This window comes from Streptomyces pratensis, assembly GCF_037137275.1.
GTDB classification, from domain to species: domain Bacteria; phylum Actinomycetota; class Actinomycetes; order Streptomycetales; family Streptomycetaceae; genus Streptomyces; species Streptomyces pratensis_B.
Genome location: NZ_JBBBEN010000093.1, coordinates 345,351 through 403,021 on the forward strand (window position 1 = coordinate 345,351; position 57,671 = coordinate 403,021).

46 protein-coding genes and 1 pseudogene (1 of these 47 only partly in view) are annotated in these 57,671 nt (G+C 71.6%); 19 read left to right on the forward strand and 28 right to left on the reverse strand.

From position 1 onward, the window contains the following. Positions 1–20: 20 nt before the first annotated feature. The gene (locus V9U70_RS20880) at positions 21–1,688 is read right to left on the reverse strand and encodes a fumarate hydratase (protein WP_336677375.1); all 1,668 of its coding nucleotides are present in this window, start codon (positions 1,686–1,688) and stop codon (positions 21–23) included. Positions 1,689–1,855: 167 nt separating this feature from the next. On the opposite strand from V9U70_RS20880, the gene V9U70_RS20885 reads away from it, so the two are divergent. Then, positions 1,856–2,542, forward strand: coding sequence for a DUF1707 SHOCT-like domain-containing protein (locus V9U70_RS20885; protein ID WP_336677377.1), 687 nt, complete (start codon positions 1,856–1,858; stop codon positions 2,540–2,542). A gap of 166 nt (positions 2,543–2,708) precedes the next feature. Next, a complete protein-coding gene (locus tag V9U70_RS20890) occupies positions 2,709–3,080 on the forward strand; it encodes a WhiB family transcriptional regulator (protein WP_336677378.1) in 372 nt (123 codons plus the stop codon). 243 nt (positions 3,081–3,323) lie between these two features. On the opposite strand, the gene glpX is transcribed toward V9U70_RS20890, so the two are convergent. Then, positions 3,324–4,355: a class II fructose-bisphosphatase gene (gene glpX / locus V9U70_RS20895; protein ID WP_336677380.1), complete on the reverse strand. Its 1,032-nt coding sequence runs from the start codon at positions 4,353–4,355 to the stop codon at positions 3,324–3,326. 181 nt (positions 4,356–4,536) lie between these two features. Here glpX and V9U70_RS20900 point away from each other — a divergent pair, with 181 nt between their 5' ends. Then, positions 4,537–5,085 (forward strand): DUF4245 domain-containing protein, encoded by a 549-nt coding sequence (locus V9U70_RS20900; protein ID WP_336677382.1) that lies wholly within the window; start codon positions 4,537–4,539, stop codon positions 5,083–5,085. A gap of 138 nt (positions 5,086–5,223) precedes the next feature. Here V9U70_RS20900 and V9U70_RS20905 read toward each other — a convergent pair whose 3' ends face one another. From V9U70_RS20905 to V9U70_RS20920, 4 genes are all read right to left on the reverse strand, one after another. After that, entirely contained in the window at positions 5,224–5,814 is a 591-nt protein-coding gene (locus tag V9U70_RS20905; RefSeq protein ID WP_336677384.1) for a malonic semialdehyde reductase, read from the reverse strand. A 458-nt stretch (positions 5,815–6,272) separates the two neighbouring features. Further along, entirely contained in the window at positions 6,273–6,518 is a 246-nt protein-coding gene (locus V9U70_RS20910; RefSeq protein WP_336677385.1) for an exodeoxyribonuclease VII small subunit, read from the reverse strand. Positions 6,519–6,612: 94 nt separating this feature from the next. Further along, positions 6,613–7,830, reverse strand: coding sequence for an exodeoxyribonuclease VII large subunit (gene xseA / locus V9U70_RS20915; RefSeq protein WP_336677386.1), 1,218 nt, complete (start codon positions 7,828–7,830; stop codon positions 6,613–6,615). Positions 7,831–7,894: 64 nt separating this feature from the next. Then, positions 7,895–9,256: an APC family permease gene (locus V9U70_RS20920; RefSeq protein WP_336677539.1), complete on the reverse strand. Its 1,362-nt coding sequence runs from the start codon at positions 9,254–9,256 to the stop codon at positions 7,895–7,897. Between the two features lie 93 nt (positions 9,257–9,349). On the opposite strand from V9U70_RS20920, the gene V9U70_RS20925 reads away from it, so the two are divergent. After that, positions 9,350–10,339, forward strand: a complete 990-nt coding sequence (locus V9U70_RS20925) for a 4-hydroxy-3-methylbut-2-enyl diphosphate reductase (protein ID WP_336677388.1) — start codon at positions 9,350–9,352, stop codon at positions 10,337–10,339. A gap of 37 nt (positions 10,340–10,376) precedes the next feature. Further along, on the forward strand, positions 10,377–11,129 hold the full coding sequence (ppgK, locus tag V9U70_RS20930) for a polyphosphate--glucose phosphotransferase (RefSeq protein ID WP_336677390.1): 753 nt from the start codon (positions 10,377–10,379) through the stop codon (positions 11,127–11,129). A 224-nt stretch (positions 11,130–11,353) separates the two neighbouring features. Here ppgK and V9U70_RS20935 read toward each other — a convergent pair whose 3' ends face one another. Continuing rightward, positions 11,354–11,977, reverse strand: a complete 624-nt coding sequence (locus V9U70_RS20935; RefSeq protein WP_336677391.1) for a DUF6542 domain-containing protein — start codon at positions 11,975–11,977, stop codon at positions 11,354–11,356. Positions 11,978–12,390: 413 nt separating this feature from the next. Between V9U70_RS20935 and ychF the strand changes: the two genes are divergently transcribed. The 5 genes from ychF to V9U70_RS20960 all read left to right on the forward strand — a co-directional run bounded on the left by ychF (position 12,391) and on the right by V9U70_RS20960 (position 21,888). Next, the gene (gene ychF / locus V9U70_RS20940; RefSeq protein ID WP_336677393.1) at positions 12,391–13,479 is read left to right on the forward strand and encodes a redox-regulated ATPase YchF; all 1,089 of its coding nucleotides are present in this window, start codon (positions 12,391–12,393) and stop codon (positions 13,477–13,479) included. A gap of 342 nt (positions 13,480–13,821) precedes the next feature. Beyond that, positions 13,822–17,424: a type I restriction endonuclease subunit R gene (locus V9U70_RS20945; protein ID WP_336677394.1), complete on the forward strand. Its 3,603-nt coding sequence runs from the start codon at positions 13,822–13,824 to the stop codon at positions 17,422–17,424. Positions 17,425–17,750: 326 nt separating this feature from the next. Continuing rightward, positions 17,751–18,944 (forward strand): restriction endonuclease subunit S domain-containing protein, encoded by a 1,194-nt coding sequence (locus V9U70_RS20950; protein ID WP_336677396.1) that lies wholly within the window; start codon positions 17,751–17,753, stop codon positions 18,942–18,944. After that, on the forward strand, positions 18,941–20,584 hold the full coding sequence (locus V9U70_RS20955) for a type I restriction-modification system subunit M (protein ID WP_336677397.1): 1,644 nt from the start codon (positions 18,941–18,943) through the stop codon (positions 20,582–20,584). Before V9U70_RS20950 ends, V9U70_RS20955 begins: the two co-directional genes overlap by 4 nt. Positions 20,585–21,141: 557 nt before the next feature. After that, entirely contained in the window at positions 21,142–21,888 is a 747-nt protein-coding gene (locus V9U70_RS20960; RefSeq protein ID WP_336677399.1) for a hypothetical protein, read from the forward strand. A 166-nt stretch (positions 21,889–22,054) separates the two neighbouring features. On the opposite strand, the gene V9U70_RS20965 is transcribed toward V9U70_RS20960, so the two are convergent. Both V9U70_RS20965 and V9U70_RS20970 read right to left on the reverse strand, forming a co-directional pair. Continuing rightward, positions 22,055–22,447: a PIN domain-containing protein gene (locus V9U70_RS20965; RefSeq protein ID WP_336677401.1), complete on the reverse strand. Its 393-nt coding sequence runs from the start codon at positions 22,445–22,447 to the stop codon at positions 22,055–22,057. Then, positions 22,444–22,710, reverse strand: a complete 267-nt coding sequence (locus tag V9U70_RS20970) for a hypothetical protein (RefSeq protein WP_336677403.1) — start codon at positions 22,708–22,710, stop codon at positions 22,444–22,446. The genes V9U70_RS20965 and V9U70_RS20970 overlap by 4 nt, the downstream gene beginning before the upstream one ends. A gap of 296 nt (positions 22,711–23,006) precedes the next feature. Here V9U70_RS20970 and V9U70_RS20975 point away from each other — a divergent pair, with 296 nt between their 5' ends. The 4 genes and pseudogenes from V9U70_RS20975 to V9U70_RS20990 all read left to right on the forward strand — a co-directional run bounded on the left by V9U70_RS20975 (position 23,007) and on the right by V9U70_RS20990 (position 25,608). Continuing rightward, positions 23,007–23,669: a hypothetical protein gene (locus V9U70_RS20975; RefSeq protein ID WP_336677405.1), complete on the forward strand. Its 663-nt coding sequence runs from the start codon at positions 23,007–23,009 to the stop codon at positions 23,667–23,669. Positions 23,670–23,705: 36 nt separating this feature from the next. Beyond that, entirely contained in the window at positions 23,706–24,221 is a 516-nt protein-coding gene (locus V9U70_RS20980; RefSeq protein ID WP_336677406.1) for a tyrosine-type recombinase/integrase, read from the forward strand. A 249-nt stretch (positions 24,222–24,470) separates the two neighbouring features. Continuing rightward, positions 24,471–25,079: pseudogene (locus tag V9U70_RS20985) on the forward strand (hypothetical protein); the annotation flags it as partial. A gap of 1 nt (position 25,080) precedes the next feature. After that, a complete protein-coding gene (locus V9U70_RS20990) occupies positions 25,081–25,608 on the forward strand; it encodes an NUDIX domain-containing protein (protein WP_336677408.1) in 528 nt (175 codons plus the stop codon). Positions 25,609–25,750: 142 nt separating this feature from the next. Here V9U70_RS20990 and V9U70_RS20995 read toward each other — a convergent pair whose 3' ends face one another. From V9U70_RS20995 to V9U70_RS21015, 5 genes are all read right to left on the reverse strand, one after another. Further along, positions 25,751–26,158 carry a PIN domain-containing protein gene (locus tag V9U70_RS20995; protein ID WP_336677410.1) on the reverse strand — a complete coding sequence of 136 codons (408 nt, stop codon included), beginning with the start codon at positions 26,156–26,158 and terminating at the stop codon, positions 25,751–25,753. Beyond that, complete coding sequence (locus V9U70_RS21000; protein WP_336677411.1) at positions 26,155–26,430, reverse strand: hypothetical protein; 276 nt, start codon at positions 26,428–26,430, stop codon at positions 26,155–26,157. Before V9U70_RS21000 ends, V9U70_RS20995 begins: the two co-directional genes overlap by 4 nt. A 962-nt stretch (positions 26,431–27,392) precedes the next feature. After that, positions 27,393–27,959 carry a hypothetical protein gene (locus V9U70_RS21005; RefSeq protein ID WP_336677412.1) on the reverse strand — a complete coding sequence of 189 codons (567 nt, stop codon included), beginning with the start codon at positions 27,957–27,959 and terminating at the stop codon, positions 27,393–27,395. Next, on the reverse strand, positions 27,956–30,442 hold the full coding sequence (locus tag V9U70_RS21010; protein ID WP_336677414.1) for a tetratricopeptide repeat protein: 2,487 nt from the start codon (positions 30,440–30,442) through the stop codon (positions 27,956–27,958). Before V9U70_RS21010 ends, V9U70_RS21005 begins: the two co-directional genes overlap by 4 nt. Before the next feature lie 86 nt (positions 30,443–30,528). Beyond that, positions 30,529–31,020: a hypothetical protein gene (locus tag V9U70_RS21015; RefSeq protein WP_336677416.1), complete on the reverse strand. Its 492-nt coding sequence runs from the start codon at positions 31,018–31,020 to the stop codon at positions 30,529–30,531. 463 nt (positions 31,021–31,483) lie between these two features. On the opposite strand from V9U70_RS21015, the gene V9U70_RS21020 reads away from it, so the two are divergent. Further along, positions 31,484–31,924, forward strand: coding sequence for a hypothetical protein (locus V9U70_RS21020; protein WP_336677417.1), 441 nt, complete (start codon positions 31,484–31,486; stop codon positions 31,922–31,924). Positions 31,925–32,322: 398 nt separating this feature from the next. Further along, positions 32,323–33,651, forward strand: a complete 1,329-nt coding sequence (locus V9U70_RS21025; RefSeq protein ID WP_336677419.1) for a DUF2254 domain-containing protein — start codon at positions 32,323–32,325, stop codon at positions 33,649–33,651. Positions 33,652–33,796: 145 nt separating this feature from the next. On the opposite strand, the gene V9U70_RS21030 is transcribed toward V9U70_RS21025, so the two are convergent. Next, positions 33,797–34,723: a glutaminase gene (locus V9U70_RS21030; protein ID WP_336677540.1), complete on the reverse strand. Its 927-nt coding sequence runs from the start codon at positions 34,721–34,723 to the stop codon at positions 33,797–33,799. 955 nt (positions 34,724–35,678) lie between these two features. On the opposite strand from V9U70_RS21030, the gene V9U70_RS21035 reads away from it, so the two are divergent. Then, the gene (locus V9U70_RS21035; RefSeq protein WP_336677421.1) at positions 35,679–38,414 is read left to right on the forward strand and encodes a helix-turn-helix transcriptional regulator; all 2,736 of its coding nucleotides are present in this window, start codon (positions 35,679–35,681) and stop codon (positions 38,412–38,414) included. A gap of 59 nt (positions 38,415–38,473) precedes the next feature. On the opposite strand, the gene V9U70_RS21040 is transcribed toward V9U70_RS21035, so the two are convergent. The 4 genes from V9U70_RS21040 to V9U70_RS21055 all read right to left on the reverse strand — a co-directional run bounded on the left by V9U70_RS21040 (position 38,474) and on the right by V9U70_RS21055 (position 44,768). Beyond that, positions 38,474–38,791, reverse strand: coding sequence for a hypothetical protein (locus V9U70_RS21040; protein ID WP_336677422.1), 318 nt, complete (start codon positions 38,789–38,791; stop codon positions 38,474–38,476). 336 nt (positions 38,792–39,127) lie between these two features. After that, the gene (locus V9U70_RS21045; RefSeq protein WP_336677424.1) at positions 39,128–40,042 is read right to left on the reverse strand and encodes a helix-turn-helix domain-containing protein; all 915 of its coding nucleotides are present in this window, start codon (positions 40,040–40,042) and stop codon (positions 39,128–39,130) included. 155 nt (positions 40,043–40,197) lie between these two features. Then, a complete protein-coding gene (locus V9U70_RS21050; RefSeq protein WP_336677425.1) occupies positions 40,198–41,400 on the reverse strand; it encodes a S1 family peptidase in 1,203 nt (400 codons plus the stop codon). A 386-nt stretch (positions 41,401–41,786) separates the two neighbouring features. Continuing rightward, positions 41,787–44,768, reverse strand: a complete 2,982-nt coding sequence (locus V9U70_RS21055) for a LuxR C-terminal-related transcriptional regulator (RefSeq protein ID WP_336677427.1) — start codon at positions 44,766–44,768, stop codon at positions 41,787–41,789. 708 nt (positions 44,769–45,476) lie between these two features. Between V9U70_RS21055 and V9U70_RS21060 the strand changes: the two genes are divergently transcribed. Continuing rightward, entirely contained in the window at positions 45,477–47,084 is a 1,608-nt protein-coding gene (locus V9U70_RS21060) for a S8 family peptidase (RefSeq protein ID WP_336677429.1), read from the forward strand. Positions 47,085–47,224: 140 nt separating this feature from the next. Here the strand turns inward: V9U70_RS21060 and V9U70_RS21065 are convergent, their stop codons facing one another. Next, entirely contained in the window at positions 47,225–48,130 is a 906-nt protein-coding gene (locus V9U70_RS21065; protein WP_336677431.1) for an NADP-dependent oxidoreductase, read from the reverse strand. 221 nt (positions 48,131–48,351) lie between these two features. On the opposite strand from V9U70_RS21065, the gene V9U70_RS21070 reads away from it, so the two are divergent. Next, positions 48,352–49,287 carry a helix-turn-helix domain-containing protein gene (locus V9U70_RS21070; RefSeq protein ID WP_336677433.1) on the forward strand — a complete coding sequence of 312 codons (936 nt, stop codon included), beginning with the start codon at positions 48,352–48,354 and terminating at the stop codon, positions 49,285–49,287. A gap of 108 nt (positions 49,288–49,395) precedes the next feature. Here V9U70_RS21070 and V9U70_RS21075 read toward each other — a convergent pair whose 3' ends face one another. The 8 genes from V9U70_RS21075 to V9U70_RS21110 form a co-directional block, all read right to left on the reverse strand. Then, positions 49,396–50,109: a GntR family transcriptional regulator gene (locus V9U70_RS21075; protein ID WP_336677435.1), complete on the reverse strand. Its 714-nt coding sequence runs from the start codon at positions 50,107–50,109 to the stop codon at positions 49,396–49,398. A 400-nt stretch (positions 50,110–50,509) separates the two neighbouring features. Next, a complete protein-coding gene (locus V9U70_RS21080; RefSeq protein ID WP_336677437.1) occupies positions 50,510–51,988 on the reverse strand; it encodes an FAD-dependent oxidoreductase in 1,479 nt (492 codons plus the stop codon). 428 nt (positions 51,989–52,416) lie between these two features. Next, entirely contained in the window at positions 52,417–53,433 is a 1,017-nt protein-coding gene (locus V9U70_RS21085; RefSeq protein ID WP_336677439.1) for a helix-turn-helix transcriptional regulator, read from the reverse strand. Between the two features lie 123 nt (positions 53,434–53,556). Further along, the gene (locus tag V9U70_RS21090) at positions 53,557–54,579 is read right to left on the reverse strand and encodes a zinc-dependent alcohol dehydrogenase (RefSeq protein WP_336677441.1); all 1,023 of its coding nucleotides are present in this window, start codon (positions 54,577–54,579) and stop codon (positions 53,557–53,559) included. After that, positions 54,576–55,184 carry an HAD family hydrolase gene (locus V9U70_RS21095; protein WP_336677443.1) on the reverse strand — a complete coding sequence of 203 codons (609 nt, stop codon included), beginning with the start codon at positions 55,182–55,184 and terminating at the stop codon, positions 54,576–54,578. Before V9U70_RS21095 ends, V9U70_RS21090 begins: the two co-directional genes overlap by 4 nt. Further along, on the reverse strand, positions 55,181–56,401 hold the full coding sequence (locus V9U70_RS21100) for a zinc-dependent alcohol dehydrogenase (RefSeq protein WP_336677445.1): 1,221 nt from the start codon (positions 56,399–56,401) through the stop codon (positions 55,181–55,183). The genes V9U70_RS21095 and V9U70_RS21100 overlap by 4 nt, the downstream gene beginning before the upstream one ends. Then, positions 56,398–57,405, reverse strand: coding sequence for an NAD-dependent epimerase/dehydratase family protein (locus V9U70_RS21105; RefSeq protein WP_336677447.1), 1,008 nt, complete (start codon positions 57,403–57,405; stop codon positions 56,398–56,400). The genes V9U70_RS21100 and V9U70_RS21105 overlap by 4 nt, the downstream gene beginning before the upstream one ends. Next, positions 57,402–57,671: the 3' portion of a DegT/DnrJ/EryC1/StrS family aminotransferase gene (locus V9U70_RS21110; RefSeq protein WP_336677449.1), read on the reverse strand. Its footprint extends 933 nt past the window's final position; only the last 270 of its 1,203 coding nucleotides appear in the window; the start codon falls outside the window, past its right edge — the gene reads right to left on this strand; its stop codon occupies positions 57,402–57,404. The genes V9U70_RS21105 and V9U70_RS21110 overlap by 4 nt, the downstream gene beginning before the upstream one ends.

Consider the following 57,671-nt stretch of genomic DNA (forward strand, 5'->3'; position numbering starts at 1 on the left):
CCCCGCGCCGCGGCAGCCGGTCAGGCGAGGCCCGGCCCCCGCACCGGGATGCTGGTGAACGTCGGGGCCGGGGCCGGCTCGGTGAAGAAGTCGTTGCCCTTGTCGTCGACGACGATGAACGCGGGGAAGTCCTCCACCTCGATCCGCCAGACGGCCTCCATGCCGAGCTCCTCGTACTCGACGACCTCGACCTTCTTGATGCAGTCCTGCGCCAGACGCGCCGCGGGACCGCCGATCGAGCCGAGGTAGAAGCCGCCGTGCGCGTCGCACGCGTCGGTGACCTGCTTGCTGCGGTTGCCCTTGGCGAGCATCACCTTCGAGCCGCCCGCGGCCTGGAACTGCGCCACGTAGCTGTCCATCCGGCCGGCCGTCGTCGGCCCGAAGGAGCCGGAGGCGAATCCCTCGGGCGTCTTCGCCGGGCCCGCGTAGTACACAGGGTGGTCCTTCAGGTACTGGGGCATCTCCTCGCCCGCGTCCAGCCGCTCCTTGATCTTGGCGTGGGCGATGTCGCGCGCCACGACCAGCGGGCCGGTCAGCGAGAGGCGGGTCTTGACCGGGTACTTCGTCAGCTCGGCCAGCACGTCGTCCATCGGCCGGTTCAGGTCGATCCGCACGACGTCCCCGGACGCGTCGAGGTGCTCGTCGGTGGTGTCGGGGAGGAAGCGCGCCGGGTCCGTCTCCAACTGCTCCAGGAAGACGCCCTCCGCGGTGATCTTCGCGGTGGCCTGGCGGTCCGCCGAGCACGACACGGCGATGGCGACGGGCAGCGAGGCCCCGTGCCGGGGCAGCCGTACCACGCGTACGTCGTGGCAGAAGTACTTGCCGCCGAACTGCGCGCCGATGCCGATCCTCTGCGTCAGCTCGAAGACCTTCTCCTCCAGCTCCTTGTCCCGGAAGCCGTGCCCGGTGGGGGAGCCCTCGGCAGGCAGCTCGTCCAGGTAGTGCGCGGAGGCGTACTTGGCGGTCTTCAGAGCGAACTCGGCCGAGGTGCCGCCGACCACGATCGCGAGGTGGTACGGCGGGCAGGCCGCGGTGCCCAGCGACCGGATCTTCTCCTCCAGGAACGTCATCATGGAGGCCTCGTTGAGGACGGCCTTCGTCTCCTGGTAGAGGAAGGACTTGTTGGCCGAGCCGCCGCCCTTGGCCATGAAGAGGAACTTGTACGCGCCGCCGTCGGTGGCGTACAGCTCGATCTGCGCCGGGAGGTTGGAGCCGGTGTTCTTCTCGTCCCACATCGTCAGCGGGGCCATCTGCGAGTAGCGCAGGTTGAGCTTGGTGTACGCGTCGTAGACGCCGTGCGACAGCGCTTCCTCGTCACCGCCCTCGGTCAGCACGTTCTGCCCGCGCTTGCCCATGACGATGGCCGTACCGGTGTCCTGGCACATCGGCAGGACGCCCGCGGCGGCGATGTTCGCGTTCTTCAGAAGGTCCAGCGCGACGAACTTGTCGTTGGACGACGCCTCCGGGTCGTCGACGATGCGCCGCAACTGCGCCAGGTGGGCGGGGCGCAGGTAGTGCGAGATGTCGTGCATCGCCTCTGCCGCCAGGGTGCGCAGCGCCTCCGGAGCCACCTTGAGGAACGTCCGGCCGTCTGCCTCGAAGGTGGAGACACCCTCGGCGGTCACCAGACGGTACGGCGTGGTGTCCTCTCCCAGGGGGAGCAGATCGGAGTACGCAAACTCTGGCATGACGGCCATTCCTCACTCGGCGACAGCGGCTGGCCTCCCTCGGGCAGCGCACCCACCAGGGTAGAGCGCCGCTCCCGCGTCGATCCTGTGAGGTAGGGCTCACCCGAGTGGGGCGCGCCGGGGCGTGGGGGTAGTCGCGATCTATCGCGTCTGGGTACGCTGGGCCGGTGGACCTAGAGAAGCAGCCCCAGCAGCCCGCCGCGCCGGCCGCCCAGCCGCCCGCCGACGTCCTGGGCGGCGAGGGCATCCGAGCCTCCGACGCCGACCGCGACCGGATCGCGGACATCCTGCGGGAGGCGATGGCCGAGGGCCGTCTGACGGCGGAGGAGCACGCCGAGCGGGTCGACCTGGTCTACCGGGCCAAGACCGTGGGCGAGCTCCAGCCCCTGGTCCGCGATCTGCCGGGCTCCACCGCTCCGCGCCCGGACCCGCAGCCGTACGCCTACGGCCCGGAGGCCGCGGGCGGCCCCGTGGACAGTCTCGTCGCGGTCTTCAGCAGCGCCAGCAGAAAGGGCCGTTGGCGGGTCGGCGGCCGGACGAACGCGTTCTCGCTCTTCGGCAGCGTGGAGATCGATCTGACCGAAGCGCTTTTCGGCCAACGCCTCACCGTCATCAACGCGACGTCCATCTTCGGCAGCGTCGACATCCGGGTTCCGGAGAACATCTCGCTGCGCGGCAGCGGTACGGGCGTGTTCGGCAGTTTCGAGGTGAGGACGCTGGAATCGGCGGACCCGGAAGCGCCGGTCGTCGTGGTGAACGGCTATTCCGTGTTCGGGAGCGTGGAGGCGAGGCCGAAGCGCGGCACCTTCGTGGCGGATCTTCACAAGCGTCTGCGCAAACACCTCGGGCACTGAAAACGTCCCGGCGGGCACCCTTCGATAATCGGCCAGAAAGCCGGCGGAAGGCGGGGTGGCGCCTCGTGCGCCGGTGCCACTCAGTGCATAGGCACACGCACAGCGGGTAGGGACTGCTGCGTCGTCTCTCGCTTGCGAAGCCGTAGCCGTCGTCAGGAGTGGACCCGTGCTGCAACCGCCGCATCAGCCTCTGCAGGTCGCCGCCGTTCCGGCCCAGCGCACCCCCGCTCGGGAGGACGATGCGGGCCCCTGGCATTCCGAGGCGGCCTGCCGTCGTGACGAGGCGGGTCTGTTCTTCGCCCCTTCGAAGGAACCGACCGCCGCCCGGCTGGCCCGCGAGGAGGCGGCCAAGCGCGTTTGCGCCCGCTGCCCGGTCATGGTGGAGTGCCGGGAGCACGCCCTGATGCAGCCGGAGCCGTACGGGGTGTGGGGCGGGCTGACCGCGGCCGAACGCCGGGTGGCCCTGGCCCGGCGGCGGCGGCGCGACATCGAGCTGACCGCCGCGACGACGGCAGAGCGCATAGCCGCCGCGGGCTGAGGACCGCACCGGGGGGAGGGGGTGNCGCTCCCGCACCCCCTCCCCCCGTGCTCGGCCGTCCCCCGGCTCCGGCGGGCTCTGTCTGCCTCCGGCAGCGCCGGGCGGCGCCGCACCGCTCGCGGCCGACGGCTGCCGCACGCGGCCGTCAGCTGCTTCCGCCCCGGGCGTGCGGCGCCCCCTCCGCGCGGTCGAGGCCGACTCCACGGCGCGGTCGAGGGCAGACTCCTCCGCGCTCGGGGTCGGCTACTTCGCGCGGTCGAAGTCGATGGCGCTGTAGGCGCGCAGCTTCGCCAGCCGGTGGGTCGAGGAGATGGTCCGGATCGTGCCGGACTTGGAGCGCATCACGATCGATTCGGTGCTCGCCTCCTCCGCGCGGTACCGCACACCGCGCATCAGCTCGCCGTCGGTGATCCCCGTCGCCACGAAGAACACGTTGTCGCCGCCCACCAGGTCGTCGGTCGACAGCACCCGGTCCAGGTCGTGTCCCGCGTCCAGCGCCCGCTGCCGCTCGGCGTCGTCCTTGGGCCAGAGCTTGCCCTGGATGACGCCGCCGAGGCACTTTATGGCGCACGCCGAGATGATGCCCTCCGGCGTGCCGCCGATGCCCATGAGCAGGTCGACGCCGGTGCCCTCGCGGGCCGCCATGATCGAGCCCGCGACGTCGCCGTCGGAGATGAACTTGATCCGGGCCCCCGTCTCGCGGATCTCCTTGACGATGCCCTCGTGGCGCGGGCGGTCGAGGATGACGACGGTGACGTCCTCGGGCGTGGAGTTCTTCGCCCGCGCGACGCGCCGGATGTTCACCGACACGGGCGCGTTGATGTCGACGAAGTCCGCCGCCTCGGGCCCCGTGACCAGCTTGTCCATGTAGAAGACGGCGGACGGGTCGAACATCGCACCGCGGTCGGCGGCCGCCAGGACGGCGATCGCGTTCGGCATGCCCTTGGCGTTGAGCGTGGTTCCGTCGATCGGGTCGACGGCGATGTCGACCTCGGCGCCGGTGCCGTCGCCGACCCGCTCGCCGTTGAACAGCATGGGGGCCTCGTCCTTCTCGCCCTCGCCGATGACGACGACGCCGTTCATCGAGACGGTCGAGACGAGGGTGCGCATGGCTTTCACCGCGGCGCCGTCGGCGCCGATCTTGTCGCCGCGGCCGACCCAGCGACCGGCGGCCATGGCGGCGGCCTCGGTGACGCGGACCAGCTCCAGGGCCAGGTTGCGGTCGGGGGCCTCCGGGGAGACCTCCAGCGGGGACGGCAGATGATGTTCGGACATCGGAGCGCACCTTTCTGTACGGCGACGACCGGATATGAGGGTGCTGTGACTCTATCGGTAGGTCGATAAAATGAGCAGAGCGGGTCACGCATGAGCGGTGCTCCCTCGCCCCCCGTCCACGGCCCCGCAGTCGGGGCTTCGGCCCCACCCTGCGGCCGGGCGCGCCGGGCCGCGTGCCACCATGGATGCCGTGGCAAGCATGCGAGGCAAGCAGACAGTCCGGGACATGTTCCTGTCGACCTTGGTGGTCGCCGCCTGCGCAGGGGGCATCTACCTCTTCATTCCGCACGACGAGAACGCCGACCCGGTCAAGGCCGTGGACTTCTCCGTGGAACTGTCGACGGTGCGCATCGCCGCCCCCTACCCGGTGGCCGCGCCCGAAGGGCTGCCCGAGGGGTGGAAGCCGACCTCCGTGACGTACGACGCCGCCGAGGGCAAGGCCTGGCACCTCGGGTTCCTCGATCCGGACGGCAAGTACGTCGCGGTGGAGCAGTCCACCGCCGACGCGCGCACCTACGTGCCGAAGGTCACGCAGAAGGCCGAGGACACCGGCGCCACCGAGACGGTCGCGGGCCGCTCCTGGCGGTACTGGGAGGGCGCGAAATACGACGCCCTCGTGCTGCGGGAGGACGGGCACACGACCGTGGTGACCGGCTCGGCGCCCAAGGAGAGCCTGGTGGAGATGGCCGCCGCGCTGGAGATGGAGACGGCGGAGCCGGCCCCCCAGTAGGCGCCGCCGCGCCGCGGAGGCCGATCCCGTACGCGAACGTGGACGCCGACGCCGTACGCGAAGGGGCCCGGAACACGTGTGGTGTTCGGGCCCCTTCGCGTGGGCGCGTGCGGTGCGGGCCGCGCGCGGTGCGGCGGGTCAGACGGTGGTGACGACCTCGTCGAACGAGAGGCGCGGGCTGCGCGGGAACCAGGCGTCCTCGCCCGGCTTGCCGATGTTGACGACCATCAGCGGGGTGTGGTCGTCGTCCAGGAACTCCTTCTGGACGCCCGCGGCGTCGTAGCCGGTCATCGGGCCGGCGGCGAGACCGGCGGCGCGGACGCCGATGATGAAGTAAGCGGCCTGGAGGGCGGCGTTGAGGCCGGCGGCGGCCTCGCGGGCCGGGCGCTCGGAGAAGAAGAGGTCCTTGGCCTGCGGGAAGTGCGGGAGCAGCGCCGGAAGCTCCTCGTGGAACTCGTTGTCGGCGGCCAGGATCGCGACGAGGGGGGCGGCGGCGGTCTTCGGGCGGTTCCCCTCGGCCATGTGCCGCACCAGCCGCTCGCGTCCCTCGGCGGAGCGGACCAGGACGACGCGCAGCGGGGACTGGTTGAAGGCGGTCGGGCCGAACTTGACGAGGTCGTAGATCGCCTGGACCTGCTCGTCGGTCACCGGCTCTTCGGTGAAGGTGTTGGCGGTGCGGGCCTCGCGGAACAGGAGGTCCTGGGCGGCGGGGTCAAGAACGAGGGACATCTGGTGCATACCTTCCGAAGGGGCAGGGCTGGGCGATGTCCTGACCGTAAGCGAGAGATAGGTTAACTTTCAACTAAAACGGCGCGAGAGCGATCCACCTCACAATCCAGCCACTTTGGCCGAGAGTAGTCGCCAGGTGCGAGGCGGCCCCCCGGGCGGGCCCGGGGGGCCGCCTCGCACCGCCCGTACCGCCCGCCCGCCTCGCTCCGGGGACCGGGCCGGGGGTCAGGCGGGGGAGGCCCGCAGAGTCTGGCCGCAGGGGCTGGCCCGCGGCGGCAGGCTCCGACCCCGGTGTTCCGGGAAGCCCCGCCATCCGGGTCCCGGCCCCCGGCCTCCGGTGTCCGGGAAGCCCGGCCTCCGGCACGCTCCCTCAGGGCTCAGGGCTCAGGGCTCAGGGCTCAGGGGCCGGTGCTCAAGGGCCGGGAGCTGGGGCTCGGGGGCACCGGGGGCCACGCAGGTCACGCCTCTGCGCCCCCGTCGCCCTGCGGCCGGGCCAGCGCCGCGTCGAGCCGGGCCCGCGCGCCCTCCAACCAGCGCCGGCAGACCTTCGCCAGCTCCTCGCCCCGCTCCCACAGGGCCAGCGACTCCTCCAGCGTCGTCCCTCCCGCCTCCAGCCGGCGGACGACCTCGATCAGCTCGTCCCGCGCCTGCTCGTACCCGAGCGTGTCCGTCGCGGCTGCCGCCGCCGTCCCGTCGTCCGTCATGTGATCCACCCTAAATGTGAGCTGCTACGACATCGTGGGCGCTGCGGCCCGCCCCCGGACGCGCCCCTGCGTCCCGCCCGGCCGCCGGACTGATTCAGCCGTCCCCGTCCACCCGCACCGTGAACTCGCCCTCGGACACCCGCGCCCGCAGCGGCTCGCCCGGGGCCCCGGCCTCGTCGGGGGAGCGCACCACATGGCCGTCGGGGCGCTGGAGCACCGCGTACCCGCGCTCCAGCGTGGCGGCGGGCGACAGGGAGACGACCCGGGCACGGGTGTGAGCCAGCTCCGACTCGGCCCGGTCCAGCAGATGCCCCAGCACCCGGCGGCTCCGCCCGACGAGAGCGTCCACCTCGGCCGCGCGCTCGTCGACCAGCCGCTGCGGATGCTCCATCGCGGGGCGGCCCAGGGCATGGGCGAGCCCCCGCTCCTCCCGGTCCAGCATCCCCCGCACGGTCCGCAACGCCCGGTCCCGCAGCTGCTGCACCCGCTCCAGCTCCTCGCCCACGTCCGGGACGACCTTCTTCGCCGCGTCCGTGGGCGTGGAGGCCCGGAAGTCCGCGACCAGGTCCAGCAGGGGGGAGTCCGGCTCGTGGCCGATCGCGGAGACCACCGGCGTACGGCAGGCGGCCACCGTCCGGATCAGCTGCTCGTCGGAGAACGGGAGGAGATCCTCGACGCTGCCGCCGCCACGGGCCACCACGATCACGTCGACCTCCTCCAACGCGTCCAGCTCCTCGACCGCCCGCGCCACCTGACTGACCGCGTTCACCCCCTGCACCGCGGTGTTGCGGACCTCGAAACGCACGGCGGGCCAGCGGCGGCGGGCGTTCTCCAGCACGTCGCGCTCGGCGGCCGAGGCGCGCCCGCAGACGAGCCCGATGAGCTGCGGGAGAAAGGGCAGCGGTTTCTTGCGGTCCAGGGCGAAGAGCCCCTCGGCGGCGAGCGACTTCTTCAGCTGCTCCAGCCGCACGAGCAGCTCACCGATGCCGACGGGCCGTATGTCCGTCGCGCGCAGCGACAACTGCCCCCGCGGCGCGTACCACTCCGGCTTGGCCAGGACGACGACGCGCGCCCCCTCCGTCACCACGTCGGCGATCCGGTCGAAGACCTGCCGGAAACAGGTCACGCTCACCGAGATGTCGTGGGAGGGATCGCGCAGCGTCAGGAAGACGACCCCGGCCCCCGGCCGCCGCGACAACTGGGTGATCTGCCCCTCCACCCAGATGGCGCCGAGCCGGTCGATCCACCCCCCGATGAGCCGGGACACCTCACCGACGGGCAGCGGCGCTTCCGCGGACGTATTGAGAGCCATAGGGGCGAGCGTATCGGCAGGCGCCGACAGCGACCCTGCCCAGCGGGGCGGCGCCCCGCCCCGCTCACACCTCCGGGTCGCGACGGCCCGTGCCCTGCACCGCCAGCACCACGAGCCCCACCCCGAGCCAGCAGACGCCCACCACCTGCGCGCTCGTCGTCGCCTCCACGATGACCGCGATCAGCGCTCCCGAGCCGAGGACCGGCACCAGGACGTGCCGCCACCACACCGGCGGCCCCGCCATCCGGCGGACGACGAACCAGCCCACCACGGACGCGTGCAGCATCACGAACGCGGTGAGCGCGCCGATGTCCACCACGGACACCAGATGGTCGAGGCCGTCGTCGCGCCGGGCCGCCCAGACCGCAGCCACCAGCGTCACGACCGCCGCGCCCGTGATCGCCACCCGAGGCACCCCGGACTTCGGATCGACCTTCGCGAGGAACGGCGGCAGACGCCGCTCGCGGGCCATCGCGAACACCAGACGCCCGGCGGCCGCCTGCCCCGCCAGAGCGGCGAACGCGGCGCCGATCGCCTTGCTGACCGCGACCAGATCGTGCAGCCAGGTCCCCACAGAGGCGTCCACCGCGTCGTAGAACGCCGACCCCTGCGCCGCCGGGTCCGCCGCCAGCTCCGCCGAGCTGACCGGCTCCAGCAACGCCGCCAGATACGACTGCGCGACGAACAGGAGTCCGGCCAGCACCAGGCAGAACAGCACCGCCCGCGCCACCTTCTGCGAACCGCCCGTCACCTCCTCCGCGAACGAGGCGATGGCGTCGAAGCCGAGGTACGAGAGCACCGCGATCGACACCGCGCCCAGCACCGCCGCCATGGAGAACCCGGCGTCCCCGGTCAACGGCGTCAGCCAGCCGCGCTGCGCCCCGTCCCGTACGAGGACCACCGAGGCCGACACCACGAACACCAGCAGCACCACGATCTCCATGGCCAGCACCGCGAAGCCGACCCGGGCTGCCGCCCGCACCCCCCACAGGTTGAGCAGCGTGGTCACCAGCACCGCGATCGCGGTCCACACCCACCGCGAGACCTCCGGGACCAGCGCGTTCATCGCGATCCCGGAGAAGAGGTAGGCGACGGCGGGGATCAGCAGGTAGTCGAGCATCGCCATCCATCCGGCGATGAACCCCGGCCCCTCCCCGAGCCCCTTGCGGGCGTAGGTGAAGACCGAACCCGCCAGCGGGGCCACCCGGACCATCTGGGCGTAGCTGAAGGCGGTGAACGCCATGACGACCGTCGCCACGATGTAGACGAGCGCGACCGCGCCGCCGGACTTCGCGTCCAGGGCGCCGAACACTCCGACGGGGGCCATCGGGGCGATGAAGAGCAGTCCGTAGACCACCAGGTCCCGGAAGCCCAGCGTCCTGCGCAGCCCGCCCTGCTCCGTACTGCTTCCCGACACCGCCGCCATCGCCCCTCCATCACCGTCCGCCGCCCGTTGCCGACCCATCGCGACCAGTCTCCCGACCCGGCCGTCCTCGCGCCTGTTCGGCACGGCCTTACGATGGGACGCATGACTGCAACTCCTGCCCGCCGTGTCCTGCTCGCCGCACCCCGTGGCTACTGCGCGGGCGTGGACCGCGCCGTGATCGCCGTGGAGAAGGCCCTGGAGCAGTACGGGGCGCCGATCTACGTCCGCCACGAGATCGTGCACAACAAGTACGTCGTGCAGACCCTGGAGAAGAAGGGCGCGATCTTCGTCGACGTCACCGCGGAGGTGCCGGAGGGCTCCATCGTGATGTTCTCCGCGCACGGAGTCGCGCCGACCGTCCACGCGGAGGCGGCCGAGCGCAAGCTCGCCACCATCGACGCGACCTGCCCGCTCGTCACCAAGGTCCACAAGGAAGCCGTCCGGTTCGCCAAGGAGGACTACGACATCCTCCTCATCGGCCACGAGGGCCACGAAGAGGTCATCGGCACCTCAGGAGAGGCCCCCGACCACATCACCCTGGTCGACGGCCCCGAGGACGTGGCCCACGTCGAGGTCCGCGACGAGTCCAAGGTGGTCTGGCTCTCGCAGACCACCCTCTCCGTCGACGAGACGATGGAGACGGTCGACGCCCTCAAGTCCAAGTTCCCCAACCTCCTCTCGCCGCCGAGCGACGACATCTGCTACGCCACGCAGAACCGTCAGGTCGCCGTGAAGAAGCTCGCGGAGCAGGCCGAGCTGGTCATCGTGGTCGGCTCGAAGAACTCCTCGAACTCCATCCGCATGGTCGAGGTCGCCCTCGACGCCGGGGCCCCCGCTGCCCACCTGGTCGACTTCGCCGACGAGATCGACGAGGCCTGGCTGGAGGGCGTGACCACGGTCGGCCTCACCTCGGGGGCCTCGGTCCCCGACGTCCTGGTCGACGGCGTCCTGGAATGGCTCGCCGAGCGTGGTTTCGGGGACGTGGAGACGGTGAAGACGGCCGAGGAGTCGATCACCTTCTCGCTCCCCAAGGAACTCCGCCGCGACCTGCGCGCCGAGGCCGCCGCCCTTTCCGCCGAGTAGCCGCGCAAGGGCCGCGGCCTCCCCGTACCGTGGGTCCATGAAGATCTTCGGCGTGGACATCGGCGGATCTGGGATCAAGGGCGCCCCCGTGGACCTGGACCGCGGAGAGCTGGCGCAGGAGCGCCACAAAGTACTGACACCGCAACCGGCCACGCCCGCGGACGTGGCCGACTGCGTGGCGGAGGTCGTCGGCCACTTCGACTGGTCGGGCCCCGTCGGCATCACGTATCCGGGCGTCGTGACGGACGGAGTCACCCGCACCGCGGCCAACGTCGATCAGGGGTGGATCGACACGGACGCCCGCGCGCTGCTGGGCGAGCGGATCGGGCAGCCCGTCACCATCCTCAACGACGCGGACGCGGCCGGAGTGGCCGAGATGACGTTCGGCGCGGGCAGAGGCCGCAAGGGCACGGTCATCATGCTGACGTTCGGTACGGGCATCGGCAGCGCGATCTTCACCGACGGCCGGCTGGTCCCCAACAGCGAGCTGGGCCACCTGGAACTGCACGGCCACGACGCGGAGAAGCGCGCCTCGACGAAGGCCAAGGAGGACGAGGACCTCAGCTGGCAGCACTGGGCGCACCGGGTCCAGAAGTACCTCCTCCACGTGGAGATGCTGTTCTCACCCGAGCTGTTCGTCGTCGGCGGCGGCATCAGCCGCAAGGCGGAGAAGTTCCTGCCGCTGATCGAGAAGGTCCGGGCGGAGGTGGTCCCGGCGAAGCTCCAGAACAACGCGGGGATCGTGGGAGCGGCGATGGCCGCGGCCGGCAGGGGCCCGACCGGCGACTGACGCCCCGGGCCCGGCACGAGACGACACCGACGGGGCCGGAGCCGGGGCCGTCGGAGGGCCGGACGGCGTCTTCCGGGCCCGGGGCCATTCTCGAAGCGGGGGCCTCGGGGCCGTCGGGCCGGCCCCGCCCGTTGCGGTGCGGCAGGGCCGCAGACGCCGCGTCGCGGCCGCCGCAGGTCAGGGTCGCTAAGCTCGCCGTGCGGCCGCTGCGGCGCGTACGGGCTTCACGGCGGCGGCACCGGCTGCGGCCGCCCGAGTGTCGGGTCAGCAACGGCGTCCCGCCCCTGAGCCGCCGGAAACCGCCGCCGGGCCCGCATCTGGCGCACCTTGCGCACGGAGGCGATGAGGCCCGCGATGAGCGTCCCCCCGTACAGCCACCCGGCCTGCACGGCGAGGGCGGTCACCAGGGCCATGGCCTGCCCGCCGAAGCCGCCCGCGCCCCCGGCGATCGGGAAGACCCCGACGGCGAACGCGATCGGCACGCTGATCGGCGCGGTGACCAGGTCGGCGGGGCGGACCCAGAGGGCGGTGAGAGCGCTGACGGGCAGGAAGAGCAGTCCGTAGACGATCTCCGAGCTGTCGAACAGCAGCCGGTCCACCCAGGCCAGCACGAGCATGGCCAGGCCCGCGAACAACCCGGCGCCCATCCCGGTCAGCCGAGGGTTGGGAAACCGGCGCAGCGCGCGCAGGACGGGCGGCACACCGCGTACCCGCCCTCCCGGCCCGCCCGTCGCCCGGTAGACGGCCGCGCTCTCGCCGGAGGGGCCCGGCGCGGGCGCGGCGGACGACGCGGGCGGGTCCTGCGGGGGCCGCCCGCTCTGCGGGGGTCGTGTCCTGTGCTGCTCCACCTGGACAACGTAGGTCGCGTGGCGGGGGGAATCAGGCGATGGACACGCGCTTTGGCCGACCTTGGCATTGCGTTCGATGTCACACGGCCGAAAAGCCGCGCTGGGCAGCATGGCGGCGCGGCGGCACGGCGGCGCGGGGAGCCGGCCGGGACGCGCGGCGTCGCGGGGGAGCCCCGACGAGCGGCCGGCCCTGCCCCGTCCCGCCGTGCCGCACGGACGGGGCCGCCGGGTGCGCCGCGAGGGGGCGGGGCGTACGGGCGTAGCGCACGTGCGGCGCCCCTCGGACGGACCCGTGCCGGGCCGGGCGGGCCCGCCCGTAAACTGGAGAATCGGTCCACTCCGGGATGCGGCTCGCACAGCCGAGCCGGGCCCGGACGCCCCTGACCCCCTCCTCACTCCAGGAAGTCGCCAAAGTGTCGCTCACGATCGGAATCGTCGGTCTGCCGAATGTCGGCAAGTCGACCCTGTTCAACGCCCTGACCAAGAACGACGTGCTGGCGGCCAACTACCCGTTCGCCACGATCGAGCCGAACGTCGGCGTGGTCGGCGTCCCCGACCCGCGCCTGAACAAGCTCGCGGAGATCTTCAGCTCCCAGCGGCTCCTTCCCGCGACGGTCGACTTCGTCGACATCGCCGGCATCGTCCGTGGCGCTTCGGAGGGTGAGGGCCTGGGCAACAAGTTCCTCGCGAACATCCGCGAGTCCGACGCGATCTGCCAGGTCATCCGAGCCTTCAAGGACGAGAACGTCGTCCACGTCGACGGCAAGGTCTCGCCCAAGGACGACATCGAGACGATCAACACCGAGCTGATCCTCGCCGACCTCCAGTCCGTCGAGAAGGCCGTCCCGCGACTGACGAAGGAGTCGCGTCTCCAGAAGGAGAAGGTCGCGGTCCTGGCGGCGGTCGAGCAGGCCCAGAAGATCCTGGAGTCCGGCCAGACCCTCTTCGCCGCAGGCATCACGGCTTCCACGGAGCAGGGCGGGCTCCTCCACGAGCTGCACCTGCTCACCGTCAAGCCCTTCCTCTACGTCTTCAACGTCGACGAGGACGAGCTGGTCGACGAGGACTTCAAGAACGAGCAGCGCGCCCTGGTCGCCCCCGCAGAGGCCATCTTCCTGAACGCCAAGATCGAGTCCGAGCTGATCGAGCTGGACGACGACGAGGCCCTCGAACTGCTCCAGTCCATGGGCCAGGAGGAGCCCGGCCTCGCCACGCTCGGCCGCGTGGGCTTCGAGACCCTGGGCCTCCAGACCTACCTCACGGCCGGTCCGAAGGAAGCCCGCGCGTGGACCATCAAGAAGGGCGCCACGGCCCCGGAGGCGGCGGGCGTGATCCACACCGACTTCCAGAAGGGCTTCATCAAGGCGGAGATCATCTCCTTCGACGACCTGGTCGAGACCGGCTCGGTCGCCGAGGCCCGCGCCAAGGGCAAGGCCCGCATGGAGGGCAAGGACTACGTCATGCAGGACGGGGACGTGGTGGAGTTCCGCTTCAATGTTTAATTGAAGTTTCAACTAAATCTCACGTCCTGTAAAGCCGCAAGTAAAGAGGGGCCCGTCAATCCACGACGGACCCCTCTTGCGGTTCCAATGAAGGTCGGACGGCACTTTGGTGCTGGATGTTGTCCAGGAGGGCAGGGTCGGACCACCTGTGGTCACCTCCGGACTGCTGTCCCGTACCGGAATTCCGAACGCACACGAACCCCTGAGGGTGGGCGGCTATGGGGCCGTCGATCTTGTTGTGATCGGTTCATTTGCCAGAGCGGAGCGCTTGGTTAGACATAGGCTGAGAAGCCTTGTCACAGGTGAGGGCCGGATGCGGCCTGGTTCGAGGAGCGGCAGCGTATGAGCGGGCAGGCACGACGTCGTGAGCAAGTCCCGGAGCAGCTAAAGGCAGCGGCTCGGAAGTCGCCCAATTTCGGGCGGCTCTACGCGATGCAGCCCCTGTTGGCCATCTACGGCGCACAGGCCGAGCAGTCCGTCTTCACCAACCCCAACGTCTCGTACGTCGCCTCCGGCCAGTTCGGCGAGTTGCTCGCCGCGGAACTAGTGCAGCGGGCTGGGGTGCGCGTCGAGGGAACCCGGCAGATCGACCGGCTGGCTGGACTCCAGCGCGCCGGCCTGCTCCCCGGCCGCACCAGAGATGCATTCGACACGCTCCGCCGTGGGCGCAACGACGCCGCGCACAATCACCTCTTCGACACCAGCAAGGCCCTCAAGGCCGTCGAACTCTGCTTCCAGCTCGGCCAGTTCTTCTCCCGGGCGATCGACAATGTACGAGAGATCGCCGCGTTCGTGCCGCCCCAGCTGCCGAGCGAGGTGGCGGGCGGATCCGCCGAGCTGGCCGAGCTCCGTAAGGCGCTCGGTCACTACCAGCGCACCCTCGCCGAGTCCCGAACCCGCCTCAGCGAGGTAGGTGACCGGCTGGAGGCCGAGCGGCGTGGCCGGGAGGAGGCCGAGAGCCTGACCAAGGCGGCTGAGCAGGCCCGTGCCGAGTCCGAGGCGGAGGTGGCCCGCCACCGGGAGGAGATCGAGCGGCTCCGGCGCGCCTACCAGGACCGTTACGATCAGGAGCGCCTCAAGCCCCGGTCGGTCACCGTCAATGCTCGTGAGGCGATCGTTGAGCGCGCCCAGCGGCCCGAACCGCTCAACGAGGTGCAGGCCCGCGTCCGTATCGACGAGATGCTCGCCCAGTCGGGCTGGACGGTCCAGCACCACAGCGACCTCAACCCACTCGCTTCCCAAGGCGTCGCTGTCCGAGAGTTCAGCCTGGCCACCGGTCGCGCCGACTACGTCCTCTACGTCGACGGCATGATCGTCGGCGTCATCGAGGCCAAGCGCGAGGGCACCGCCCTGGCCGGCGCCCTCGCGCAGAATGAGCGGTATGCGGGCGGCGTTCTCAAGGAACACTCCATGGCGGTCTGGCGTGAGCAGGAGCCGTTCGCCTTCCGCTACGCCACCACCGGCGCCGAGACGTTCTTCCTCAACCGTCTCGACCCGCACGCCCGCTCCCGCCCGGTCTTCACCTTCCACCGCCCTGAGTCCTTCGCGGCCTGGATGAAACGCGCCACCGAGCACCCGGACACCCCCACCTTCCGGGCCGCCCTGCGCACCGCACTGCCGGTCCTGGAGTCGCACGACCTGCGTACGGCCCAGGAAGAGGCAGTCGTCGGCCTGGAGGGATCACTCGCCCAGGACAAGCCGCGCGCACTAATCCAGATGGCCACCGGCGCAGGCAAGACCTACACCGCGGTCACCGAGTCGTACCGGCTGCTCAAGCACGCGCGTGCGCGCCGCATCCTGTTCCTCGTCGACCGCAACAACCTCGGCCGCCAGGCCAAGGCCGAGTTCGACCGCTACAAGACACCGGACGAGAACCGTAAGTTCACCGACCTCTACAACGTCGACTCGCTCGGCCGGTCCGGTCTCCAGGAGACGTCCTCCGTCGTCGTCTCCACGATCCAGCGCATGTACGCGCTCCTCAAGGGCGAGCCGCTGGAGGACACCGCCGAGGCGGAGGACCGCGAGGACTCCTCCACCCTCGACGAGAACTACATGACCGACCGCCCGGTCACCGTCGAGTACAACCCGGCCGTCCCCATCGAGTCCTTCGACTTGATCGTCATCGACGAGTGCCACCGCTCCATTTATGGCCTGTGGCGCGGCGTACTAGACTATTTCGACGCCCACCTGGTCGGTCTCACCGCCACCCCTACCCGGCAGACCAAGGGCTTCTTCGACGGCAACATGGTCTCCGAGTACACCTACGAACAGGCCGTCGCCGACGGCGTGAACGTCGACTTCGACGTGGTCACCATGGACTCCTCGATACGGGAGGACGGCGGCGCGAAGATCGACAAGGGGACGACGGTCCGTATCCGTGACCGCAAGACCCGCGCCCAGCGTTACGAGGAGCTGGACGAGGACTTCACGTACACGGTCGGCCAGATCGGCCGCACAGTGATCGCCGAGGACGAGATCCGGGCCGTCCTCACCGCGTACAAGAACAACTGGCAGCGCTGGTTCCCGGGCCGGACCGAACTGCCTAAGACGCTGGTGTTCGCGGCGACTGACGACCACGCGGACGAAGTGCTCAAGCAGGTCAAAGAGGTCTTCGGGCGCGGGGACGCCTTTGCCAAGAAGATCACTTACCGTTCCCGGGACAAGGGCGACGACCCTGAGCAGCTCGTCAACGACCTGCGGAACTCGCCGTTGCTGCGGGTCGCCGTCACTGTCGACATGATCGCCACGGGTACGGACGTCAAGGCCCTGGAGTGCGTGATATTCCTGCGGGCCGTTCGTAGCCCCGTCCTCTTCGAGCAGATGAAGGGACGCGGCGCCCGCACGATCGACGCCGACGACCTGAAGGCGATCACCCCGGACCCGGCAGCCGACCTCGCCAAGGACCGTTTCGTCCTGGTCGATGCGGTGGGCGTCACTGCCTCTCCGCTAGTCGACACCCGTCCCATGCTGCCGCCGGACGGCGGCAACCTCAGCCTGACCAAGCTGATGGACAAGGCGGGCAGCCGCTCGCTGACGGCCGAGCAGGCCGAGACGCTTGGGCGCCGACTGGCTCGGCTCGACCGCAAGCTCACCAGCGAGGAGCGGGAACGGATCGAGCAGGCGTCGGGTGGTGTGCCACTGGCGGACATGGTCCGGAAGATCACCGACGCGGTGGACGTCGACACCCAGGACCGGGCATACCGGGAGGGCGGCGCGGACCACGCCCGGCGGTTGGTCCACGACTCAGTCGAGACCCTGACCACCCACCCGGAATTGCGGAAGCTGATCATCGGCATCAAGCAGCAGCACGACCTCACGTACGACGCGACGACCGAGGTCACGCTGAAGGTGAACGAGGTCCCGAGGGAGGAGCGGGCGGCGAAGGAACTGGCGGAATGGCGCCAGCTCCTGGACAGCCGCAAGCGCGACGAGGAGGCAGCGGAGGCGATCGCCCTCCAGGTGATCCTCGGCAGTGGATCGCGGGTCCGGCCGCAAGAGGCGCGGGCCCACCTGAAGGAGCTGATGGCGGCCATCAAGGCGACCAAGCGGAACTGGACCCCGAAGGTCATCTGGGACCACTACGCGCTGGTAGGCGAGGCGGCCGAATCACTGTCGAAGACGGCTGGCCTGGGGGACCTGATGAATCTCGTCCGCTACACGCTTGGCGCGGACGACCAGCTTCGCCCGTACCGTACGGTGGTCGAGGAGCGCTTCGAGGGTTGGTTGCTGCGGCAGAGTCAGGCGGGTGCGGAATTCACGGACGACCAGCTGTGGTGGCTGCGCCGAATCAAGGACGCGATCGTGGTCGACCTGGGCATGGAACGTGAGGACTTCGGCCACATGCCGTTCTCTGAAAAAGGTGGAGGTCCAGGCTTCGCGAACGCCTTCGGTGGCAGGAACTCAGCGCTGGAACTGTTGGATGAGCTGAATCGGGAATTGGCGTGAGTGAGGGTATGGGCGGGTTGCCGGAGGGGTGGACTTGGGCGCACCTTGGGGACCTTGGCGCAGAGGTTAGGTCGACGGTTATTCCCTCCGAGGGGAATAAGTACGAACTCTGGAGTGTGCCGTCGTTCGCAGGTGGCACTCCTGAGATCCTAGATGGGCGGGAAATTGGCAGCGCTAAGCTCGCTGTCCAGCCGGATGATGTGCTGATCTGCAAGATCAACCCGCGGATCAATCGAGTGTGGCGTGTTTCGCGAAAATCTGAGGACTTGCTCCAAGTTTGTTCACCAGAATGGGTTGTACTCCGCACCTATGGCGGGGACTCTGGGATGTCTCGCAAGTATCTCCAATATTATTTGTCCTCGCCAGTGTTTCGGCGATGGATCTCTTCATCCGTCTCTGGGGTAACAGGCAGCCACACTCGTGCGAAGAGTAAGGATATTCTTACTCAGCCCGTCCCGGTGCCGCCGCTCGCCGAACAACACCGCATCGTTGAGACCCTCGAAGAGCAGCTTTCCCGGCTCGACGCAGCAGAGGCACAGCTTTCTTCGGTGCTTCGACGTAGCGCAGGACTGGAAAAGAAGCGGCTGGATATCCTTGCAGTTGGCCGGAGCTTGAGGCGAAGCGGAAATGAAGATCTCAATTCCTTGGAGGAATCTAAAACCGGACGCTTTGATGAGGGAAGTCTCATTGAGCTTCCGCGCGGGTGGAAATGGCGTCGAGCTTCTGCGGTATGCGAACAGATTGTGAGTGGGTCAACGCCAAAGGCTCACCTTATGTCGCCGGGCAATGGCGACGTCCCTTTCTTGAAGGTTTACAATATTTCGCCACGCGGATTTGTAGACTTCTCTATCGATCCAACCTTCGTAGGGACAGGGACGCACGAGGGCTCACTTAAGCGATCCAGAGTATTTCCTGGAGATGTTCTGACGAATATCGTTGGCCCGCCCCTGGGGAAGACGGCTATGGTTCCTGATATGTACCCTGAATGGAACATTAATCAGGCAATCGTATCGTTCCGTGCCGGTGCTGACCTGACGCCACGATGGCTGGCCCTCGTTCTTTCGTCGCCTTATGTTTTGGGCATGCTTAAGCGGACTTCGAAGGCCACAGCCGGTCAATTCAACATTGCGGTGTCGACATGCCGTGATCTGCCGATTCCTTGCCCGCCGATTGATGAGCAAGAGAAGCTGAACGAGGCGGCAGATCAGTGGCTGACTCTGAGTGAGAGCGTGAGGGGCGCTGTCGCGAATTCGCGGGTTAGGGCCACGGGATTGCGCACGGCCCTACTCAAGAGAGCATTCGGCGGCGGCCTGGTCCCGCAGGACCCCGCCGACGAGCCCGCTGTCACGCTCCTTGCCCGTATCGCCGCCGAGCGCGAGGCCGCCAAGCCCATCCGCAAGGCGACCAAAAGGGCCGCTCGCCCACGTAAGGCGACCGCTGTCGCAGCGGCGACGAAGATCGCGCCCGCTCCAACCCCCGCCTCCGCCACCTCCGTTCAGCAGGAGTTGTTCGACCAGTGACCACGCACGCATCCCATACCGGCGCTGAGGCCACCGCGGACGACGCCGCCACGCCCTCCGCTGGCCACGTCCTCCTCACCGAGACGCCGAAGTCCAAGAAGGCCGCCGCGCAGACCAACGCGCTGGTCGCAAAGCTCTGGAACTACTGCAACGTCCTCCGTGATAATGGCATGTCCACCATCGAGTACGTCGAGCAGCTCTCGTACCTCCTTTTCCTGAAGATGGTCGACGAGATCGAGAACGATGAGTGGGGTGGCCGTGACCTCAGCGCCCTTGTGCCGGCCGACTACAACTGGAAGTCGCTCGTCAGCAAGCGCGGTCCCGAGCTCGAAGCGCACTACCGAGCCATTCTGGAGCACCTCGGTCGGCAGCCCCGCACCACCATCGGCACGATTTTCGCCGACGCCCAGAACCGGATCACCAAGCCTGCACTGCTTGAGAAGCTCGTCGTCGAGCTGATCGGTCGCGAGGAGTGGACGGTCACCGGCACCGATCTCAAGGGTGATGCCTATGAGGGCCTGCTCGCTAGGGGTGCCTCGGACACGAAGACCGGCGCTGGCCAGTACTTCACGCCGCGAGCGCTCATCGACGCAATGGTGGACGTGACCCGGCCGGGCCCGGACGACACCATCACTGACCCCGCCTGCGGCACCGGGGGCTTCCTGATTGCTGCCCACGCGTACGTCACTCGGCACCACGTCCGGGACATGGACATCGACGCACGCAAGGCGTACGACAGTGGATCCAAGATCTGGGGCAACGAACTGGTCACCGGTACCGCCCGCCTGGCTGCCATGAACATGCTCTTGCACGGCATCGGCAAGAGCGACGGCGCAAGTCTGATCGACGTCGGCGACGCGCTTGCCGAGAAGCCGAGTGGCCGACACGCGAGTCTCGTCCTCGCCAACCCGCCCTTCGGCCGAAAATCCGCGATCACGGTGATCGGCCAAGACGGCGAGCTTGAGAAGGAAGACATTCAGTACGACCGTGACGACTTCACGGCCACCACGACTAACAAGCAGCTCAACTTCCTTCAGCACATCATGTCGTTGACGGCAGTCAACGGCCGGGCCGCCGTCGTCCTTCCAGATAACGTCCTCTTCGAGGGCGGCGCGGGCGAGAAGGTCCGCCGCAAGCTCCTTGACGAGTTCGATCTGCACACGATCCTGCGCTTGCCTACCGGCATCTTCTACGCAGGCGGCGTGAAGGCCAACGTACTATTTTTCGACAAGAAGCCCCCGCGCGCCGATGGTAAGCCGCACACCACCGTCACATGGATCTACGACTTCCGCACCGGCCAACACTTCACGATGAAGCAGCGCCCGCTGACCCGCGCTCACCTGGACGACTTCGTCGCCCGATACAAGGCCGGCGAGCCACTGACTGCCCGCGCCGAGGATGAGGATGAAAACGGCTGCTGGAAGGCTTACACGTACGAGGACTTGATCGGGCGCGACAAGGTCAACCTCGACATCACGTGGATGAAGGACCCGGCCTTGGAGGACGCGGACAGCGACCTGGAGCCGGAGGTCATCGCCGAGGAGATCGTGCGCGATCTCCAGTCCGCCCTCGCCGAGTTCGCTGCCATCGCAAAGTCACTAGGTGCGGATGTGGACATACCCGAGGCGGAAGAGGCCTAACGACGGCCGGAACGTTCTTTGTCAACGAGCCGGAGAGCTGCAACGCCAAGTGCCTACAGCTCTCCGGCGTTATCGTGCGATGGCTGTCGGCCATTTCTCTGGGGATGGCGATGCTGAAGCCTCTACGATGCACCGACCTCGACGATGAAGCAGCGGCAGCAGGTGTCGACACCTCTGGGTCAACCGCCCCACTCTCCCCGAGGCGGCGCAGACGGCAAGTCCTGCTACGTCGTTGTCTGCTCCGGCAGTGAACTGGCCTGCTGTCAACCTCTCAGCGTACGGCTCCGCAGCCGGTTGGGGGTCGGCGGCCTGTGTCTCGGAATCTTGGGATGATGCCTTGACGCGAGCCTGGCCGATCCCTATACGTACGGCGGAACGCTCCAGAAGCCTGCTGTAAGGGAGTGAAGGGCCGGATCCGGAGCTGAACCGATCAGATCGAGCCACAAACCGACCGTGATCCGAAAAGCCGCTTGACTCACCTCTGTGCAGTACAGGGAACATCAGGAGTCCACGTTCCCGTTTTCTCCGTTCTCCCTACGCGCCGCACAGAGGTATGCATGGCCATCGCGCACCCCCAGACCCGTCAGTTCGAATCGTTCGTCACGAACTTGTCGTACGCACGCAAGATGGTACGAGCCGGGCAAGCGTTGGAGGTGCTCAGCCCTAAGGGTATCGACACCGCCGATTTCTACCGAGCCGCCTGGGTGCAGTCCATCGCCGCGCTCGAACACTGGGTACAGGAGGAGGTGTTGCGCCGGGTCGCCGAGGAAGCTGCCAAGGACGATCCGGACATGCCGCGTAAGCTCCGTGACTACCCGTTGCCCCTGCACTGCGTGGAGCAGGTGCAGCGGGGCGAGACGACCACAGCCGAGGTGGCAGCGGAACGGGTGCGCCAGGACATCGCTCGCCAGACGCTGCAGAACCCGGATGCCATCGCGAAGGTGATGGCGCTCGTCACCGATGTCAAGGTGTGGCGGGAGGCGGCGAAGTGGGTCAACCGGTGGAGCCAGTACCGGACTTCATACGACGAAAAACGGTTGCGCGGCCAGTACGTCCTGCTGCTCCGCCGTCGAAACCAGATCGCACACGACGCGGATCTGATCGACGGCGACCTCAAGCAGCGCCGCCCGATTGGCGAGGCTGATGTCACGGATGCGCTGAACTGGATCGAGCGGATTGCGCTCGCGCTCGCATATGCGCTGGAGGGAGACGCGTCCAAGCCCCCAGCACATCCGATTCCGGCCCCGGCTCTGACCGAGAATTCGGAAGCGCAGGTAGAGATCAACCAGGCGTCGAACGAATAATCGCGATTTCGATCCCTGCGAATTCATGTTCGGGCGCCTCAACTGCGAAGGTGCGCGCTGTGAGCCCATGCGGGTCGAGTAGCTGATGTGCGAGGCCGACCTGGCGGGCATCAGCCCTTGCCTCTCCGGATCACTTCGCAGGCTGGTCGTAGGAGCTCATTGGTTGCTAAACCGTGCGGATGACCGGGGCGGGTTTGATGTCCTGGGCGTCGATTAGGGTGCGGATGTCGTCCGGGTCTGAGGTCCAGATGATGGCGCCGAGGCTGGCTGCCATGGTCACGACGGTGGCGTCGACGATGTCGGCGGTGCCTGCCTTGCCGCAGAGGATGCCCGCGGTTTTGGCGGTTTCGAGGCCGACGGGTACGACGTGGCATCCGGCGAGGAACTTGCCGAGTCTGACCTGTCGGCGAGAGTCTCGCCATGCCTGGCTGACGACGACGGACGGGACGTGGATGTCCCGTCCGTCTTCCAGGGCCAGGCTGTGTCGGGCCCACATGCGCCGGTCGTTGTTGTCGATGGCGATGAGGACCCCGGCGTCGTACAGGTAGGGGATGTTCACGCGGCCGAGGCTCCCGGATTGCTGAGGTATTCGGCGTCGGCGCCGGCCAGATCCGTACGGGCGGCGGCGAGCTCTTCCGGGGTGAAGGCGCCGTGCTCGGCCTGCCACTCCTGAATGACGGCCCGGCCGGCCCGCAGGCGCAGCTCGCGTTCGGCTGCTCCGGCGACGAGGCGGGAGAGTGGGATGCCTTCTTCCTCGGCGGCTCCGGCCAGAGCTTCGACCAGGGATTCATCGAGGGTGATAGTCACCTTCTTGGTAGCCATACATTAACCATAGTGCGGTATGGCCTCCGGTGTCGATGTGCGCTTCACGCGCCGCCGAGCGTTGGGGTGCGAGCGTGTGCGGTGAGGGCCGCGGGTGAAGTTGGGGCCATATTCGCTGGAAAGAGCGGATTAGCGATGGATGCCTTGCTGGGTCGTGAGGTGACGGTGCACGGTTTTGAGCACGGGGCAGGCAAAAGATCGGGGATTGGGTGGCGAGCGTCTTTCAGCGGTGTAAGCAGGACGCGAGGGATCGGAACTATCCCTGTGACCGCCCAAGGTGCGCCCATGGGTGGACCGTGCGGTCTCGGGAAGCGGGCGGCAGGAGAGGGCGGCAGCGGGAGAAGTCGTTTCCGCGGAGGAGTGGCCTGGATGGTGCGGATGCCTTCGCCGCCGGCGTCGAGAACGACAAGAAGGCGCGCATCGGCTTCGATCCCGCGCGCGGTGCCCTGCCCCTGTCGGTCTGGGCCCAGGGGTGGCTGGAGCGGCGAGTCATCGGGGAGGCGACCCGCCGCAACTACGAAGGGTTCGTCCGTAACCATCTCGTGCCGCACCTGGGTAACAGGCCCCTGGCCGGACTGGCGCGGCGGGACTTTGAGAAGTTCGCCAAGGACATCCATGGATCCGGTGCGGGGCTGGCTGCTGCCACGGTCAATGACCGCATGGTGATGGTGGCCGCCGTGCTGGAGGCGGCCGTCGTCGACAAACGCATCCCGGACAATCCCGCGCGGGGCATCAGGGTGACTCGGCGGGATGCGCCGGCAGTGGACGAGGACGAAATCCCAACTCCGGCCGAGGTCGATCTCATCGCAGCACACATCGCGCCGCAGTACCGACTCACCGTCTACCTTCAGTCCGGAACCGGCCAACGGCCCGGCGAGGCTCTGGCCTTCTCCTCCGAATGCCGATGCCCCGGCTCCGTCAGAATCCGTTGGCAGGTCAGCTCAAAGGCCAACCGATAGGACTGCCGGACGGCCTTCGTTCCCCTGAAGAACCGGGTGGAGGGCGAGTACCGCGACGTTCCGGCCGCGCCTTTCGTCGAGCAGGAGGTTGATACCCACCTCTTGAGGTGGAAGCCGGTGCCCGTGGTCTTCGCCGGGCGGAAGAAGAGACGGAGGCTTGAGGTCTTCTTCGCTCCGCGTCAGCGTGGCAAGGGCGTGATGCCGACCGTCTCCACCTACAGCTATCACTTCCAGAAGGCGTGCGTGTCGGCCGATCTGGTCGATGTCGACGGGAAGGCCAAGTACACGCCCGGCAGCCTGCGGCACTTCTTCGCATCGACCGCCCTGGCCAACCGGGTCCCGATCCACGAGGTCTCGCGCTGGTTGGGCCACCGCTCGGTCAACACCACGACGGATGTCTACGGACACCTGCTGCCAAGCGCCTGGGACCGCTGCCGGGAGGCCCTGCAGCACGCCATGAGGCCCGCGCCAAGCGACGCAGGGCCCCAACCCTCGGAGGAAGAAGGCTCCAGTACCGACACACATCGTCCGGGTGGTCATAGTGACGCCTGAGCCGCACGGTGCTGGGAGAGAGACGCCGTGCTGGGATCGTGCTGGGAGGACCCCCTTCATCGGCACGTTTCCGCAGGTGGGAGCTCTACGACAGAGATTCCGCTTTAACGTCTAATACGTTCGGCGAGAGGCCGTCTGACCTGCGACGGAGCGGGTTGGGCGGCCTTTGTTGTGCGCACAGAGTCCGCAGCGTGCTGGATGAGTCCGGCACGCGGGGGAGCGGCTACGCCGCTCGTTTGACAGACCCCCGCCTGGATGATGCGCGCCCTCGCCCATCAGTCCCTCAGCCTCAAGCAACCCCACCACTGCGTGGACCTCGTCAAAGGCGCGCTCGCCCGCGGCCTCGGCCACGTGGACGGCCAGACCGAAGCGCTCCTCCACATCACGCATGCCCGCGCCTGCGCAGCCGTCGGCGAGAACCCATTGGCCGCTCGTGCTCTGCTCGCCGCCGAAGACGCCCTCCTGCGCGAGGACGGTCCCCAGCCCAGCTTCTCCCGCGTCAGCGGCCCCGCCGCTGACACCGTGGCCAGCCACACGGCCCGCACGCTGACCGACCTCGCCGACCACATCGGAACGGAACAGCAGCACCGTGACGCGCTCACCCGCTGGGACCCGGAGAAGTACAAGCGCGTCCACGCCCTCACCCACGCCGACCTCGGCGACAGCCTCGCCGCCCAGGCCTGCGCCGACGAAGCTGTCGCCGCCTGGACCCAGGCGCTGATCCTCATGGAAGGCATGGCCTCCGACCGCACGCGCAAGGCCATCACCTCAATCCGCTCCACGCTCGCGATCTACCAGCGCCGCCGCGTCCCCGGTGCCGCCGATCTCGCCCGCCGAGCCCGCGAGGCCCTCGCCTAGCATGCCCAACGACCCGCCCGACGGAGGGAACCCCGTGGCCCAGCAGGCCGACAACCGACCCCCGGCCCTCAAGCCGGCGCTCGAATCGATGACGCTGCTGGTCGCGGCCGTCATCGTCCACGACAAGGCCACCAACCGCGTCGTCCTTCTCCAGCGCAGCGAGAACGCCAAGTTCGCCCAGGGCAAGTGGGACCTGCCGGTCGGCAAGAGCGAGCCGGGCGAGCCCATCACCGAAACCGCGGTCCGCGAGCTCTACGAGGAGACCGGTCTCACCGTGAAGCCCGAGTCCCTCAAGGTCGCCCACATCATCCACGGAGCCTGGGGCGTCGAAGCCCCCAACGGCTTCCTCACCGTCGTCTTCGCAGCCCACGAATGGACCGGCGAACCCGAGAACCGCGAACCCCGCAAGCACTCCCAGGTTCGCTGGGTCGACGGCGACGCCATTCCCGATGCCTTCGTGGATACCACGCACATGGCCCTGCGCCGGTATTTCGTTGGGGAGCGTGACGTGTCGCTCGACGGGTGGTAATCAGTTTTAGGGACAGATTCGGCTGACTACTTCCTCACCACCGATGGGCCGACCATCAACTCGATCATCCTTGCTCTCGCGGACGCCTTCTACGAAGCAGCAGTCGATCAGTAGGTGGATTCAAGCTGAGTAGATGCCGAGTTCAGACATCCTTGATCTGTACTCGGTCGCCGCACAGCTTCGACCAGTCGTCGCGATCCGAGGTCAGAACGAGAACGGGCGCAGAGGAGCGGAGCGCCATCGCGGCCACGAGGGCGTCGATGGCGTACTTGTGGCCGTGCAGGCCACCGGCGTCGCTCAGCAGCGGCACCGCGGTGAGACTGTCCGCCTGGGTGACGTCCTGGACCTGAAGGCGGGAGAGCAGCCAGCGCAGTCGGGCGGTATCCGTCTTCCCGTAGACGGCTTCCACCACCGTCAGGGCCGACACGAGAACGGGTACACCCACGCGCCGAGCAGCCTCGATCCGGGTGATCATCAGGCGATCGTTGCGCAGCAGCAGCGACAGCGCCTGGGAGTCGAGCACCAGGGACCTGGCCGCAGGCTCCTTCATGCGGCGCTGTCGTTCGATGCGTAGGGGGCCGGTGCGTCACCGAACAGTTCGCTCTGCGCGGCCTGGACTTCGGCCTCGCTCAGCGGCTCGTGCTCGGCTTCGTAGGCGGCCACGATCTCGGCGAGGCCGTCCATGGCGAGCTGATGCCGGACCGCCGCCGTCACGTACGCGGACACGCCGCGCTTGCCGGTACGGGTGCGCAGAGCACCGAGGAGGTCCGACGGCATCGACACGGAGATGTTCTCCGTGCCGCCGGGGCGGGGTGACTTCATGGCCACAAGTCTAGTACAGAAACTATTACAGCGTCTGGAGTGCTGCGCGGCCTGTATCCGGAGGCGGACGTTGATGCGTAGTCTTGGCGCTTCTGGATCTTCTTGTACTCTGCAGCGAATCCCGTGCTGGGATGGTGCTGGGATGCGCCTGCATAACCGCAGGTCAGAGTGGTTGTGGTGGAGTTCCGCTTCAACGTGTAGCGGGTGACTCAGCACCGCTTAGCGGATCTGGCGAATACGCAGGTCACATGGGGTCCGACCTTCAGAGGTCGGGCCCCTGAGTCTTTCCCGTGCTGGATCAGTGCTGGATGACCCGGTTCTTCGTCACCTGTCATCACCCCTGATCACCCGCGCCGTGCTGGGGGCCGGGGTCACCCCTCGGTCGGGCGTCGCGGGCCGGTGTGTCCGGCTGGCGTTCCTCGGGTGTGCAAGGGGGCAGGGCGCGCCGCAGGGATGGGCAGGTCGGCCTGTTGGTGGCGTAGGTTTCGCCCTCGAATCGGCACCGTTGCACGTGAGATCGTGGCCTGAACTGCCCTTGAAAAGGCAACTGGCTCGGTTCCTCAGGCTGCCCTGCGGAGCAGGCGGCCACTCGGTAGGAGGCCGACGACCAGGCCGAGGCGTTCGTGCAGGACTGCGGGGCGATGGGGAACGAATAAGGCTCCCAAAGCCAATGGGAGGAGCAAGGACGCCATGGGTGACCGCGTAGGACCTGCCGCCCCCCGTCACCGGCGCTTCGTGGCTCCAGCCAGGCGGCTGGAATGAGCACCCGCCCACCGAGGCCGCCCCATCAGGAGCCGACCGCGGCCCGGACGGTACATGCGGGCGCCCCCGTCTTCGGGGAGAGACGGGCCCCGGCGATCAGCTCCCTCGCGTGTCGGTTCAGGGAGGACCGGTGCTCCTCCCTCTCGCAACAGGGGCGGGACGGGTCGCTGCCCTTCCCCGTGCTCTCGGCGGAGGCCCGGTCAGTAGCCGGGGCGTTCCGCGAAGCACAGGGCTCCGACGACGGTCACCACGATGAGGCCCAGCAGTATCCCCACCAGAGCCGAGACGGGCCCCGTCCACAGCGTGTGCAGAGCCCACACGACCGCCCCTACGAACAGCCGGGACAGCGAGACGACCACCCCCTCCACGATTCTGACGGCGGTGAACGTCTTGGCGACGACGGTGGCCACCGAGCAGCCCAGCGCCATCCCGACGAACACGCCGGCCGCCTGGGCGAAGTCCGTCGTTCCGAGGCGGTGGCCGAGCAGGGCGCCCCCGCACGCCGCGGCTCCCGTCAGAACGAGCCCCCAGGCCCCGCGGGCGCCCAGAGCCAAGGCTTCTCTGTCCATGCTGCCGGGTGCTGTTCTCCGGCGTAGCGAGGGTGCTTCCATCAGCAGGAGGAGGCCGCCCAGCAAATCCGCTGCTGCGAAGCGCCCCACGAACGCGCCGATGACCGCACCGGTTCCGCCGTCCAGGAGGGCGCCTCCCACGGCTCCCAGGGAGAGGCCGAGAAGACCGGCCAGGCGTTGCATGCCGGCTTCGTTCATCGTGGGGCCCCTCGGAAGGAGACGTGTGCGGTGGCCGCCTCCCGAGAGGCCGGCTCATCGGCGAACCGCGGGGCACGGGGAGCGTTGAGCATGCCCGTCAGTCCATGCAGCATGCGGTGGTAGTGGCCGTGCAGTGCGATGGGGCGTTCGTGCAGCAGGTGCCGGTACATTTCCACGGCGTGTTCCGCCATCGCGAGCGCCGCGGTGCGGTCGCCCAGGCGCATCAGGTAGTGGGCGAGGTTGTTGTAGGAGCCCGCGAGTTCGGGGGCCATGGAGGCGGGGTTGCTCCGCGCGAGCCGACGCCGTATCTCCAGTGCCTCGTGCTCGGTCTCCGCGGCCTGGCGCGTCCGATTCCTGGTGCTGTGGCAGACGGCCAGGTTGTGCAGGGCGCTGGCCAGGTCCGCATCGTAGAGGGCGGGGGCGGCTCGGCTCAGACGGCGGTAGATCTCCACCGACTCGCGCTGGAGTGCCAGGGCCTTGCGACGACGCCCGACGCGTGCCGAGGCGACAGCCAGACCGTTGAGACTCTCGGCGAGGCCGGGTTCGTGCTCGGACGGCCGGTCCCGTACCAGTCGGCGGTAGATCGACACCGCCTCCCGGTGCCGCCCGAGGGCCTCGACACGGCCGCCCTGCCCCGCCAGGGCGGAGCCGAGGGTGTTCAGCGCCGTCGCGAGCGCGGCCTCGTGGGCGGCGGGCTCGGCCCGGGCCAGGAGGCGGCGGGCGAGGACCGCGCGCTGCGCGGGCCGCACGGCTTCGTCGTCGCGGCCGACGTTGGACAGCCGCAGCGACAGGTCGCTCAGTGCGGCGGCGTAGTCCTGCCGGTGGGAGCCCGGGTCGTGACGTTCCAGGTCCGCCCACAACAGCACGGCTGTCCCGGTGGCCCGCAGGGCTTCGTCGTGCAGTCCGGCGTGGAAGAGCCGGGCCCCGAGCAGGTCGTGGACACGGGCCCGCTCGGCGGGCCCCCGTGCGACGGCGAGCCGGTGGGGGGCGAGCCGTTGGCAGATCCTGGCGATCCCGGGGTCGAGGTCGATGACCCGGTGCTCCGGGAAGGCGGAGGCGACGGCCGCCAGTACCTGGGGTCCGATGTCCGCCAGGCCCGCGAGCAGGACAAGAGCGGAGTTGCCCGCTTCCATGGCCAGACGAGGGTCGGCGACCAGCATCGGATAGAGCCGGCCGGTGCCTACATGCGGCCACCGGGCGGCGGCGGAGGCGAGGAAGGTGACGGCGCGAGGAGCCCAGGGCACGGCCGCCTGCGCGCCCGCCCGTTCCAGCAACGCGGACGTGGTCGGGCCCGCCCAGTCGCGCGCCGGATAATCGGCCCGGTGCCCGGGGAGGGTCAGGGCGAGGAAGTCCTCCGCCAGCCGGTCGGGGTACAGCGGCTCCAGGACGGTCCCCCGGTCCGGGTCCGCGGGCGGATAGCAGCGGGCGTGGTCGGCGAGCACCCGGTGGGCGTCGCCGGGGACGCCCGCCGCCCGCAGGGCCTGGACGCCCGTCGGGACGCTGCTGGGACCGGTCAGCGCGGCGGCGAACACCGTCCTGTTGATCACGCTCGGCGGTGTCGGAGGGTCCTGCTCGGGCGGACCGAGCCGGGGAGCGCTGTCCCCGTACAGGTTCTCCCAGTGCAGGTGCTCACGGTCGAGGAGGTAGACGGTCAGCGCCTCCAGCCCGTGTGGCGGGCGCGTCCCCGCGGCCCGGGCGTCGACCTCGACGAGGGCGGCCATGTGGACGGTCAGCGTCAGGCCGAAATCGAGGTCGTCGAGGGCGGGTGGGGCACCGGTGTCCAGACAGACGCCGTAACAGGAGGCGAATGCGGCGCGCGCCGCCTGGAACATCTCGTTACGGTGCCCGCCCGCCGTGCCACCGGGGCCGCTCCGTGCCAGCGGCGTCAACTGCTGCGAGGAGGTGCCGGCCTGGTGGTTGCCGAGCGCCGCGCGCATTGCCGGCCACCCCTCGGCGCCGCGCCCGAGCATGAGCACCCGGGTCCGTACGCCGGGACGGTGCAGCAGCACGTTGCTCATCAGCCAGGTGAGATGGGACAGGGGCCAACGGTCCGCGTAGTCCACCACGAGAAGCAGGCCGGCCGCACCGTCCAGCCGCAGGTCCTGGCTGCCCGGCCCGGGCAGTACCGTGCCAGGTCCGTGGGTGGCGGCAGCCGCCTTCCAGCCCTCCTCGACGCTGGCGGCGGCGAACTCGTCGGCGAGCCGCGTCTTGCCCTGGCCACCCGGAGCGTGCAGCCAGCGGACCGCGAGGCGCGGTCCGACGTCACGCCACTGCTGTAGCTCGGCGAGTTCGGCGTGCCGGCCGGTGAAGGGTACGACCCCGAAGCGCGCGTTGAGCATGCGGCTGGGCAGCTCCCTGAGGAACGCGGGATCGGCCGGAGGCGGCGAAGCCCACACCTCCAGGACGTACAGCGGGACACCCGCACCGAAGACGTGGATGTCCGCACCGATGACGCCGAAGCCGTAACCGCTTTCCACGTGCACGTTCTGGACCGCCTGCGGCCACCCGGACTCCGATCCCGACGGGCTGCCAGGCCCGGGGCTGCCCGGCACGGGGTCCGGCGTCCCGGTCAGGGCGCGCCTCCTGCGCCCTCTGCCTCCGCGTCCTCGGCCCCACGTGTGCGTGGCGGAGGAACAGCACCAGGCGCGGCCGTCGGATGGACGACCACGTTCCCGAACATGGCGGCGTTCACCTGGCCCTGCTCGCGCGCGGTGACGTTCTGCACCCCGTGCCGGCCGTCGCGTGGCAGTTCCTGGCTCACCGCCGTCACCAGGGCGCGCAGTTCGCCGGCCGTTTCGGGATGACGTACCAGCAGCATCCTCAGCTGCGCGGACCAGAAGGGGACGAGTGCCTCGCGCACGCGGTCCGCCTCGGGCGACCTCACCACCACGGACTGATCGGCGTCGAGCTGCGTTCCCAGTTCGGCGGTGTCGGCGGCGTCCCCGCGGCCGAACAACCGCAGGGCACCGCCTCTGGCCCCGTCCCAGGCGCTGGTCGCCATGGCCGCGACGAGAGTCGTCGCTCCGGACATCGCGAGAACCGCCGCTGTCTCTTCGAGCACGAGATCATCTCCGTTCGAGTGTGTCGGCTCTTTTCCGCCCCGTCCGTGCACCCGTCCTCGGCCGCAAGCCGGAAAGCCCCTGGTACTCACGATGGGCGCCCGGCGCCGACGGCTCTTCACGCGATGGCATTCCGTCAAAAGCGTAGCCCGAAGTCGTGGCTGCACGGCGGTAGTTGGCAGCAGGGAAGTCAATGCTCGTGACGTACTCGCACCTGCTTTCCGCGGGGAGGGAGCCGAGGCGCCCCCGGAACGCAGACGCCGCACCAGATGCTGGGCCGCGTTCCGGCAGCGCACCGTGAGACAGACCGGCCACGCACTTCCGGGCTCCCTGAGCTCCGAGGTGCTCACCGTGCTCAGCACCTTCCGCCACACGGATGCGAGAGGCAGCGTCACGGGCACACCGTGTGACCCCGAGGGTCGCGAGTCACCACGTGAGCGGCTCACGCCGCGACGAGGAGGAGCGATGGGCCGGCGATCCCTCGACGGCGAACGGCGGACAGTCAGCACCAGCATCCAACGCGGTGATCACGCGATGGCCCGCGGCCAGTGGGCCCTTGCCCCGCGCCACTGGCAGGGGGCCAGCCGTCACGCGGTCACGGTCGCCCGGGCCGGACGAGGCGACCAGGACCGGGCGGCACTGGGCTCGGTCTCCTGCAACCTGGCCGAACTCCACGTGAAGGCCGGCAACGTCTCCATGGCCTGGGTGGCCGCCCTCCAAGCCTGCCAGGTGTACAGCCCGCTGGGCCCCACCGCCGCCCGGCCCACCGTCGTGGCCTCCTGCCTCAGGCCATGGCTGAGGGTGTGCGCGACAGGAGCGGGCTCGCCCCACCCACCGCGGACCAGTCGCCGCTGCCCTGCGCCGGACGGGTCCCTTTCCCGTTCCGTCAGCTCGGTCAGGAGGTGAAGCGGGATGTCGCACGGAACTCCCGGGACTTCGCGGAGTTCGGCTCGGGCTTCCGAGGGGCCCTGGGCGTGCTCGCGGTGTGGCGTCGGCCGGAAGCGCACGGTCGAGCGCATGGTGGCAGTGCCGTCGTCACATCTCCCCGAGGGGGCGCGTCATAGCAGTTCTCAGGCAACCGCAGCAGTCGGTCCTCGCGGGCACGCGTCCCTCGCCCGGCGCCTCGGTCCGCGTGGCCGTGCGAGAAGTCGTCACTGGTCCGCACGCCCCTTCACTCCGCTTCGTCCGGGCTGAGGGCCGAGCGGCACGGGTCTCGTACGTACCGTCTCGGGCCGTGCGGCCTCTCCGCTCCGCAGGGGGGCCCGGCCTCCCGGCCCGAGCCGCGTTCCCCGCCGTCCTCGCCGATGGGTGACACGGTCCGCGCGCAGCTGTGGCCGCTGCCGACGCTCGGTGTCGTGGCCGCCGTCGCCGCGGGTGTGGGGCTGCCCCGGCTCGACGCGCGGATTCAGCACGACATCCCGCCCTGGCTGAAGGACTACCTGTTCGGAGGGGGCGCGGGCGCCGCGCGTACCGTGCTGGAGGCGATCGCCGGCTCCCTGATCAGTGTCACCGCGCTGACCTTCTCCCTCACGGTGGTGACGCTGCAACTCGCGAGCAGCCAGTTCTCCCCGCGGCTGCTGCGCACGTTCACCGCGGACCGGTACGTCCAGACGACCCTGGCGCTGTTTCTCGCGACGTTCACCTACGCGCTGACCGTCCTGCGCACCGTGCGGACCGGCGACGACGGACGTGTCATGTTCGTTCCGCAGGTCTCGGTCACCGTGGCGTTCCTCCTCACCCTGGCCAGCGTGCTCGGCCTGGTGTTGTTCCTGTCCCACCTGGCACGCGAGATCCGGGTGGAGACGATGATGCACAGCGTCCACTCGGCCGCCGACCGCACCATGCGCCGGCTTCTCCCCGAGAGCGCGCCCGTCGGTGGCCCGGCCGTGCCACCGGAACCGCCCGCCGACGCGCTGCCCCTGCCCGTCCGGACGCCCGGCTTCCTGACCGCCGTGGACGAGGAAGCCCTCCTGGAAGCAGCTGTCGAGGCCGACGCCGTCCTGTTCATCGACCGCCACCCCGGCAGCTCCCTGATCACCGGCACGCCCATGGGAGCCGCCTGGCCCCTGTCAGGGGGGTCCTTCGCTCCCGAGACCCGTAGCGGGCTGGTCCGCGAAGCCGCGGAAGCGGTCCACACGGGCGCCGAACGCACCGAGGCCCAGGACGTCGCCTTCGGGCTCCGCCAGCTCACCGACATCATCGCCAAGGCGCTCTCCCCCGGGATCAACGACCCGACCACCGCTGTCCACGCCCTGTCCCACTCCTCCGCGCTGCTGTGCGAGCTGGCACGCCGCGGCCCCGGCCCCCGGGTGCTGACCGACGACCACCACCGGGTCAGGGTCGTCCTGCGACGCCCGGACCTGGGGGACCTCCTCGATCTCGCCGTGACGCAACCCCTGCGCTACGGCGCTGCCGAACCCGCGGTCCTGGCCCGTGTCTCGATGCTCCTGCGCGAACTCGCCTGGAACACCCCGCCCGATCAGCACCCGCCCATCGTCGCCGTACTCGACCGGCTGCGCTCCACTACCGCCGATCAGGACTTCCACGCCGCCGAACACGCCCGGCTCACCGAGCTGGCCCAGCAGGTCGAGCAGGCCCTGGCCGGATGCTGGACGTACGACCGGACCCCCTGACCGCGCGGCCCCGCGGAGCGGGACGCACCACGTCGTACACCCGTGACCACCGCCGCAGCCCCGAGGACGACGTGTTCGCTCACGGCCTGCTCCAGCACGAGGGCCCTGGGGCGCCGCGCTCGTCTGTTCGTCCGCGGCAGGCCGGTCAGAAGATGGACAGGTTCGTCAGGGTGGTGAAGCGGTCGAGCGCGGCCATGGCGGCGACCGAGTTGCCGCGCCGGTCGAGCCCCGGGCTCCAGACGCAGAGGGTGCAGACCCCGGGCACCACGGCGACGATGCCGCCGCCGACGCCGCTCTTGGCCGGCAGGCCCACGCGGTAGGCGAACTCTCCGGCCGCGTCGTACGTGCCGCAGGTCAGCATCACGGCGTTGATCTGCTTGGCCTGGCTGCGGGTCAGCAGCGCGGAACCGTCCGCACGGATGCCGTGCCGGGCGAGGAAGCCGGCGGCCAGGGCCAGGTCCGCGCAGGAGGCTTCGATGGAGCACTGCTGGAAGTACGCGGGGAGCAGCTCGGGGACCGGGGTGACGATGTTGCCGTACGAGGCCATGAAGTGGGCCAGCGCCGCGTTGCGGTCGCCGTGCGCCGCTTCGGAGGCGGCGACCTGCGGGTCGAAGTCGAGAGCCGGGTTGCCGCTCTCGGTGCGCAGCACTTCGCGGAGCCGGCCGGCCGCGTCCCCCGTCAGGGCCTGGAGGCGGTCGGTGACGACCAGGGCGCCGGCGTTGATGAAGGGGTTGCGGGGGATGCCGTTCTCGTACTCCAGTTGCACCAGGGAGTTGAACGGGTCGCCCGACGGTTCGCGGCCCACGCGCTGCCACATCCCCTCGCCGTCCAGCGAGAGCACCAGGGCCAGCGCGAAGACCTTGGTGATGGACTGGGCCGAGAAGGGCTGCCGCCAGTCCCCGACGCCGTAGACCGTGCCGTCCAGCTCCGCCACGGCCATGCCGAAACGCCGCGGGTCGCCGTCGGCGAGTACGGGGATGTAGTCCGCCGGGCTCCCGCGGTGGGGCAGGGCGGCCACCTCCTCCGCGACGCGGTCGAGTACGGCGCGGAACCGGTGGGGCGCCGGGGACACCGGTGTGCGGTCGGCGGCGTGAGCGGGATCGGAGACGGCGGTGTCGGGCACGACGGCACTCCTCTGTGGTCCGGGCGAGCAGGGGGAAGCGGCGGGGGAGCGGGGGCGGGGGGACGGGCACGCGGCGACGACCCGGTGTCGGGACGCGCGCCGGGAGACCGTTTCGGGACCGGTGTCCGGGGCCGGTCCCCAAGGTATCCGCCTTTCGCCCGACGCCTGCGCGGGGTCCGCCCGGCGGCCGGAGGGGACGTGCGGCGCCTGCCCGGTGCGTTGATTGCGTATCCGGAGATCCGCTGCCCTGCTATTCGCCGCGGGCCCCGGCCGCATAGGTTCCTGGCGTCGGTCGGCCGGGCGGCCGGGCGGGGAGCCTCGTACGGGTCCCTGACCGGCCGTCTCCGGCAGCCGGCACCGTGCACGGGCATGCGGACCCAGCTGTGCGCACCGCCCCCGGTCGTCCCAGCCGGAGGCACCGCGCCCTGTCTCCCGGCAGCCGGTGGCACGCGCGCTCCGCGGCGCGTGCCGGTCCGGAAGCTCGCGTCCGCGTGCCCGGGTGCGTCCGGGGGCCCGCCCGGCGCCGGGCAGGGGGAAGGCGCCCGTGCCCAGCGCCGGGCAGCCGGTGGCCGCAGCCCTGTCCGGGGCGGGCGGTGTCCGCCGCCGTGCTGTCCAGGGCCGCGCGGACGCCGGCCGGCGCCGGGCCCGTACGAGCGGCCCCGGCGCGTGGGCGCCCCCGAGGGGGCCGTGCGACCGCCCCCGGCGCCGCCCCCGCGACCGCCCCCGGTCTTCCGTGGCCGGGCGGGCCCGCTTCTCGGTCGCTCCGCGGGCCCGTGCGCCCCTGGAACGAGCGTTCGGCCCCCGGGGCCCGGGAGGCTTACTGTTCTGGTCAGAAGGGTCTTCCCCCGCCCCGGACCGCCGGTGGCAGGAGCAAGGAGCGGGGGCGGAGAGCGAGGAGGGCGCCGTGGACACGACGCGCGGATGTGTTCGGCAGGTCGTGTTCGACGCCCTGGCCGCCGCTGGAGCGGACCCGCTGCTCGTGCTGGTGGAGGGCGTCGCCGGGATGGGCAAGAGCCACCTGCTGAGGGAGCTCGGTGCGTCGCCGCAGGCGGCCGACGCGGTCCGCCAGCTGTGGCAGTGCGGGGACCCCGGGGCGCGGCCGGAGGCGGAGCCGCCTCTGGGGACGCACCTGCTGTTGGTGGACGACGTCCACCGGGCGGACGAGGAGGAGCAGCGCCGTCTCCGCCGTGTGGTGGAGAGGCCGTGGCCCGGCCTGGTGGCCGTGCTCGCCTACCGTCCGGAGGACATCCCCCCGCACGGCCTGCTCCTGGGCGCCCCGGCGGTGGTGTACCCGCCCGAACTGACGGTACTGAGGTACCGGCTGGAGCCATGGGGCGAGGCCCGCGTCCGCCGGGCGGCGGCGGACGCCCTGGGCGACGGCGTCACGGCCGAAGCGGCCGGCCGGCTGTACGAGCGCTCCGGCGGCGTGCCCCAGGTGGTGACCGACCTGCTCACCATCGTGCGGAAGGGTTCCGGACAGGCCCGCACGGCCCGCGACGTGGACGCGGCCGGTGTGCCGGTCCGCCTGTCCGAACTGCTCCTGGACCGGATCTGGGCGCTCCCCCCGGGGCTGCGGCCGATCGTCTGGGCGGCCGCCGTCCTCGACGCGCCCTCCACGCGGCGCGAGCTCGTCGAGGTGTCGGGGCTCGGGCCCGCAGAGGGGAGGGAAGCCCTGATGGCCGCGGTGGCGGGCGCGGCGCTGACCGAACGGGACGAGGGCTGCTACGGGCTCCCGGTCCCGCTCGCCGCTCCCGCCGTGCACGCGTCCGTGCCCGGCCCGGTGCGCCAGGAGATGCACCAGCGGGCGGGCGAGGTGCTGGCCCGGCGGCAGCCGGTGCCGTGGTTCGCCGTGGCCGGGCACCGCAGGGCCGCCGGCGGGGGGCCCGCCTGGTTGCGGGCGGTGGAGAAGGCGGCCCGGGGGGCCGCGGAGGCGGGCCGCCACCAGGGCGCGATCAGCCTGCTGGAACAGGCGCTCGCCTCCTCGCTGGTGCCGCCGCACGCGCGGGCACGGCTGGCGCCGCTGCTGGCCCGCAGCGCCGTCGTCGGGCTGCGCTCCGACCAGACGGTCGAGGTGCTGACGCAGATCGTGCGGGACGCGTCGCTGCCCGCGACCGTACGGGGCGAGCTGAGGCTCGACCTGGGCCTGATGCTGTGCAACCAGGCCGGCAAGCTCGCCGTCGGGTGGCGGGAGCTGGAGATCGCGGCGGCCGAGCTCCAGGAGACCCGGCCCGACCTGGCCGGCCGGGCGATGGCGGCGCTGTCCATGCCCTACTGGCCGGGGCCCGCGGTCGCGGTCCACCGCCGCTGGCTGGGGCAGGCCATGGCTGCGGCCGACGCGAGCGGGGACGAGGCGCTGCTCGCCGCGGCGACCGCCGGTCACGCCACCCTCGCCATGAGCTGCGGCGACCGGGTCGCGTGGGAGCTGGTGAAGGCCCTGCCCACCGAGAGCCCCGACCCCGTGTGCCGTCGGCACGCCGCGCGCGGCCTGTGCAACGCCGCCGACGCCGCGGTCTGGCTCGGCTTCTACGAACGCGCCCAGGGCCTGCTGGCCGAAGGGCTCGACCTCTCCGCGAGAAGCGGCGCACCGTACACGGAGCACACCGCGCGAGGGACTCTGCTGCTGCTGGAGTGGTGGGCGGGCCGGTGGCCCGGGCTGGCCGAGCAGTGCGAGAAGTTCGTCGGCGCCACGTCCGACATGCCCTTCATCGCCTGGGACGCCCGTCTGGTACGGGGGCTGCTCGCCCTCGCCCAGGGCGACTGGGGCGCGGCGGTGAGCTGGCTGTCCGGACAGGACGCCATCGCGGCGGAGAACATGCCCACACCGCTGGCCGCGACGGCGGCGGGCGCCCTGATCCGTCTCGCGCTCGCCCGCCAGGACGTGCCGGCCGCCGCGGAGCAGGCCCGTAGGGCGTGGTCGGCCGTGGCGGAGAAGGGCATCTGGGCGTGGGCGGCGGAGCTGGCCCCCTGGGCCGTGGAAGCCACGGCCCGTGCCGGGGACACCGCCGCGGCCCGCGCCATGGTGGAGGACTTCGCCCGGGGCATCGCGGACCACGACGTCCCCGTCGCCAGAGCCGCCCTCGTGTGGAGCCGGGCCGCGCTGGCGGAGGAGGAGGGGAGGCAGGACGAAGCCGCGCGACTCCACCGGGAGGCCGCGACGGCGTACGGGGCCCTGAGCCGGCCCTACGCCCAAGCCCTCGCCGCCGAAGGCGCGGCCCGCTGCCTGCTGGCCGTAAGGCCCCCCTCGTCCGGCGGGAGCGACGGGGACGGGGCCTCTTCCCGCGCCGTCCCCGAGGAGGGCGAGGAGGCGTCCGCTTCCGCGGCGCGGGCGATCGCCGGGCTGGAGGAGTGCACCGAGCGGTTCAGCGCTCTCGGCGCGGTCTGGGACGCCGCCCGGTCCCGGGCCCTGCTGCGTACGCGGCAGCCGGCGAAACGGGGACGCCCGCCAGGCCGCCCCTCGCACGCGGACCGGCTGTCGCCCCGGGAGGAAGAGGTGGCGGAACTCGCGGGACGAGGGCTGACGAACCGGGAGATCGCGGCGACTCTCCACCTGTCCCCCCGGACGGTCGAGCAGCACATCGCCCGCGCCATGCGGAAGACCGGCACCCTCTCCCGCCACGATCTCGCTCACCGCCGTCCGTGACCCGGACGGCGGGGCGCGTCACCGACGGGCGGGGGCGGCGGGTGGCGCCGGCGCGTGGGTCACGGCCGGGAGGGCCCATGGGCGAGGACGGACCGGTTCCCGAACAGGCCGTCGCCCTCCCAGGGAAGCGCCGTCGCCGCCGCCCAGTCGAACACCCACTCCGTGCGGACGCCTCTGGCGCCCCAGCCCTCCGCGTACCGGCGGGGGGCCGGGGCCCCCGCCGCCTGAGCGGCGAGCGACGCCTCGCAGGCGGCGCGGGCGTGGCGCACGGCTTCCCGGCCGGTGTCGGCCGGCCCGGTGAAGACGTGCAGCCCCCGTCGCCCGGGCTGCGCGCGGTGGGTGGTGGGGACGTTGACCTGAAAGTAGGGCTTGGCCATGACGCCGTCTCCCTCGGTCGTTCTCCCCTGCTCGGTCTCGACGCAGGGTGTGATGGGCTGGTACGGGCGGCCGGGCCGTCTTCTCCGGGTTTCTTGGGGCCCCGGCTGTTCCGGAAGAATTTGGCCGGTCACGGAACGGCTCCGGTTGTTCCGGAGGAATAGCGGTGCTCTGGGGGCAGGGCCCTTTGTCGTGACGGGGCCCTGTTGTTCCGGACAAGAGCCCATGGGGCCCGCTGGTTTCCGGAAGCGACCCGGCTGTGAGAAAACCGTATGCCGTGGCCGGGACGCGGAACATAGGGGCGGACGGAACGCCTATACCCGTTTAACGTCCGCCGTTCATTCCGGCCATGCCCATTGGATGCCGTACACACCCGGTGTGCACTTGGTGGGCATCAGATGGGTCGTGTGGAAGGCGTCGAGGGGGACGCGGTGGCGGTACTGGGGCTCGGCGCCGAGCTGTCTGCTGTAGAAGCGCCAGCAGTGCGCGGGCAGGGCCCGCGGGTGGAAGCGCACGCGGAGCACGTACGCGGTCAGCGGTGTGGTGACGCGGCGCTCGTGCTGGTGGGAGGCGCCTCCGGCGGAAGCCGACCGCAGCGTGTACTCGGCCACGGCCGTCTCGTTCCTGGCCAGTCGGCGCCCCAGCGGGATGTCTGCCGCCACGCAGCCGAGATCCGGCAGGAAACGGACGGGCGGCGCCGGCCCGGACGGGACGGTGAGGTCGATCGTCCCGGCGTCCGGCGCGTCCAGGGAGTGGATGACGCTCATGTGCCGGACGCCGTCGCTGATGGCCTTGACCACCGCTGTGAGGTGGCTCTCACGGATGTGGCGGTGTTCGTCCAGGGTGACGGTCTCGTGGATGACCAGATGGCGCAGACCGGCGTTGAAATGGGGAAAGGCGTCGCCGAGTACCTGCTCGACGTCGGAGTTCTCGCCATAGACGCCGCGGACGACGGCCGGGTCGTGCGGGGGCGCGGAGCCCCGCGGCCGGTTGGGGCCCAGCAGCGATCGCAGGGCGCCTCGCTCCAGGCCGAGCAGGGGCTCCAACGCGTCCACGGCGCGCAGGGACTCGGGCTTCTCGGGCTGGCTGCGACCGCCCTGCCAGTAGCTGAGGGTGGCGAGGCTGACGGTGATCCGGCGGGCCTGGAGGTGGCCGCGTACCCGTTCCAGCGAGAGGCCGCTCTCCTTCAGGGCTCGCCGGAAGGCGGTCGCGAACGTCGCGTCCGGGCTGTCGGGGCTCTGGGGGTTCGGCATGGCGTCTCTCAGCGGGCGGGGAGGCCGTGGGCGGCCCGGCCGGCCCCCGCGGGGGCTCTCGGAAGACGGGCCGGGGACCGGGCGGGGACCGGGAAGCCGCCGGTGGCCGCCCACCATATCCAGTGGGCGGCCTGTGGGGGGCGTTGCGGAAGGGGTCAGTTGGTGTTGAGCGTCAGGCCGTAGTACCTGAGGGTGTCGTCGAGCGGCTGGAAGTACGAGGAGCCGCGCGAGTTGACGCCGGAGCAGCGCTGGTTGAGCGGCCCGCCCGACGTCATGCCCTGGGCCTGGTTGCCGGAGATGTAGGCGCCGCCGCTGTCGCCGCCCTCGGTGCAGACGCTGGAGGTGGCGAGGCCCGTGACGACCGTGTCCGGGCCGCCGGACGGGTCGACGTAGGTGACGGAGACGTTGTACGAACCGACCGCGCCGCACGTCCAGCCGGTGGTGGCGCCGGACTTGCAGAGCGCCGCACCGGAGGCGGCGCGGCTGCTGCCCCGGACGGCCACGTTGGAGGCCTGGCCCCAGGCGCCGACGGTGGTCGTGATGGAGTGGCCGTAGTTGACGGAGGCTATGCCCATGTCGACGCTGCGGGTCCCGAGGGCGTAGCGGGTCTTGACGCCCTTGGCGAAGGCGGTGCCGTCGAAGCGCAGGGTGGGCAGGTTGGCGACGCAGTGGCCGGCGGTGACGAGGTACTGGTTGCCCGACCGGTCCCGCGCGCCGTAGCCGACGGAACACCATCCGGAGGTGTTGTTGATCGTCATCTTGCTGCCGGGGTAGATCGCGGCCTGCGGGGCGAGCTTCTCCTGCTGTCGTTCCACCTTCACGGCGGACCCGTGCTTCGCGGCTTCGGCCAGGAACGCCTTGGCGGCGGCGCCCCGGTCGTCGTTGACCTTGACGGTGACCTTGTCGGAGGCCAGGTCGACCGACCAGGCGACCACGCCCGAGGGGGCGCGCTTGGCGGCGAGGGCGTCCAGCTTCGCCTTGACCGCGTCGAGCTCGCTCTGACCGCGGGCGGGCACCCGGGCGTCGAGGCCGGCCTGCTGGATTCTTGCCTTGTCGGCGGCGCTGGTGGCGTTGACCGTCAGCGTGCCGGAGGCGTCGAAGAAGGCGCCCTCGGCGGCCGTCCCGCTCCTCTGCAGCCGCTTGAGCCGGGCCTGCTGGGCTTCCTGCCGGTCCAGCCGGTCGACCGCGGCCTCCTCGTCCACACCGAGCGAAGCGGCCAGCGCCCGCACCATCTCCGGCTGATAGCGCGGAGTTGACGCCGAGTCCTGTGCCTGGGCCATGGTCTGGCTGCCCAGCACGGCGGACGCGGAAAGCAGAGCGGCTGCCGCAGCGAGGCTGAATGTACGCGTATGACGCACGTTGATTCCTTCCGAATGGCAAGCAGGAACCTGTAGGGGGTGGCATTGCGCAAATGCGCGAACAGCGCATCGTTGGGGGGTGATTCCTGCCCGGCGGGAGTGAGGGACTCGCCGCGCTCCGAACTATGGCCGGAGCCGTCTGCGCCTAGCAAGGTGCATGACATGGGCAATATTTCACAGAGAGGCCGAGGCAATTGTTGAAACGACCCGTCCCTGTGAACGCGTTTTCACCTGGCCGTACGGTGACGGGCGGAGAGCGGGTCGGGGGGGGGGGGAGCGGAGTTGCCGGGTGCATTCCGCCAGGAAGTGCCTTTCGGTCGGCGGTGCCTCGTTCGTCGTCCCCGGGGCGGGCATTGCGCACGCGCCGGAAAGGGGGGAGTGCCGCCCTATGGCCGGAGGACGATGTCGGTTCTGGACGCGGCGTTCAACTTCCGCATGATGCGGGCGACATGGTGCTCCACGGTCCGGGGGGAGAGGACCAGGCTCTCGGCGATGTCCCGGTTGGCGCATCCCTGGACGACCAGCCGGGCCACCTCCTGCTCGCGCGGGGAGAGCTGGTCGCCGTAGCCGAGGCGGCCGCGGCGGTGAGTGGTGACGACGTCGTGGCGGCGCAGCAGTCGTTGGCAACGGGCCACGTCCCAGCGGGCGCCCAGGCGCCGGTAGACCTCGACGACCTCCTGGACGTCCGCCACCGCCGCCTCCTCGCCGGCGTCGAGCAGGCAGCGCCCACTGGCCTCCGCGGCCCGTGCCGCGTCGAAGGGGCGGCCGAGCCGCCGCCACCGGTCCTCCGCATCGGCCAACAGGCCGGCTGCCTCACCCCGCCGGCCCTCGGCCTCGGCGAGCAGCGCACGGCCCACGGTCAGGGCGGTACGGGCCGCGGGCGCGTCGCGGTCCGCGGCGCCGGCCGCGCAGTCGGCGACGAGCCGGTGGGCTCGCCCGGTCTGCCCGTTGCCGTGCAGGGCCTCCACCGCGATGGGCAGCACCTCTGCCGCCCACACCCAGCCCCCGGTCCGCTCCAGCCGGCGCAGGGCCTCCTCCACGGCGTCGCACGCCTGGCCGGGCCGTCCCGCCTCCAGGTGGATGCGGGCGAGGGCGGCGGCGGACGCGGTGAGGACGAAACCCGTGTCGTAGCAGGTGGTGCCGGCGGCCTCCGCGAGGTCTCGGCGGGCCCGGGGGACGTCGCCGAGCACGTGCAGCGCGGTCAGCCCGCGCACCAGCATGGCCTCCGCGGTCAGGTCGGGTATCTCCTGGTACAGCCGGGTGGTGTGGTCGGCGGCCGCGTGCAGGCCGCGCCAGCGGCCGTCGTGCCAGGTGAGCACCAGGCGGGCGGTCTGGGTGAGCCCTTCCAGATACGGGCTGCTGGTCTCGGCGAGTCCCTCGGCGGCCCGGTCGAGGAACCCGCGGGCCCGTACGCCGTGGCCGAGGGCGCTCGCCGCGTGCGCGAGGTTGGCCCAGCCCCGGGTGTGGTGCGCGGCCTCCATCGCGGTCCCCGCCGGGCCGCGCAGCGTTCGGGCGGCGGCCCAGGCCCGCGGGTCGCCGAGCAGCATCAGGGCGGTGGCCCGGTTGGCGGCGACGGCGGCCCGGGCCACCGGGTCGGTCACCTGGCCGGCGAGCGCCCCGCAGCGCTCCAGCCAGTCCCGGTGGCGGCCGATGGGCCACCCCTTGATGGAGGGGATGGCGGCGACCGCCATGGCGCGGGCGGCGGTCTGCGGATCGGCCTCCTCCAGGTCGGGGATGGCGCGGGCGATCTCGTTGAGGCTGTCCTGGGCCCCTCCGCTCTGGTTGCGCAGAACGACGCTCAGGTGCAGCCGGATCTCACCGCGCAGCCGCAGCGGTGGGTCGTCCTCGTCCAGGACCCGCCGTACCGCGGCCACCACCTCGTCGCCCGCGCGGGCCAGTTGGGCGGTGCGGGCCAGCTTCGCGGCGGTGCGGACCCGGCCTTCCGCCAGCGGGTCATCGGCGACGGCCCGGGTGTAGAGGCGAGTGGCGGTGGCGTAGTCGCCCGCGGTGGCGGCCCGGTCGGCCGCCACGACGAGACAGCGCAGCCCCTCGCGCACCCGCCCCGCCGCCCGGTACAGCCGGGCCAGGTCGACCAGCGGCGGCGGACCGTCGCCGCCGCGGTGCAGGGCGCGCGCGGCGCGCAGGCTCAGCCGGGCCCGCCGCGGTCCGGACACCTCCGCCAGCGCGGCACGGCGGTCCAGCGGGTGCCGGAAGGCGGGGCACGGTCCGTCGGCCGTGAGCACGGACCGGCGTACGCAGGCGTCCACGGCTGCCTCCGCCCGCCCCGGCGCGATCTCCGCCACCTCGGCGAGCACAGCGACGGGCACCGCCGTCCCGACGACCGCCGCCGCTTCGAGGAGTCGCCGCGCGTCCTCGGTGAGCGAGGCGCACCGGCGGGCCAACTCCCGCCGCACGTACGGGGGGACGCCGCACTCCCGGACGGCGGCGAGTACCGCGTCCGCGCGCGGACCGCCCCCTCCCGCCGTCCACGGCCGGTCCGCCGCGCCCGTGCCGTCCGTCGTCCACGGCCGGTCCGCCGCGCCCGTGCCGTGCTCGTCGCCGGTCCGCAGCAGCTCCTCGGCCCCGCGCAGCAGCGCTGCGGCGGCCCCGGGCAGCCCCCCGGTCAGCTCGTGTACCGCGCGGGCGAGTCCGTGCTCTTCCTCGCCCCGCCCCCGCGGGTCCGCGGCCAGCCACCACCGGACGAATGCCGCTGTCTCCTCGGCAGTCCAGGGTCGGACCTCGATCTCCTCCACCCGCACCCGCTCCGGTACGCGGACGTCGAGGGCCGGCAGCCCGCGCGCGGCCTCCTCGGTGACGAGGAGCCGCAGCCCGTTGGGCATCGAACCCCTCAAGTGGCGCAGGAGGCCGAGGGTCGCGGGGTCCGCGTGGTGTGCGTCCTCCACCACCAGGACAACGTCCCCCAGCGCCGCCAGCAGAGCCTCCACCGCGCGTGGCAGCAGCGCCCGCAGGACCTCGGGGCCGACCGCCGCCGGGGGCGGCGGCAGCCGGTCGGCCAGTTCGGGTACGACCAGGCCCACGGCCCCGGTCACCGGCGGCAGCGGCAGGCCGGGCGGATGGGCCGCGTACGGCAGCCCGGACAGCGCGTCGGCGACGGGCCCGAGCGGAGCCGGGTCCACCGCGTCGGGGCACCTCGCGCGCAGGTGCGTCCACCCGGCGAACTCCGCCCCGCAGAGCACCTCGTCCACCAGGCGTGAGGCGCCGGCGCCCGCCGCCGAGCGCACCACGGTGAGGCTCCGCCCCTCGCGCAGCGCTCGTCGCAGCCGCCGCACGTGCGCGCTCCGCCCGACGAACCCGCCGCCGTCGGCCGTCCCCTCGCCGCTTCCCGTAGCGGGAAGACCTCTCTCCACGGCTCCGCCTCTCACCGGCCATCGGCCCCGGAGGGCCCCGCCGCGATCCGGCGGCCCCCGGGAGCGGGCCCGTGCGCCGGACCAGCAAGGGCCCGGGTCCGGGGGCCCGTTGGGCAGGTGGTCTACCCGCCGGACGGCCGCCGTTGCAATAGGGGCGATCACCTAGAGAATGCCGACGGCCTGTCCGCGCCCCGCCCGGCCCGGCCGCAGGCGGTGGGGGAGGGGCGGCCGGAGGCGGGCCGCGGGCGGTGCGGGGCGCGGGACGGCCGGTGTCCGTACCGCCGCTCCCGCTCTTTGGGTAGCGCTACGGATTGCTGGACGGCGGGCGGATGACCGAAGCTCTGGGCGATCCGGCGACGCCACCCCGTGCACTCCGGTCCCTGGCCGGCAGGGCCGGGTGCACGGAGGCGGCCGCGTCCCCACACAGCCGCCCGGCGTGGCCGGACCCGTGCCGCACGGAGCCCACTCCGTGGGACACGCCACCTCGCCCCACCGCCCGCGGACGCCGACACCCGAAGGCGTCCGCACGACCGCTACGACCAGGCCATTGTCATGACCCCGGCATGCCTGGACACCCCCGTGACACCGCGGTCGCCCTCTGGGCCCGCGCCTCCCACCACGGACGGCGTGGGTCCGCCAGACCACCGGGGCGACGAGTGCTCCACCTCCGGGCCCGAGCCGGTTCCGGACAGCTCTCAAGGAGAAACCATGGAGTTTGACGCACGCGTCCTGCGACGCCTGCTCGCCGTCGGCGCCAGCGCCGCCCTGCTCGTCGGGGCGGCCCAGACCACCGGGGCCGTCGCCGCCCCCGTGCCGCCGGGCGGCGAAGGCCGCATCGTCGGCGCGGATCGCCCCGGCGCGGTCGAAGGCTCGTACATCGTCACGTTCAAGGACTCGGTCGCCCGCGCCGACGTGCCCGGCTCCGCGAAGGCCCTGACCAAGCGGCACGCGGGCAGCCTGCGCTTCACCTACACCGCCGCCCTGCGCGGTTTCGCCGTGCGCATGAGCGAGGAGAAGGCCAAGCAGCTGGCCGCCGACCCGTCGGTGGCCCGGGTGGAGGCCGACGCGGCGGCGTACGCGATCGACACCCAGACCAACCCGCCCTCCTGGGGGCTGGACCGCGTCGACCAGCGCGACCTGCCGGTGGACCGGAGCTACACCTATGGCGCCACCGCCTCCAACGTGAACGCGTACATCGTGGACTCGGGCATCCGCATGAGCCACCGCGACTTCGGCGGACGGGCGGTCAGCGGCTACGACTTCATCGACAACGACTCCAACGCCTCCGACTGCAACGGCCACGGGACCCACGTCGCCGGCACCGTGGGCGGCGGCGCGTACGGCGTGGCCAAGGGCGTCAAGCTCATCGGCGTCCGGGTGCTGAACTGCCAGGGCAACTCGGGCGACACGTGGGCCCCGGTCCTCGCGGGCATCGACTGGGTCACCAAGAACGGGGTGAAGCCGGCCGTGGCCAACATGAGCGTCGGGGGCGGCAGGATCGACTCCGTGAACGACGCGGTGGCGGCCTCCATATCCTCCGGCACCACCTGGGTCGTGGCGGCCGGCAACAACAACGCCGACGCGTGCTCGTACTCCCCGGCCTCCACCCCGTCGGCCATCACGGTCGGCGCCACCAACAGCCGGGACGCCCGCGCCACCGGCTGGAACAACGGGCAGGCCTCCAACTACGGCTCCTGCCTGGACATCTTCGCCCCGGGCGACAGCATCGTCTCCACGTCCAACTCCGGCGACACCAACTCCCAGTCGATGAGCGGCACCTCCATGGCCGCCCCCCACGTCGCCGGCGCGGCGGCCCTGCTGCTCTCCGCCAACCCCACGTGGACGCCGGCCCAGGTCCGCGCCGAGCTGCTCGACGACGCCACGCCGGGCAAGGTCACCGACGCCCGCACCGGCTCCCCCAACCAGCTCCTGTACACGGGCGCCGGCGACGACACCACGCCGCCCGGCGACGGTGACACGTTCGAGAACACCGACGACTACCAGATCCGTGACAACGCAACCGTCACGTCGCCCATCACGGTCACCGGCATCGACGGCAGGGCCCCCGCCGACCTGGCCGTCACCGTCGACATCCGGCACACCTACCGCGGGGACGTGAAGGTCGAGCTGGTCGCGCCCGACGGCGGGGTGTTCCTCCTGAAGAACTACAACTCCTACGACAGCGCCGACGACGTCCGGGGCACGATCACGGTCGACGCCTCCAGCAAGGCCGCCGACGGGACGTGGAAGCTCCGCGTCACCGACAACTGGGTCAACGACACCGGCTACATCAACGCCTGGTCGCTCCAGTTCTGACCCGTACGGCCTGACCCGTACGGCCCGAGCCGTCCGCACGCGTGAAGGCGCCAGGCCCCACAGTGCCTCGCGCACGCACGACGCCCCCCGCGCGGACCCGCACCGCTCCCGGCAGACCCCGCCGGGAGCGGTGTCGGTGCTCAGAGAGCGAGGACCAGCTTTCCCCGCACCCCGCCCTCCCGGCTCGTCCGGTGGGCCCGGGCGGCCTCGCCCAGTGGGAGGACCGACTGGACCTCGACGTGGACGGCGCCGGAGTCGACGAGTGCGCCGATCCGGCGCAGGGCCCCGCCGTCGGGCGTGACGACGACGCGGCGGGCCGTGACGCCCGGGAGGCGGTGCGCCTCGTCCACCGGTTCCGGCAGGGTGATCAGGGCGCCGCCGGGGCGCAGCAGCGACCACGCCGCGTGCTGCACCGGACCGCCGACGGTGTCCAGGACCACGTCGAACGGTTCCGCCGCCGCCAGGTCGGCCGTCGCGCGGTCCACCGGCTCGTGGACGCCGAGCCCGCGCAGGAAGTCCAGGTTGCGGGCGGAGGCGGTCGCGGTGACATGGGCCCCCAGGTTCTGGGCGAACTGCACGGCGAAGTGCCCCACGCCGCCCGCGCCCGCGTGCACCAGGACACGCAGGCCGGCGGCGGCCCCCGCCGCCTCCAGCGCCTGCCACGCGGTCAGGGCGGCCAGGGGCACGGCGGCGGCCTCCGCGTAGGACAGGCGGGCCGGCTTGGGCGCCACGGCGGAGGCGGGCAGGACGCACAGCTCCTGGTAGGCGCCCCCGTACGGCAGGGGGAGCATGCCGTACACCGCTTCGCCGACCGCCGGTCCGCCCGGCACGGTCTCGCGCACCACGCCCGCGACGTCCCAGCCCATGCCCAGCGGGAAGGGCCGGTCACCGCGCACGGCCCCTTCGCGGTGCTTCCAGTCGACCGGGTTCACCCCTGCCGCCCTGACGTCCACCAGGACCTCCCCGTCCGCCGGGACCGGCGCCGGCCGGTCGGTGAGTTCCAGGACGCTCTCGTCGCCGTACCGGGAGAAGACCACTGCGCGCATCGAACCCGCTCCTGCCGTATCGAAGTCCTCGTGCCGCCCGAGCAGTCGGGACGCCGGGCGGCGGGTGCGGTTCCGCACCCGGGTCCACCGTCGCGGCACGGCGGGCGCGGAGCCATGACTCCGCGAGTACCAGGCAGCGGCCGCGACGGCATCGCGCCGGCCGCAGGGGGGTACCGGCAGGGACAGGCCGGCCACCGCCGCCCCCGCGCATACTGGCGCGTGTGAACCCCTCCAGCGAACTCGGCGCGTTTTTGAAGTCCCGGCGTTCCCGGGTGGCCCCCGGGGCGGTCGGCCTCCCCGTCGTCGGCCGGCGACGGGTCGCGGGGCTGCGCCGTGAGGAGGTGGCCGACCTCGCGGGCGTCAGCCTCGTCTACTACACGCGCCTGGAGCAGGGCCGCGCCCGCCATCCGTCCGACGCCGTGCTGGACGCCCTGGCGCGTGCGCTGCGCCTGCGACCGGAGGAGCGGGCGCACCTGCACGACCTCGCGCGCCGGTCGGCCCGCCGCCTACCTCGGCCCGCGACGGCCGGCCGCCCCCACGAGGCTGCCGTCTCGGGAGCGTGCGGGCCTGCGGAGGGAGCGGGTGACGCCGATACGGTGCCCGACCCGCCCGTACGGGAGGAGCTGCGCCGCCTCCTCGCCGCCGTGGGTGCCGTTCCCGCCTATCTCCTGGGGCCCGCGATGGACGTCCTCGCCGCGAACGACCTGGCCCACGCCCTCGTCGGCGGCGCCGACGGGGCGTCACCGGGGCGGGCGAACCTGGCGCGCCACGTCTTCCTCGACGCCGCCGCCCGCGAGCTGTACCCGCGGTGGGCGGACGTGGCGCGGCAGACAGCGGGCTTCCTGCGCCTCTCCGCGGGCCGTCGCCCCGGGGACGCGCGGCTGGGCCGGGTCGTGACGGAACTGAGCCGCCACAGCCCGGAGTTCCGGCAGTTGTGGGCGGCGCAGGAGGTGCGGGAGAAGACGTACGGGGTCAAGAGCTTCCGGCACCCCCTGGTCGGGCGTCTCGACCTGGCGTACGAGACCCTGTCGCTGCCCGGTGACGAGGGCCGGCGCCTGGTCGTCTTCACCGCGCCCGACCCGCGTGCGGACGCCGCGCTGCGCCTGCTGGGCAGTTGGACGGCTCCGGCCCCGGGCCCCGGCCGGCACGTGCACTGATCGCTTCGGCTTCGGACCGGCCCGTGCGCCGACGGGGCCGGTGCGGTGGTCGCCGCCGTCTTCCGGTTGGCCCGGCCCGGCCCGGCCCGGCGCGGTATCGGCTCGGCGTCAGCGAGCGCCGCGCCGCCGCGCCGCCGGGGGGAGGCGGTCGGCCTCCTGCCGGCGCGCCGGCAGGAGGGTCCGCACCCGCGCCAGGTGGCGGCGCATGTGCTCCTCGGCCCCTACGGCGTCCCCGGCGATCATGGCTTCCAGGAGCGCGATGTGCTCCCGCGCCGCCTCCGCCAGCGTCCCGTCACGGGACAGGCCGGTGAGCCCGTGGAGCCGGGAGCGCCGACGCAGGTCGGCCACCGTGTCGACGAGTCGGGCGTTTCCCGCCAGGGCGAGCAGGCCGAGATGGAAGCGGTGGTCCGCCTCCAGGTAGCCGATCAGGTCGCCGCGGGCTGCGGCGGCGACGGACTCCTCGGCCAGGGGGCGCAGCGCCTCCAGCCGCTCGTGTGAGGCGGTCCGGGTCACGCGGCCGGTGGTGGGGACCTCGATGAGCGCGCGGATCTCGGTGTACTCGTCCAGGTCGCGTGCGGAGAGTTCGGTGACGCGGAACCCCTTGTTGCGAACCGCCTCGACCAGGCCCTCCCGGGTCAGGTCCAGCATGGCTTCCCGCACGGGCGTGGCGGACACGCCGTACTCGGCGGCCAGGGCGGGCGCCGAGTAGACCACACCGGGCCGAAGGTCTCCCGCGACGAGGGCGGCGCGCAGGGCGTCGGCGACCTGGTCGCGCAGGTGCTCCGGCGCCGGGATGGGCCGGCGGGGCTTCAGCTCACTCACGCGTTCCCCTTCAGCGATGTGGCACCCGCCCCCACGGGGTCGCGTCGCGCGGCCCTCTCACCGGCATCGACGGGCTCAGGCCGGTCCGTCGGAGGGGACGGCCGGTCGCGGGGGAGGCGACCGGAGGGGGGTGCCGGTCCAACGGCTTCTGTGCCATGGCACATGGTACAGATCGTGGACATGGCCCTCCCGGCCAGGCCGGTGCGTGGCGGTGACCGCGACGGCCTCGAAGGCAGCGGCGGCCTACCGGCTGACGCAGGGGGCGTCGACCGGCGGGCGACGGGTCGTAGTCCGGGGCGGCGTCGGCGTCGCCGCCCCGGCCCGGCGCTGCGGCGGGCGGAACCGAGGCTGGGATACGAGGCTGTGGGACGGGGCGCGCGGTCGGGTCCGCGTGCGCCGGTCAGGCCTCCGCTGCGGCCAGTTGATCCGCCAGACGGGTGGCGAGCGCGAGGATCGTCAGCGCCGGATTGGCCGCACCGGTACGGGGGAAGACGGCCGGGCCGGTCACGTACACCCCGCCTACGGCCCGTACTCTCGCGTGCTCGTCCAGCAGCGGGCCGCCGAGCGGAAGCGTTCCGGCCTCGTGCTGCTCGGAGCCGATGGGGAACGCGTAGGTCGACGTACGGCCGGGAGCCGTCATCGCGTCTCCCGCACTGAGCCGATCCGCCAGGTCCGGGGAGCCGAAGGGGTCCTCGAAGCCGAGGGGGCCGACGGTCCATCCCGCCTCACGGCACAGCTCCTCGTGGAGGTGTGTCAGCGCGCGGCGCTGGTCCTGCACCAACCGCTCGTCCACGGAACTCAGACCGCCGGCGACGAACGTCGGCCAGGGCAACCGCGTTCCGGGCTCGCACCACACCCGGCCGGCAGGCCCGGGGAGCTGCTCGCCCATGCAGTAGCAGTCGACGATCACCATGCCGTGCGCGTTTGTACGGCCCTGCAGGAACAGGCTGGAGCGCAGCTCGCCGTCCGCGCGCGACAGGAAGAGCCGGCCCGATTCGGCCAGCCGACGCAGGGACGGAGGCACGGCAGCGGGGTCGAACGACGCCGCGAAGCCCTGCGCCAACTTGTCGGCCAGGCCGATCACCTGGGGCGAGGCCCCCTCGTCGACCTCGCGCAGCGCCTGGAGGACCAGCCGGCTGTTCTCGACGGTCCCCGCCGCCAGCACGACCCTGGAGGCGTTGATCACCTGTCGTTCGCCGTTCCGCTCCACCAGTACCCCGGTGGCCTCACCCTCGTGCACGATCACCGCCACGGCGTGGCTGTCGCAGCGGATCTCCACGCCCTCGGGCCAGTCGTCCAGGGGGGAGTACGCCTGCCATCGTCCGTCAGCCGCCTCGCGCACGGCGCGGGGCGCCTCGGTGAACTCCCGGCCGGCGAGCAGCAGGGGCGGCTCCGCGGGGGGCACGCGATCGCCCGCCCACCGCCGCACGTCGGCGGCGACCGACTCGTACAGGGAGGGCCCGCCCCGCCAGGACGCGGTCAGGTCGTGGACCACTGAGCTGGGCCACGCACCGCTGTCCAGCGCCCACGGCTCGATGGGGACCGCCACGCCGCCCCAGTAGAGGGAACGCCCGCCGAGTCGGCGGCGCAGGCCGGCGATGCCGCGGTAGCCGGAGTCGGTGGGCAGGTACGGCTGCCAGAAGTGCGGGTCCGCCGTTGGCTCCAGCCACAGCGCGTCGGCCGTGCCGGCGTCGTTCACCCACCGGTAGTGGTCGCGGCCGGCGTCGGGTCCGGACTCGATGACGAGGACCCGGCCGGGATGCCGGTCCGCGAGCCGTCGGGCCAGGGCCAGGCCTGCGAGCCCCCCGCCGACGACCACCACGTCCGCGGACTGGACCGGGCGGCCCGGGTTGCCGGGCCCTGCGGCTTCTGCAGTCATTGTTTCCCCAAATCACAGCGGAGAGTCGGAGGGCGCTCAGTACGGAGGCCCTGGTTCTCGGTGCAGCGGGCCGGCGCCGCCCGCGCCGGGAGGGTGACGACCGTCGAAGCCCCGCGGGCCGTCCGCGTGAGGACGTCGGTGCGGCCGGTCGCCGGCTTGCCCGGGCGAGCGCCCCTCGGCGCCCGCCGTCTCCTCGGCCGTCCCGCGCGACGCGCCGACGACGCGCCGGTGCGCCTGGGCCGCGGACCGGCCGACAGCAGTCCCGGACCGCTGGGCGTCGCGCGGACGGCTGCGGGCCGGGCCCGTGCCGATCCTGCCAGCAGGCCGGATGCAGCGTCCATCGCGTACCGGCCTCACAAAGGTGCATGGCATCAACAGGAGGCGGGCGTCCGTCGGCCCGGGCGAGAAGACACAGGCGCCCTCGCGGGTCAGTCCTGGGCGTCCAGCAGTTGGCGCCCGGCTACCAGATAACCGGCCTGGAAACGGCTTTCGGCGCCCGTCGTCTCCATGATCTCGGCGATGTGCCGACGGCAGGTGCGTACCGAGATTCCCATCCGGCGGGCGATGGCCTCGTCGCGGACGCCTTGGACCAGCAGACGGAGAATGCTGGACTTGACGGAGTTCGCCAGTGCTCTCTCTTGGTCCTGCGACCTGATCTCACCGGCGAAGTCCACCCCACGGTCCCACACTTGCTCGAACAGGCCGCAGAGGAAAGCCACGACCGCGGGCTCGCGGACGATCATGGCGTCGTTCCGGCCGGAGGCGGCGCCGGCGGGGATGAAGGCGGTACGCCGGTCGAAGACGACCATCTTGTTGCTCAGCTCGCGGACCGTCCTGACCTCCGCTCCGTGGCGGGTGGCGTCGTCGACGTAGCTGCGAGTGCGAGCGTCGAACCGGGCCGAGTGCTGGTAGAGCGAGCGAATCCGCACGCCGCGCGACAGCATGGCGAGGTCGCGCGGATAGGCGCGGTCCAGCTGAGTGGTGGGGCGGCCCCCACCCGGCTGCATGGTCAGCACTTCCTCGGTGCACTGCTCGGACAGCTCGTCGATCCTGGCGTTCACCCCGACCGGGTCCGTCAGCCGGTCCAGGGCCTTGCCCAGCCCGCGCTCCCTGCGGTCCCTGGCCAGATAGAGGGACATCAGGGCATCGAAGTCGCTGTGGATCTGGCTGGTCAGCCGCTGAAAGCCCTGCATCTGCCGCTCCAGCGGGCCGATGAGCTCTGCGGCTGCCACGTCCGGGCGCCCCGCCACGACCCGCCTGCCGTCCGGCAACCGACGCAGCAGCCTCAGCTGTGCGAGCAGCCTGACGGCCTCGTCCCGGGCCGCGTCCGAGAGCCCGAGCGCCCTCTGCGCCTCTTGCGCGTCGAACTCCCCCCGCTCGAGTATCCAGGCGTAAAGGCGGCGGGCGGGCTCGGTCAGAGATTGAACAGTCGTATCGTCGGCCATGTCTGAGAACTCCCCCACGTGTTCACACGATCCGGATTCACCCTACGCATGTCGAGCCGAGGGCAGGGCGGGACGAACCCTTCCGCCCCGCTCACGCGGCTCCGGCGGGCCGGCCCGGAGCGCTCACTCGGGCGTGTCCCATCCGCTCATGGCGACGACCGCCTTGGGCCGGGCCCCCGCCGCCATCGCGGTGAGGGCGAGTGTGGTCAGATCCGTCGGCCGAACGGATTCGGCCAATCCTGCGGGATTCAGCCGACCGCTGTGCACCAGCTCGATGACGTCGTCGAAGTCGGACCGCAGCGCGCCGAGCGACCAGGTCAGCCGGATCTCCTTCGCGAACGCCGACCACGGGTCGATCACCAGGTCCTCCCCGTGCTGGGCGGCGACCACCAGGGCGCCGCCGCGGGCCGTCAGTGTGAAGGCGTCCCGGAAGCCCGCCGGGGCCCCCGACGCCTCGAAGACCAGGGGCGCGGCCTCCGGGGGAGGGCCGGACAGGGCGGTGAAGCCGGCCGCGGTCGCCGCCGCCCGCCGCCCGGGAGCAGGGTCGACCAGAACGGGCGTCTCGAAGCCGCGTGCACGGAGCACCAGTGCGATCCCCAGCCCGATCGCGCCGGCGCCGAAGACGACGGCCCCGGCACGGGGGTCCGCGTCACCTGCCCGGAGCACCGCGTGGTGGGCGCAGCTCAGCGGTTCGACGAGGGCGGCGGTGGCGGGCGGGAGGGAGGCCGGTACCCGGATCAGCGCGTCGGCAGGCACGGCCAGGTGCTCGGACAGCCCGCCCTGGCCGTAGTTGTGGCCCACGATTCTCAGGTCGGGGCAGTGACTCGTCCGGCCGGCACGGCAAGTGGAGCACCGCCCGCAGAAGAGGGCCGGGTCCACCACTACGGGCGTTCCCTCGGGCCACTCGGGCGTGCCGCCGGCCGCGACCACCCCCGCGACCTCGTGCCCCATGACCAGCGGCGGATGCGCTCCTGGCTGCGCGCGGCGACGGCGGAACTCCGCCAGGTCGCTGCCGCACACCCCGGACGCGGTGACACGGACGAGCACCTGCCCCGCACCCGGGGACGGCGTCTCGGCGTGGGTCAGCACGAGGTCGCCGTCCGGGGTGAGCAGGAAGGCCCGGTGGCGGGAGACCGCGGTCGTCATGAGCGCCCCTCCTGGGGGGAGACGGCCGGCAACACGCCGGCGCGGCGCAGACGCCGCCGGGTGTCGTCCGCCGATACGAAGGTGATGCCGAGACCGCCGAGCCGCGTCACGGCGGCGGTGTTCTCGGCCTTGTCGTCGATGAGGACCAGTTCGTGCGGGGCCGCACCGACGCGGTCGCAGAGCTGTCGGAAGAAGGCCTCCGACGGCTTGCGGACCCCGAACCGGTAGGAGGCGAAGATCTCGATGTCGAGGTCGTGCAGGAATTCCCGCCCCACCTCCTCGATCCAGTCCGGGTAATTGGACCCGATCACCGTCCTCCGGACGGCCGCGCATTCCGTGGCGAGGTCCCTCATGCCGTCGAGCCAGCGGTACCCGTCCCGCCGCACCTGGTGGAAGAGCGCGGTGTCGCAGTCGACGCCGGCCTCGCGCAGCCCCGCCCAGTAGGCGCTCTCCGGGACCTCGCCGCGCTCCATCGCGTGGTAGAGACCCGCAGGGCGCAGCCGCTCGAAGTCGGCGAAGCTCATCCCCGTTGCCTTCTCGTGCGCGTCCAGGTACGGGTCGGTCAGCAAGGTCTCCATCAGGTCGAAGACGATGATCACAGTCACGGGCTCCTTCGGTGCATCACACGGTTCGTGGTCTCGGCCGGCGGTGTTCGGGCGAGCACGACTTTCACGGCCCGGTGGCGTGAGCGGTTCTGAGCCACGTCCAGGGCGCGGGGCAGCGACTCCAGCGGGTAGGCGTGGGTGACCATCGCCTCGCCGACCGCCGGCTGCTCGGCCAGTAGCCGCACGGCCTCCGCCAGGGAGTCCGGCTCCCCGCCCCAGGCGGCGGGCAGGGACGCGTGCTCCAGGTGACCGATCAGTGTGACCCGCTTCAGCCACAGTGCTCGCAGGTCACGGCACTCCTCCGGGTTGCCGAGGGTCAGCACGGTCCCGCCGAAGTCCACCAGGGCGAGCGCCTCGGTGAGCGACCCGCCCGTGCCCGCCGCGTCCACCACGAGGCGGGGACCGCCCCGCACCAGGTCCACGCCGCCCAGATCCACCCAGTCCAGGCCGAGCCGGGCGGCGGCCACCGCGGCCCCGCCCACCAGAGGCTCCGTCACCCCCGGACCGAGTCGGCGGGCCGCCTCCGCCTGGAAGTCGTGGCGGGCCAGCAGCAGCCGGCGACGCTTCGGGAAGACTCTCGCCACACCCAGAGCGGTGAGCAGCCCGAGTGTGCCGCCCCCGACCACGGCTACCGTGTCGCCGGGTGCGCAGTGCACCAGGCGCAGTCCGGAGAGCGCCACCGACAGCGGTTCGGCCAGGACGGCTGTCCGGTCGGGCAGGGAGTCCGGCAGCGGCCGGAGCATGGTGCGGTGAACGGCCACCAGATCGCCCCAACCGCCGCCGAGGCTGGTGCTGAAGCCCAGAGACTTGCCCCAGGGGGCCCCCGGGGCCCAGAAGGAACGGCACTGCCCGTACCACCCGTCACGGCAGTCGACGCACGGCTCGCTTCCGCGTACGGCGCAGGTCACCAGCGGGTGCACGACGACACGTCGGCCCGCCGCCGGCCCGCCGTCGCGCGCCGCCACCGCGACGGTGCCCACCACCTCGTGCCCGACGGCGGGCAGTTCACCGAGTGGGGCGCCGGGCGCCCTCGGGTCGATGTTCTTCGGGTCCACCCCGGCGAGATCACTGCCGCACACCCCCGCCACGGTGGTCTCGACCAGGCACCAGTCGGGGCCCGGCAGTTCCGGCGCGGGGCCCCGGCGGATCTCCAGCCGGTCCGCGCCCGCGCCCCCGGGCGCCCTGACCACCTGGCGGACAGCGTCGCGCGCGCTCACCCGACTCCGCCTTCCGCCGCCGCCCCGGCCCTCGCGGCCGAGCCGAAGTGCTCGAAGAGCGCGGCGGCGGCCGTCTTGACCTGTTCGATGGGGATCGGTCCGCCCGCGGGCACCACGCTCTCCAACCGGCTCTGGTCCGCGCACGTCCAGTACTGGTAGCGCTCCGGGAGCGGGTTGCCGATCAGTTGGACGTCGAGCGGCCGGCCGGTGAAGGCCGCACACCATTCCAGCACGGTGGCGAAGCTGATCGGGCTTGCGGAGCCGAGGTTGTAGATCCCCGGCTCGGTGTCCCGCGCCACCAGCTGCGCCACCACACGCGACACGTTCTGGACGGGTATGTAGTCGCGGCACGCCTTGAGCGTGTCGGCGAACAGGGTGAGGGGCCGCCCGTCGGCGGCCGCCCGAAGCAGCTGGGAGAGGATCGAGGCCATCGGGCCCTTGTGGGCCTCGCCCGTGCCGAAGACGTTGGTGTAGCGCAGAGCCGTCCAGGGCTGGCCTGCGTCGAACCGGCGGGTCATCTCCTGGTCGAGCTCCAGCTTCGAGCGGGCGTACAGGTTCAGCGGCCCGGTGCAGACGGAGGGGTCGCCGGTCTGGTGTTCCGCGACGGCGATGCGACGGTGGATGGTCCCGTAGACGCTGTGCGACGAGGCGTAGACGAACCGTGCGCCCCCGGTGAACGCCGCGTCGGCCAGGACGACCGGCTGGCGGACGTTCACCTCCTGGAGGCGGTCCCAGTCATCGGCCAACGTGCTGCTGATCGCGCCCTGGTGGACCACGGCGGCGTACCGGCCCCGACGTAGGTCGGACAGCGCCCGCGGGTTGTCGGCCTCGTCGTGGATCTGCTCGACCGCGCCGGCCATCCACTCGGGCAGCTCACGCCCGTCCAGCGCGGTCACCGCCCAGCCCTCGTCCAGCAGAGTCCGCACGGTATGCGCGCCGATGAACCCGCCGGCGCCCGTCACCAGCACCTGATGCCGTCCGGGGGTCCGGGCCGCCCGCGTCATGGCCGCCGCCCGGAAGAGGCGGAGAGGGACTCGATCGTCCTGCGGACGGCGGCGGTCTTGGCGGCGGCCGCCTCCGGGGTGTCCAGGACGGTCACCTCACCGAGGGTGCCGAGGTAGCCGTCCACGACCCCGACGCTGAGCGCCACCGACCGGGCCAGCACGTCGTCGGTGCGCGGCAGACTGCCGGGAGCGGCGTTGGCCACGGCCGGCCGTCCCGCGGAGTCCGTCCGGGCGAACTCGGCGTGCAACTGCCCCATGTGCGCGTA

Coding starts and splice junctions, on each gene's coding strand:
- V9U70_RS20880 (WP_336677375.1), bottom strand. CDS start 1,688: ATGCCAGAGTTTGCGTACTCCGATCTGCTCCCCCTGGGAGAGGACACC.
- glpX (WP_336677380.1), bottom strand. CDS start 4,355: ATGTCCGAACATCATCTGCCGTCCCCGCTGGAGGTCTCCCCGGAGGCC.
- V9U70_RS20900 (WP_336677382.1), top strand. CDS start 4,537: ATGGATGCCGTGGCAAGCATGCGAGGCAAGCAGACAGTCCGGGACATG.
- V9U70_RS20905 (WP_336677384.1), bottom strand. CDS start 5,814: ATGTCCCTCGTTCTTGACCCCGCCGCCCAGGACCTCCTGTTCCGCGAG.
- V9U70_RS20910 (WP_336677385.1), bottom strand. CDS start 6,518: ATGACGGACGACGGGACGGCGGCGGCAGCCGCGACGGACACGCTCGGG.
- xseA (WP_336677386.1), bottom strand. CDS start 7,830: ATGGCTCTCAATACGTCCGCGGAAGCGCCGCTGCCCGTCGGTGAGGTG.
- V9U70_RS20920 (WP_336677539.1), bottom strand. CDS start 9,256: ATGGCGGCGGTGTCGGGAAGCAGTACGGAGCAGGGCGGGCTGCGCAGG.
- V9U70_RS20925 (WP_336677388.1), top strand. CDS start 9,350: ATGGGACGCATGACTGCAACTCCTGCCCGCCGTGTCCTGCTCGCCGCA.
- ppgK (WP_336677390.1), top strand. CDS start 10,377: ATGAAGATCTTCGGCGTGGACATCGGCGGATCTGGGATCAAGGGCGCC.
- V9U70_RS20945 (WP_336677394.1), top strand. CDS start 13,822: ATGAGCGGGCAGGCACGACGTCGTGAGCAAGTCCCGGAGCAGCTAAAG.
- V9U70_RS20950 (WP_336677396.1), top strand. CDS start 17,751: ATGTCTCGCAAGTATCTCCAATATTATTTGTCCTCGCCAGTGTTTCGG.
- V9U70_RS20960 (WP_336677399.1), top strand. CDS start 21,142: ATGGCCATCGCGCACCCCCAGACCCGTCAGTTCGAATCGTTCGTCACG.
- V9U70_RS20970 (WP_336677403.1), bottom strand. CDS start 22,710: ATGGCTACCAAGAAGGTGACTATCACCCTCGATGAATCCCTGGTCGAA.
- V9U70_RS20990 (WP_336677408.1), top strand. CDS start 25,081: ATGCCCAACGACCCGCCCGACGGAGGGAACCCCGTGGCCCAGCAGGCC.
- V9U70_RS20995 (WP_336677410.1), bottom strand. CDS start 26,158: ATGAAGGAGCCTGCGGCCAGGTCCCTGGTGCTCGACTCCCAGGCGCTG.
- V9U70_RS21000 (WP_336677411.1), bottom strand. CDS start 26,430: ATGAAGTCACCCCGCCCCGGCGGCACGGAGAACATCTCCGTGTCGATG.
- V9U70_RS21005 (WP_336677412.1), bottom strand. CDS start 27,959: ATGAACGAAGCCGGCATGCAACGCCTGGCCGGTCTTCTCGGCCTCTCC.
- V9U70_RS21020 (WP_336677417.1), top strand. CDS start 31,484: ATGGGCCGGCGATCCCTCGACGGCGAACGGCGGACAGTCAGCACCAGC.
- V9U70_RS21025 (WP_336677419.1), top strand. CDS start 32,323: ATGGGTGACACGGTCCGCGCGCAGCTGTGGCCGCTGCCGACGCTCGGT.
- V9U70_RS21040 (WP_336677422.1), bottom strand. CDS start 38,791: ATGGCCAAGCCCTACTTTCAGGTCAACGTCCCCACCACCCACCGCGCG.
- V9U70_RS21045 (WP_336677424.1), bottom strand. CDS start 40,042: ATGCCGAACCCCCAGAGCCCCGACAGCCCGGACGCGACGTTCGCGACC.
- V9U70_RS21060 (WP_336677429.1), top strand. CDS start 45,477: ATGGAGTTTGACGCACGCGTCCTGCGACGCCTGCTCGCCGTCGGCGCC.
- V9U70_RS21065 (WP_336677431.1), bottom strand. CDS start 48,130: ATGCGCGCAGTGGTCTTCTCCCGGTACGGCGACGAGAGCGTCCTGGAA.
- V9U70_RS21080 (WP_336677437.1), bottom strand. CDS start 51,988: ATGACTGCAGAAGCCGCAGGGCCCGGCAACCCGGGCCGCCCGGTCCAG.
- V9U70_RS21085 (WP_336677439.1), bottom strand. CDS start 53,433: ATGGCCGACGATACGACTGTTCAATCTCTGACCGAGCCCGCCCGCCGC.
- V9U70_RS21090 (WP_336677441.1), bottom strand. CDS start 54,579: ATGACGACCGCGGTCTCCCGCCACCGGGCCTTCCTGCTCACCCCGGAC.
- V9U70_RS21105 (WP_336677447.1), bottom strand. CDS start 57,405: ATGACGCGGGCGGCCCGGACCCCCGGACGGCATCAGGTGCTGGTGACG.